Source organism: Streptomyces sp. NPDC028419, assembly GCF_055565515.1.
Genome location: NZ_JBVHUE010000022.1, coordinates 55,561 through 98,260 on the forward strand (window position 1 = coordinate 55,561; position 42,700 = coordinate 98,260).

At 71.4% G+C, this 42,700-nt stretch carries 28 protein-coding genes (1 of these 28 cut by a window edge); 18 read left to right on the forward strand and 10 right to left on the reverse strand.

Going from position 1 to position 42,700, the window contains the following annotated elements:
- The 3 genes from ACZ4UB_RS24720 to ACZ4UB_RS24730 all read right to left on the reverse strand — a co-directional run.
- On the reverse strand, positions 1 to 140 hold the 5' portion of the coding sequence (locus ACZ4UB_RS24720) for a pentapeptide repeat-containing protein (protein WP_468073241.1). The gene continues 181 nt to the left of window position 1, outside the view; the window shows 140 of its 321 coding nt (coding positions 1-140); its start codon is at positions 138 to 140; its stop codon lies beyond the left edge, outside the window.
- Positions 141 to 293: 153 nt separating this feature from the next.
- A complete protein-coding gene (locus tag ACZ4UB_RS24725) occupies positions 294 to 1,823 on the reverse strand; it encodes a helix-turn-helix domain-containing protein (protein ID WP_468073243.1) in 1,530 nt (509 codons plus the stop codon).
- Between the two features lie 57 nt (positions 1,824 to 1,880).
- On the reverse strand, positions 1,881 to 2,372 hold the full coding sequence (locus ACZ4UB_RS24730; protein WP_468073245.1) for a MarR family winged helix-turn-helix transcriptional regulator: 492 nt from the start codon (positions 2,370 to 2,372) through the stop codon (positions 1,881 to 1,883).
- 96 nt (positions 2,373 to 2,468) lie between these two features.
- Between ACZ4UB_RS24730 and ACZ4UB_RS24735 the strand changes: the two genes are divergently transcribed.
- From ACZ4UB_RS24735 to ACZ4UB_RS24755, 5 genes are all read left to right on the forward strand, one after another.
- Positions 2,469 to 3,338, forward strand: coding sequence for a haloalkane dehalogenase (locus tag ACZ4UB_RS24735; protein WP_468073246.1), 870 nt, complete (start codon positions 2,469 to 2,471; stop codon positions 3,336 to 3,338).
- A gap of 777 nt (positions 3,339 to 4,115) precedes the next feature.
- Positions 4,116 to 6,845, forward strand: coding sequence for an aconitate hydratase AcnA (gene acnA / locus ACZ4UB_RS24740; RefSeq protein ID WP_468073248.1), 2,730 nt, complete (start codon positions 4,116 to 4,118; stop codon positions 6,843 to 6,845).
- Positions 6,846 to 7,151: 306 nt separating this feature from the next.
- Positions 7,152 to 8,603 carry an N-acetylglucosamine/diacetylchitobiose ABC transporter substrate-binding protein gene (ngcE, locus tag ACZ4UB_RS24745; protein WP_468073371.1) on the forward strand — a complete coding sequence of 484 codons (1,452 nt, stop codon included), beginning with the start codon at positions 7,152 to 7,154 and terminating at the stop codon, positions 8,601 to 8,603.
- Positions 8,604 to 8,680: 77 nt separating this feature from the next.
- The gene (locus ACZ4UB_RS24750) at positions 8,681 to 9,625 is read left to right on the forward strand and encodes a carbohydrate ABC transporter permease (RefSeq protein ID WP_468073250.1); all 945 of its coding nucleotides are present in this window, start codon (positions 8,681 to 8,683) and stop codon (positions 9,623 to 9,625) included.
- 13 nt (positions 9,626 to 9,638) lie between these two features.
- The gene (locus ACZ4UB_RS24755; RefSeq protein WP_468073253.1) at positions 9,639 to 10,577 is read left to right on the forward strand and encodes a carbohydrate ABC transporter permease; all 939 of its coding nucleotides are present in this window, start codon (positions 9,639 to 9,641) and stop codon (positions 10,575 to 10,577) included.
- 36 nt (positions 10,578 to 10,613) lie between these two features.
- Here the strand turns inward: ACZ4UB_RS24755 and ACZ4UB_RS24760 are convergent, their stop codons facing one another.
- Both ACZ4UB_RS24760 and mgtA read right to left on the reverse strand, forming a co-directional pair.
- The gene (locus ACZ4UB_RS24760) at positions 10,614 to 11,351 is read right to left on the reverse strand and encodes an MgtC/SapB family protein (protein WP_354379161.1); all 738 of its coding nucleotides are present in this window, start codon (positions 11,349 to 11,351) and stop codon (positions 10,614 to 10,616) included.
- A 28-nt stretch (positions 11,352 to 11,379) separates the two neighbouring features.
- Positions 11,380 to 14,100: a magnesium-translocating P-type ATPase gene (gene mgtA, locus ACZ4UB_RS24765; protein WP_468073255.1), complete on the reverse strand. Its 2,721-nt coding sequence runs from the start codon at positions 14,098 to 14,100 to the stop codon at positions 11,380 to 11,382.
- Positions 14,101 to 14,659: 559 nt separating this feature from the next.
- Here mgtA and ACZ4UB_RS24770 point away from each other — a divergent pair.
- From ACZ4UB_RS24770 to ACZ4UB_RS24795, 6 genes are all read left to right on the forward strand, one after another.
- The gene (locus tag ACZ4UB_RS24770; RefSeq protein WP_468073257.1) at positions 14,660 to 15,862 is read left to right on the forward strand and encodes an ROK family transcriptional regulator; all 1,203 of its coding nucleotides are present in this window, start codon (positions 14,660 to 14,662) and stop codon (positions 15,860 to 15,862) included.
- Between the two features lie 118 nt (positions 15,863 to 15,980).
- Positions 15,981 to 17,090: a sugar ABC transporter substrate-binding protein gene (locus tag ACZ4UB_RS24775; protein ID WP_354379164.1), complete on the forward strand. Its 1,110-nt coding sequence runs from the start codon at positions 15,981 to 15,983 to the stop codon at positions 17,088 to 17,090.
- Between the two features lie 209 nt (positions 17,091 to 17,299).
- Positions 17,300 to 18,088 carry an ATP-binding cassette domain-containing protein gene (locus ACZ4UB_RS24780; protein WP_330333251.1) on the forward strand — a complete coding sequence of 263 codons (789 nt, stop codon included), beginning with the start codon at positions 17,300 to 17,302 and terminating at the stop codon, positions 18,086 to 18,088.
- Between the two features lie 86 nt (positions 18,089 to 18,174).
- Complete coding sequence (locus ACZ4UB_RS24785; RefSeq protein WP_354379293.1) at positions 18,175 to 19,395, forward strand: sugar ABC transporter permease; 1,221 nt, start codon at positions 18,175 to 18,177, stop codon at positions 19,393 to 19,395.
- Between the two features lie 291 nt (positions 19,396 to 19,686).
- Complete coding sequence (gene dxs, locus ACZ4UB_RS24790) at positions 19,687 to 21,603, forward strand: 1-deoxy-D-xylulose-5-phosphate synthase (protein ID WP_468073260.1); 1,917 nt, start codon at positions 19,687 to 19,689, stop codon at positions 21,601 to 21,603.
- A gap of 147 nt (positions 21,604 to 21,750) precedes the next feature.
- Positions 21,751 to 23,265: an amino acid permease gene (locus ACZ4UB_RS24795; protein WP_468073262.1), complete on the forward strand. Its 1,515-nt coding sequence runs from the start codon at positions 21,751 to 21,753 to the stop codon at positions 23,263 to 23,265.
- 39 nt (positions 23,266 to 23,304) lie between these two features.
- Here the strand turns inward: ACZ4UB_RS24795 and ACZ4UB_RS24800 are convergent, their stop codons facing one another.
- Positions 23,305 to 24,459 carry an LCP family protein gene (locus tag ACZ4UB_RS24800; protein ID WP_468073264.1) on the reverse strand — a complete coding sequence of 385 codons (1,155 nt, stop codon included), beginning with the start codon at positions 24,457 to 24,459 and terminating at the stop codon, positions 23,305 to 23,307.
- A gap of 262 nt (positions 24,460 to 24,721) precedes the next feature.
- Between ACZ4UB_RS24800 and ACZ4UB_RS24805 the strand changes: the two genes are divergently transcribed.
- From ACZ4UB_RS24805 to ACZ4UB_RS24835, 7 genes are all read left to right on the forward strand, one after another.
- Complete coding sequence (locus ACZ4UB_RS24805) at positions 24,722 to 26,323, forward strand: hypothetical protein (protein WP_468073266.1); 1,602 nt, start codon at positions 24,722 to 24,724, stop codon at positions 26,321 to 26,323.
- 156 nt (positions 26,324 to 26,479) lie between these two features.
- Positions 26,480 to 28,075, forward strand: coding sequence for a stealth family protein (locus ACZ4UB_RS24810; protein WP_468073268.1), 1,596 nt, complete (start codon positions 26,480 to 26,482; stop codon positions 28,073 to 28,075).
- Positions 28,076 to 28,090: 15 nt separating this feature from the next.
- Positions 28,091 to 29,911: a sugar phosphotransferase gene (locus ACZ4UB_RS24815; RefSeq protein ID WP_468073270.1), complete on the forward strand. Its 1,821-nt coding sequence runs from the start codon at positions 28,091 to 28,093 to the stop codon at positions 29,909 to 29,911.
- Positions 29,908 to 31,683: a stealth family protein gene (locus ACZ4UB_RS24820; RefSeq protein WP_468073272.1), complete on the forward strand. Its 1,776-nt coding sequence runs from the start codon at positions 29,908 to 29,910 to the stop codon at positions 31,681 to 31,683. The genes ACZ4UB_RS24815 and ACZ4UB_RS24820 overlap by 4 nt, the downstream gene beginning before the upstream one ends.
- The gene (locus tag ACZ4UB_RS24825; RefSeq protein WP_468073274.1) at positions 31,680 to 33,785 is read left to right on the forward strand and encodes a glycosyltransferase family 4 protein; all 2,106 of its coding nucleotides are present in this window, start codon (positions 31,680 to 31,682) and stop codon (positions 33,783 to 33,785) included. Before ACZ4UB_RS24820 ends, ACZ4UB_RS24825 begins: the two co-directional genes overlap by 4 nt.
- Positions 33,782 to 35,749 (forward strand): PIG-L family deacetylase, encoded by a 1,968-nt coding sequence (locus ACZ4UB_RS24830; RefSeq protein WP_468073276.1) that lies wholly within the window; start codon positions 33,782 to 33,784, stop codon positions 35,747 to 35,749. Before ACZ4UB_RS24825 ends, ACZ4UB_RS24830 begins: the two co-directional genes overlap by 4 nt.
- Complete coding sequence (locus ACZ4UB_RS24835) at positions 35,746 to 36,744, forward strand: endonuclease/exonuclease/phosphatase family protein (RefSeq protein WP_468073278.1); 999 nt, start codon at positions 35,746 to 35,748, stop codon at positions 36,742 to 36,744. The genes ACZ4UB_RS24830 and ACZ4UB_RS24835 overlap by 4 nt, the downstream gene beginning before the upstream one ends.
- 104 nt (positions 36,745 to 36,848) lie before the next feature.
- Here the strand turns inward: ACZ4UB_RS24835 and ACZ4UB_RS24840 are convergent, their stop codons facing one another.
- From ACZ4UB_RS24840 to ACZ4UB_RS24855, 4 genes are all read right to left on the reverse strand, one after another.
- A complete protein-coding gene (locus ACZ4UB_RS24840) occupies positions 36,849 to 38,990 on the reverse strand; it encodes a 3-hydroxyacyl-CoA dehydrogenase NAD-binding domain-containing protein (protein ID WP_467958464.1) in 2,142 nt (713 codons plus the stop codon).
- The gene (locus ACZ4UB_RS24845; protein ID WP_330333263.1) at positions 38,987 to 40,207 is read right to left on the reverse strand and encodes a thiolase family protein; all 1,221 of its coding nucleotides are present in this window, start codon (positions 40,205 to 40,207) and stop codon (positions 38,987 to 38,989) included. Before ACZ4UB_RS24845 ends, ACZ4UB_RS24840 begins: the two co-directional genes overlap by 4 nt.
- Positions 40,208 to 40,380: 173 nt before the next feature.
- Positions 40,381 to 41,148, reverse strand: a complete 768-nt coding sequence (locus ACZ4UB_RS24850; protein WP_468073280.1) for a ferritin-like domain-containing protein — start codon at positions 41,146 to 41,148, stop codon at positions 40,381 to 40,383.
- A 146-nt stretch (positions 41,149 to 41,294) separates the two neighbouring features.
- Positions 41,295 to 42,575, reverse strand: coding sequence for an HRDC domain-containing protein (locus ACZ4UB_RS24855; protein WP_385781177.1), 1,281 nt, complete (start codon positions 42,573 to 42,575; stop codon positions 41,295 to 41,297).
- Between the last annotated feature and the right edge of the window lie 125 nt (positions 42,576 to 42,700).

The following is a 42,700-nucleotide window of genomic DNA, read 5'->3' on the forward strand; positions in this document are numbered from 1 at the left end:
TCGTCCATGATTGATTGCGTGAACAACGAACCGAGGAAGGCACTCTCGTGCCAGGTGCTCTGTCGGACGTCTGCGTTGCTCACATACATGTTCGGCGTCAGCCGTGGTGCGTCGCCGTAGACCTCTTTGTCGGGCGCCATATCGCCCTCCTCCCACGGACATTCCTCCCTCCATCGTCTCCCCCACCGTGGGCGCGCGCCAGCCGGAACCGCAAGGGCGAGCAACGAGGCCCCCTCGCTCCGCCCGGAGCGAGGGGGCCTCGTCAGGGCCGTTGGCCCTTCCACCCGTTACCGCTAGATGTCGCGGAAGATCTCGATCTGGGCGCCGACCGAGTTGAGGCGCTCGGCGAGTTCCTCGTAGCCGCGGTTGATGACGTAGACGTTGCGCAGCACCGAGGTGCCCTCCGCCGCCATCATCGCGAGCAGGACGACCACCGCGGGGCGCAGGGCCGGCGGGCACATCATCTCGGCCGCGCGCCAGCGGGTGGGGCCCTCGACCAGGACGCGGTGCGGGTCCAGGAGCTGGAGGCGGCCTCCGAGGCGGTTGAGGTCGGTCAGGTAGATGGCCCGGTTGTCGTACACCCAGTCGTGGATCAGGGTCTGGCCCTGGGCCACGGCGGCGATGGCCGCGAAGAAGGGGACGTTGTCGATGTTCAGCCCGGGGAAGGGCATCGGGTGGATCTTGTCGATCGGCGCCTCCAGCTTGGAGGGGCGGACCGTCAGGTCGACCAGGCGGGTGCGGCCGTTGTCCGCCGTGTACTCCGCCGAGCGGTCGTGGTCGAGGCCCATCTCCTCCAGGACCGCGAGCTCGATCTCCATGAACTCGATCGGGACCCGGCGGATCGTCAGCTCCGACTCCGTGACGACGGCGGCGGCGAGCAGGCTCATCGCCTCGACCGGGTCCTCGGAGGGGGAGTAGTCGACGTCGACGTCGATGTTCGGCACGCCGTGCACGGTCAGGGTGGTGGTGCCGATGCCCTCGACCTTGACGCCCAGCGCCTCCAGGAAGAAGCACAGGTCCTGGACCATGTAGTTGGACGAGGCGTTGCGGATGACGGTGACGCCGTCGTGCCGGGCGGCGGCGAGCAGTGCGTTCTCGGTGACCGTGTCCCCGCGCTCGGTCAGCACGATCGGGCGGCCGGGGGAGACGCCGGCCTCGACCTCGGCGTGGTAGATGCCTTCGGTCGCGGTGATGTCCAGGCCGAAGCGGCGCAGGGCGATCATGTGCGGCTCGATGGTGCGGGTGCCGAGGTCGCAGCCGCCGGCGTAGGGCAGCTTGAAGTGGTCCATCCGGTGCAGCAGGGGTCCCAGGAACATGATGATGCTCCGGGTCCGGCGGGCCGCGTCGGCGTCCATCGCGTCCATGTCGAGCTTGGCCGGCGGGATCAATTCGAGGTCGACGCCGTCGTTGATCCAGCGGGTGCGCACGCCGATGGAGTTCAGTACCTCCAGAAGGCGGTACACCTCTTCGATGCGGGCGACGCGGCGCAGGACCGTGCGGCCCTTGTTGAGCAGCGAGCCGCAGAGCAGGGCGACACAGGCGTTCTTGCTGGTCTTGACGTCGATGGCACCGGAGAGGCGACGGCCGCCGACGACCCGCAGGTGCATCGGTCCGGCGTAACCCAGCGACACGATCTCGCTGTCGAGCGCCTCACCGATTCGGGCGATCATCTCAAGGCTGATGTTTTGGTTGCCGCGCTCGATGCGGTTCACCGCGCTCTGGCTGGTGCCGAGCGCATCGGCGAGCTGACTCTGTGTCCAGCCACGGTGCTGCCGGGCGTCACGGATGAGCTTGCCGATGCGTACGAGGTAGTCGTCTGCCATGGGGGAACCGTATCTCAGATATGAGATGCGGTTCGCGTTGGGCGTGGCAGACGGGTGTCACCCACCGTCAGGCATGCCGCCGGGGCCCGCATCCGGGCCGCCCGCATGGTGGGTGACGAGGCGTCCGAGGAGCCGGACGAGCTGCTCGCGCTCGGCGGGGGACAAAGGGGACAGAAGCTCCTCCTGTGCGGCGTCGAGCAGTTGCTCCAGGCGGCGGGAGTGGTGGCGGCCCCGGGGGGTGAGGGTGATGACGTTGCGGCGCCGGTCGGCGGGGTCGGGGGTGCGGTCGACCAGGCCCCGGCCCGCGAGTTCGTTGATGACGGCGACCAGGTCGCTGCGGTGGATTCCGGTGCGGGTGCTGAGTTCCGCCTGGCTGACGGGGCCGGATTCCTCGAGGGCGACGAGGGCCGCGTAATGCCATTTGTGGGCATCTGCCCCGCTGAGTCCCGTGATGACCAGCCGTTGGGCGTGCGTGGCGGCCTGGCTCAGCAGCCGGCTGGGGAGTTCGCGCAAGCGGGCCGGGACGACCTCGTCCTCTTCTGTGCTCATGGTGGCCAGCCTATCCCTTGTGTTGGTGGGACTAACGATATAACTTCGTTGGCGTGGCTAACGTTAGTCACGCCAACGATTATGGAGGGGGCGGTCATGCCCACCGTCGACGTGCTCGATTCGGCCATGTACTACGAGGAGCTCCACCCGGGGGAGGCGGCGACCATCGTCTTCCTGCACGGCAACCCGACCTCCTCGCACCTCTGGAGGGGGGTGCTGCCGCGGATCGCGGGTCCGGCCCGGCTCCTGGCCCCGGACCTGATCGGCATGGGCCGGTCCGGAAAGCCGGGCGGGGCGTACCGGTTCGAGGACCACGCCCGTTACCTGGACGCCTGGTTCGAGGCCCTGGGTCTCGGCGAGGTGGTCCTGGTCGGCCAGGACTGGGGCGGGGCGCTGGCCTTCGACTGGGCCGCGCGGCACCCGGGGCGGGTGCGGGGCGTCGCCTTCATGGAGACCATCCTGCGGCCGATGACCTGGGAGGAGTTCCCGCCCGCGGCGCGGGGCCGGTTCGAGGCGCTGCGGACGCCGGGGACGGGGGAGGAGATGGCCCTGGACCGGAACGTCTTCATCGAGGACGGCCTGCGGCGGACCGTCCTGCGCCCGATGGGCGAGGCGGACCACGCGGTGTACGCGGCCCCCTATCCCACTCGTGAGAGCCGCCTGCCGATGCTCCAGTGGGCGCGGTCGATGCCGGTGGGTGGCGGGCCGGCCGGGGTGGTCGCGCGCATCGAGGCGTACGGGGAGTGGCTGGCCGCCAGTGTGGACGTGCCGAAGCTGCTGCTGACGTTCGAGGGGTCGCCGACGCTGATGGTGGGGGAGGTGTTGGTGGCCTGGTGCGAGGGGAACGTCGCGGCCCTGGAGCGGGAGCACTGCGGGTCGGCCGGGCACCTGGCCCCGGAGGATCGCCCGGCGGAGATCGCGGCGGCGGTCTCGGCGTGGTGGGTGCGGCGTGGCCTGGGGGCGTAGCCCCTTCCCGGGGTCGGGTGGGTTCGCCTCAAACGCCGGCGGGGCTGGGGTGGGTGTTCTGGTCCGGGGTCGGAGGGGGCGGGGCGGTGGAGCCGGGGGTCGTAGGAGGGTCTCCTCGGCTCGCGGCTGCGGGGCGTCGGGGTGTGCGGCCAGCGGTGACCGCTCGTCCTTGCGGGGACCCTCCTACGCCCCCCGACTCCACCACCCCGCGGCCGCTCCCGCCCCAGGCCTCCGTCGGGGCGAATCGTCTCCCGGTCCGGAATGCGGCCCCGCGGCGACCACTGGCCGGGTGGGTGTTCTGGTCCGGAATGTGGCACGGGCCGGGCGGTGTTCGTGCCCGGTTCGCGGCCCGCGGTGGGTTTCGGGTGGGGCGGTGACACGCGGGAGTGTCCCCGCAAGGACGAGCGGTCACCACTGGGCGCGGTATCCGACGCCCCGCGGCCGCGAGCCGAGGAGACGCTCGCGCGGGGCACCGACCTGCCCGGAACCCGCCCACCCCGGCCGCGGGACCACCCCCAGCCCCGCCGGCGTTTGAGGCGCACCCCGCGGGCCCACCTCACCGACCCCGCCCCCGGAACGTGACGTACTTCCCTCGGGTGGCGCGGGCGCGCTTCGCCCCGCCGGCCGGACATGTACTAGAGTTATCTCGACATCGAGATAACTGCCGAAGGCGCGCCGCAGCCCCCGCAACGGTAAGGGTTACCTAACTTAGCCTCACCTTAGCGGATTGGCCACAGTGCCACGCGGCAGGATGCGGTAGAACGCGCGAATTCATGCATGAAGGAGACTGTCGTGTCGGCGAACAGCTTCGACGCCCGCAGCACGCTGCAGGTGGGCGACGAGTCGTACGAAATCTTCAAGCTGGACAAGGTCGAGGGCTCCGCCCGCCTGCCTTACAGCCTGAAGGTGCTGCTGGAGAACCTGCTCCGCACCGAGGACGGCGCGAACATCACCGCCGCCCACATCCGGGCGCTCGGCAACTGGGACTCGCAGGCCCAGCCGAGTGAGGAGATCCAGTTCACGCCGGCCCGCGTGATCATGCAGGACTTCACCGGTGTGCCGTGTGTCGTGGACCTCGCCACCATGCGCGAGGCCGTGAAGGCCCTCGGCGGCGACCCCTCCAAGATCAACCCGCTCTCCCCGGCCGAGATGGTCATCGACCACTCGGTCATCGCCGACAAGTTCGGCACGAAGGACGCCTTCGCGCAGAACGTCGAGCTGGAGTACGGCCGCAACAAGGAGCGCTACCAGTTCCTGCGCTGGGGCCAGACCGCCTTCGACGACTTCAAGGTCGTCCCCCCGGGCACCGGCATCGTCCACCAGGTCAACATCGAGCACCTGGCCCGCACGGTCATGGTCCGGGGTGGCCAGGCGTACCCCGACACCCTCGTCGGCACCGACTCGCACACCACCATGGTCAACGGCCTCGGCGTGCTGGGCTGGGGCGTCGGCGGCATCGAGGCCGAGGCCGCGATGCTCGGCCAGCCGGTCTCCATGCTGATCCCGCGCGTCGTCGGCTTCAAGCTGACCGGCGAGCTGCCGGCTGGCACCACCGCCACCGACCTGGTGCTCACGATCACCGAGATGCTGCGGGGGCACGGCGTCGTCGGCAAGTTCGTCGAGTTCTACGGCCAGGGCGTCGCCGCCACCTCGCTCGCGAACCGCGCCACCATCGGCAACATGTCGCCGGAGTTCGGTTCCACCGCCGCGATCTTCCCGATCGACGACGAGACCCTGAAGTACCTGCGCCTGACCGGCCGCGACGCCCAGCAGGTCGCGCTCGTCGAGGCGTACGCCAAGGAGCAGGGCCTCTGGCTGGACCCGGCCGCCGAGCCGGACTTCTCCGAGAAGCTGGAGCTCGACCTCTCCACGGTCGTCCCCTCCATCGCCGGCCCGAAGCGCCCGCAGGACCGCATCGTCCTCGCCAACGCCTCGCAGCAGTTCGCGCAGGACGTGCGCAACTACGTCAGCGACGACGAAGAGGCGGGCAAGGAGTCCTTCCCGGCCTCCGACTCCCCGGCCACGACCAACGGCGTACCGACCAAGCCCACGCTGGTCACCCTCGCCGACGGCACCTCCTTCGAGATCGACCACGGCGCCGTGACCGTCGCCGCGATCACCTCGTGCACCAACACCTCGAACCCCTACGTCATGGTCGCCGCGGCGCTCGTGGCGAAGAAGGCGGCCGAGAAGGGCCTGACCCGCAAGCCGTGGGTCAAGACCACCCTGGCCCCGGGCTCGAAGGTCGTCACCGACTACTTCGACAAGGCCGGCCTGACCCCGTACCTGGACAAGCTGGGCTTCAACCTGGTCGGCTACGGCTGCACCACCTGCATCGGCAACTCCGGTCCGCTGGACGAGGAGATCTCGAAGGCGATCAACGAGGCCGACCTCGCGGTCACCTCGGTGCTCTCGGGCAACCGCAACTTCGAGGGTCGCATCAACCCCGACGTCAAGATGAACTACCTGGCCTCGCCGCCGCTGGTCGTCGCGTACGCCATCGCCGGCTCCATGAAGGTGGACATCACCAAGGACGCCCTCGGTACGGACCTCGACGGCAAGCCGGTCTTCCTCGCGGACATCTGGCCCTCGGAGGCCGAGGTCAACGACGTCGTCGCGAACGCCATCGGCGAGGACATGTTCAGCAAGTCCTACCAGGACGTCTTCGCGGGCGACGCGCAGTGGCAGGCGCTGGAGATCCCGACGGGCAACACCTTCGAGTGGGACCCGCAGTCCACCTACGTCCGCAAGCCCCCGTACTTCGAGGGCATGACGATGGAGACCACCCCGGTCTCGGACATCGTCGGCGGCCGCGTGCTGGCGAAGCTGGGCGACTCGGTCACCACCGACCACATCTCCCCGGCCGGTGCGATCAAGGCCGACACCCCGGCCGGCAAGTACCTCACCGAGCACGGCGTCGAGCGCCGCGACTTCAACTCCTACGGTTCCCGCCGCGGCAACCACGAGGTCATGATCCGCGGTACGTTCGCCAACATCCGCCTGCGCAACCAGATCGCGGAGGGCACCGAGGGCGGCTTCACCCGCGACTTCACCGTCGAGGGCGCCCCCGTCGCGTTCATCTACGACGCCTCGCAGAACTACCAGGCCGCCGGCATCCCGCTGGTCATCCTGGCGGGCAAGGAGTACGGCTCGGGCTCGTCCCGCGACTGGGCCGCCAAGGGCACCGCGCTGCTCGGCGTCAAGGCGGTCATCGCCGAGTCCTACGAGCGCATCCACCGCTCCAACCTGATCGGCATGGGCGTCCTGCCGCTCCAGTACCCGGAGGGCGTCACGGCGGCCTCCCTCGGCCTCACCGGCCAGGAGACCTTCTCCTTCACCGGCGTCGAGGAACTGAACAACGGCACCACCCCGCGCACGGTCAAGGTCACCACCGACACCGGCGTCGAGTTCGACGCGGTCGTCCGCATCGACACCCCGGGCGAGGCGGACTACTACCGCAACGGCGGCATCATGCAGTACGTGCTGCGGAACCTCATCCGCAACTAAGCACATCGGCACCAAAGGGCCGTATCCCCGTTAAGGGGGTACGGCCCTTTTCGTCGTTCCGGACCACCTCCGGCGGGCGGGCCAGGTGACGGTGAGGTCTCAACTCGGAAAAGCCGAAGGTCTATGCTGTGCATGATCTTGCTCACACGAGCGGAAGTGGACTATACCTGTGCCCGTCCGGACTACCGCGGCTCCCGCGGCGCCGGACCGGGGGACGGGCGGGGACCTGCGGTGTTGTCCGCATGCACGGCAGCTGCCGTGACTTCCGGCCTCCTTCACACTTCTGACGAAGGCGAGGACATGAGCATGGGTTCCATCTCCGCCCAGGGCGAGCACAACAACGGTGAGGGCCTCGGCCGCCGCGACCTGATCCGGCGGTCGGCGGCACTGGGTCTGATCGCCGTGCCGACGATGAGCTTCCTGTCCGCCTGCGCCTCCGGCGGCAGCGACAAGCCCTCGGACAGCACGTCCAAGGCGCCCACGTCGAAGGACAACCCCTTCGGTGTGGCCAAGGGCAGCAAGATGGACATCGTCGTCTTCAAGGGCGGCTTCGGCGACGACTACGCGAAGGCGTGGGAAGCGGCCTTCGACAAGAAGTGGGGCACCACCAGCACCCACCTCGGCACCCAGGAGATCACCGCCAAGCTCCAGCCGCGCTTCAACGGGGGCAACCCGCCGGACGTCGTCGACGACTCGGGCGCCCAGCAGATCAAGATCGACGTGCTGGCCAAGGGCGGTCAGCTCGCCGAGCTGACCCAGGTGCTCGACGCGCCCTCGCTCGACGACCCGAGCAAGAAGGTCCGGGACATGCTGATCCCCGGCACCGTCGAACAGGGCACCCAGGAGGGCAAGTTCGTCGCCCTGTACTACGTCTACACGGTCTTCGGCCTCTGGTACTCGGGCAAGCTCTTCAAGGAGAAGGGCTGGGCCGAGCCCAAGACGTGGGACGAGTTCCTCGACGTCTGCGCCAAGGCCAAGGCGGCCGGCATCGGCGGCCTCGCCCACCAGGGCAAGTTCCCGTACTACATCAACGTCGTCATCATGGACCTCATCGCCAAGAAGGGCGGCATCGAGGCCGTCAAGGCGATCGACAACCTCGCGCCGAACGCCTTCGCGGACAACCCGGCCGCCCTCGCCGCCGTCGAGGCCGTCTACGAGGTCGTCGAGAAGGACCTGCTGATGCCGGGCACCAACGGTCTGACCCACACGGAGTCGCAGACCGCCTGGAACCAGTACAAGGCCGCCTTCATCCCCTCCGGCTCCTGGCTGGAGAACGAGCAGCTCAAGCAGACCCCGGAGGACTTCGACATGAAGTTCCTTCCGGTGCCGGTCCTGGCCGACAGCAAGATGCCCTTCGAGGCCATCCGCGCCGGTGCCGGCGAGCCCTTCATCGTCCCGGAGAAGGCCGGCAACAAGGCCGGTGGCCTGGAGTTCCTGCGCTCGATGCTCTCGCGCGAGTGGTCGACCCTCTTCGCCCAGCAGGCCAACTCCCTGACCGTGGTCAAGGACGGCGTCGACCCCAACGTCAAGCTGCGTCCCGGCACCCAGTCCGCGGTGACCTCCCTCAAGGCGGCCGGTACCAACACCTTCGCCTACCTGTACCCGGACTGGTACAGCCAGATGGACAACGACATCCAGGCCGCGTCCAATGAGCTGATGGCCAAGCGAATTCAGCCGAAGGAATGGATCAAGCGGGCCCAGGCTGCGGTAGACAAGGCGGCCAAGGACCCCAACGCCAAGAACAACCACCGCAGCTGACGCCATCGCCCCCGGCCGGTCCCCCGGCCGGGGGCACCACCCAGCGGAAGCTGGGGGAACCATCAGGGACGGACACCATGAGTCACGTAGCCCGGGGCAAGGGGCAGGTCGGCTTCATCGCCGGCTTCCTGCTCCTGCCGCTCGCGCTGTATCTGACCTTTGTCATCTGGCCGTACATCCAGACGTTCGGATATTCCTTCACCAACTGGTCGGGCCAGTCACCGACGTTCGACTTCGTCGGACTGGACAACTATTCGACCCTGATGAAGGACGAGGTCTTCCGGGGCGCGCTGTGGCACAACCTGCTGCTCCTGGTGTTCGTCCCGGTCATCACCATCCTGCTGTCCCTCTTCTTCGCCTTCATGGTGAACGTGGGCGGGCGCAGCGGCGCCGGTGGTGTCCGGGGCGTCCGGGGCTCGGCCTTCTACAAGATCGTCTACTTCTTCCCGCAGGTCCTCTCCCTCGCGATCCTCGCCGTGCTCTTCGGCGCGGTCTACCGCAGTGACGAGGGCGGCCTGCTCAACGGCCTGCTGACCCAGCTCGGCTTCATCGACCGGCTGCACCCCATCGAGTGGCTCAACGAGCCCAACCTGGTGCTCTGGTGCATGCTCGGCGTGGTCGTCTGGCACGGGGTCGGCTTCTACCTGGTGCTCTTCTCGGCCGCGATGCAGTCCGTGCCCAAGGACATCTACGAGGCCGCGCTGCTCGACGGCGCGGGGCGCGCCCAGACCTTCATCAAGGTCACGCTGCCCCTGCTGTGGGACTCCGTACAGACCTCGGCGGTGTACCTCGGCATCGCCGCGATGGACATGTTCGTCCTCGTGTCGACGATGACATCGGGCCAATTCGGCGGCGGCCCCGACCACCACAGCGAGGTCATGGCCACGGTCCTGATGCGCAACTTCCTGTACTTCGGCAAGAGCGGCTACGCCTGCGCCATGGGAGTCGTCATGCTGGTCCTGACCATGATCCTGTCCCTCATCACGCTGCGCGCCACCCGCCGCGAGCGCATCGAGTTCTGAGCGGGAGACACCCATGACCACAGTGATCAAGGCACCCGAAGAGCCGGCCGAAGAGCCCGCCGCCGAGCCGGCCGCCACCCGGCCGCCGGTCGGGAGCAACGCCCCCGGCGGCTCCGAGGGCGCGGTGCTCAACGTCTTCTCGCACGGCTTCCTCGCCGTGTGGGCCGTACTGATCGTGCTGCCCCTGATCTGGCTGGCGCTCGGTTCCTTCAAGACCGACAGCGAGATCGGCGGCTCGGCCCTGAGCTGGCCCACCAACTGGCACTTCGACGCCTTCTCCCGCGCCTGGGACAAGGGCATCGGCGACTACTTCGGCAACACCGTCATCGTGATGGTGTTCTCGGTCCCGCTGACGATGCTGCTGGGCTCGATGGCGGCGTACGTGTTGGCCCGCTACCCCTTCAAGGGCAACCGGATCATCTACTACTTCTTCGTCAGCGGGGCGATGTTCCCGGTGTTCCTGGCGCTCGTACCGCTCTTCTTCATGGTCAAGCGGCTCGACATGCTCAACAGCTACCAGGGCCTGGTCCTGGTGTACGTCGCCTACTCGATGCCCTTCACCGTCTTCTTCATGCACTCGTTCTTCCGCACGCTGCCCACCGCGGTGCACGAGGCGGCGGTGATCGACGGGGCCTCCGACACCCGGATCTTCTTCCAGGTGATGCTGCCGATGGCCAAGCCCGGACTGATCTCCGTCGGGATATTCAATGTCCTGGGCCAGTGGAACCAGTACATCCTGCCGGCCGTGCTGATGCAGCCCCAGTCCGGATCGGACCCCGAGCGCTACATGCTCACCCAGGGCCTGATCCAGCTCCAGTACCAGATGGGCTACGAGACGGACCTGCCGGTGCTGTTCGCCGGTGTGACCATCGCGATGATCCCGATGCTGGTGGTGTACCTGTCCTTCCAGCGCCAGATCCAGGCCGGGCTGACCTCGGCCACCTTGAAGTAGCGGTGCGGCGGCCGGGGATCCCCGGCCGCCGTCGCCTCACCCGTCGGACGCCGATGCCGACGGGTCCGGCACCACCGACCAGCTGACCGCCGAGACCGACGGATCGAGCGAGAGGTTGCTGACCGCTTCCTCCAGCGCCCGGCCCCCGGCCCCCTCGGCGGTCAGCAGCGCCGACACCGTCACGAGCCCGTCCGTCGGGCCGTCCTGGCTGCGGATCGAGCGCAGTTGGTAGCCGGGCCGGCCGAGCGCGTCGACCAGCCGGTGGCGGATGTGGGCCTCCTCCGCCTCCAGGCACACCGCCTCGAAGTGGAAGTCGGTGGCCACCTCGGCCCCGCCCCGCGGCTCGCGGTCCAGTCGCCGGCCCAGCGGGCGCAGCAGGAGGTTGGCCCCCACCACGCCCGCCGTGCCGAAGGCGGCGAGGACGAACATCCCGGTGCCGGCGAGGCAGCCCACGGCCGCCGAACACCACAGCGTGGCCGCGGTGTTCAGACCTCGAACGCTCAGCCCGTCGCGCATGATCACGCCGGCGCCGAGGAAGCCGATCCCGGACACGATCTGCGCCGCGACCCGCGAGCCGTCGTACTGGACCTCGGACACCTCGCTCATGAAGCCGTACTGCGAGAGCAGGACGAAGAGCGCTGCCCCGCCCGCGACCAGGGCGTTCGTCCGCAGCCCGGCCATCCGGGCCCGCCACTGACGTTCCAGGCCGATCGCCGCCCCGAAGCCGAGCGCGGCGGCCAGGTGCCCGGCCATCTGCCATTCGGTGAGCTGCATCGGCCCGCCCCTTCCTCTGTGCGGCCGGTCAGAGCCAGGTGTTGAACTTCTTGATGTACACGGTCTTCAACAGCTGCGTGAGGGTGCAGTACGCGAGCAGGACGCCGATCAGCCACGGGAAGTAGCTCGCGGGCAGCGCCACCAGACCCAGCGACCCGGCCAGCGGCGAGAAGGGCAGGAAGAGCCCGGCCAGCACCGCGAGGACGGTCATCACCATGACCGGCCAGGACGCCCGCGACTGGATGAAGGGGATCTTGCGGGTGCGGATCATGTGGACGATCAGGGTCTGCGAGAGCAGCCCCTCGACGAACCAGCCGGACTGGAAGAGCGCCTGGTGCGCCTCGCTGTTGGCCGCGAAGACGTTCCACATGATCACGAACATCGCGATGTCGAAGATCGAGCTGATCGGGCCGATGCAGAGCATGAACCGGCCGATGCCCTTGGCGTCCCAGTTGCGGGGCCTGCGCAGGTAGTCCTCGTCCATCCGGTCCCACGGGGTGGCCAGCTGCGCGATGTCGTAGACCAGGTTCTGCGTGAGCAGCATGATCGCGATCATCGGCTGGAAGGGGATGAACGCGCTCGCCACCAGCACCGAGAAGACGTTGCCGAAGTTCGAGCTGGCCGTCATCTTGATGTACTTGATCGTGTTGCCGAAGGTGGTCCGGCCCTGGATCACGCCCTGCTCCAGGACGGTCAGGTCCTTCTCCAGCAGGATGATGTCCGCCGACTCCTTCGCGATGTCGACGGCGGTGTCGACCGAGATGCCGACGTCCGCGTCGCGCAGCGCCGCCGCGTCGTTGATGCCGTCCCCGAGGAAGCCGACCGTGTGCCCCTCGGCCTGCAGGGCCCGCACGATGCGGGCCTTCTGGACCGGGTTGACCTTGGCGAAGACCGTCGTACGGGCGGCCAGCTCGCGCAGCGCCGGCTCGTCCAGGGCGTCGAGCTCGACGCCCGTGACCACGTGGCCCACGTCGATGCCGACGTCGGCGCAGACCCGCGCCGCGACCAGCTCGTTGTCACCGGTGACCACCTTGACCGTGATGCCCTTGTCGGCCAGGCCCTGCAGGGCCCGGGCCGCGTCGGCCTTCGGCGGGTCGAGGAAGGCGAGGAAGCCGACCAGGGTCAGCTGGTCCTCGTCGGCGACGGTGTAGGTGTCGCGGGGGGTGGCGATCGTCCGGGTGGCCACGGCCAGGACGCGCAGGCCCTCGCGGTTGTTGTCCTCGGCGATGCGGGCGACGTGCCAGCGCAGCTGCTCGGTCAGTTCGACCCGCTGCCCGCGGTCCGTCATGTGGGTGCACAGGTCGAGGACCTCCTCCACCGCACCCTTGGTGATCATGACGTGCTCGGACCGGCCGACCGATCCGACCAGGGTGTTGCGGTTGAGGACCACGGACATCCGGCGTCGGGCGAAGTCGAAGGGGATCTCGTCGACCATCGAGAACCGAGCGTCGACGACAACCTCCTCGGCCTCGTTGACGCGGTCGATGACCGCCTGGTCCATGAGGTTGCGCAGGCCCGTCTGGAAGTGCGCGTTGAGGTATCCGTACTCCAGCACCTCGTTGTCCGGGGCGCCGTGCACGTCGAGATAGCGGTCCAGGACGATGCGGTCCTCGGTGAGGGTGCCGGTCTTGTCCGTGCAGAGCACGTCCATCGCGCCCAGGTTCTGGATCGCGTTGAGCCGCTTGACGACCACCTTGTGCTGGGACATGGCGACCGCGCCGCGCGCCAGGTTGGCCGAGACCACCATCGGCAGCATCTCGGGGGTGAGGCCGACCGCCACGGCGATGCCGAAGAGGAAGGCTTCGTTCCAGTCGCCCTTGGTGAAGCCGTTGATCATGAAGACGACGGGGACCATCACCAGCATGAAGCGGATCAGCAGGAAGCTGACCTTGCGCACGCCGGTGTCGAAGTTGGTCTGCGGACGCTCGCCGACCAGGGACCCGGCCATCGAGCCGAAGTAGGTGTCGGCGCCGGTGGCGACGACGACCGCGGTGGCGGTGCCCGAGGTGACGGACGTACCCATCAGGCAGAGGTTGTCGGCCTCGACCGGGTCGGTGGTCTCGAACTGTCCGAGGTCCTCGGCGCGGGTGTCGGCCTTGGCGACCGGCAACGACTCGCCGGACAGGGCGGCCTGGCCGACCATCAGGTCCTTGGAGGTGATCAGACGCAGGTCGGCGGGGATCAGGTCGCCGGCGGCCAGCTTGACGATGTCGCCGGGGACCACCTGGCCCATCGGCACTTCGAAGGTGGTCGGCCCGGAGCCGCTGCCCGCCCGGCGCTGCACCGCGCAGGTGGTGGTGACGAGCTTCTTGAGCGCGTCGGCGGCCCGGCCCGAGCGGAACTCCTGCCAGAAGCGCAGCAGCCCGCTGACCCCGATCATCACCGAGAGGATGACGACGCCCGGGTCCGTGGGGTCCTGCCAGTACATGACGGCGGCCAGGAAGACGAGGACCGCGATGAAGGGGTTGGCGAAGGCCTTGGCGAGCTGCACCCACCAGCGCGGGGCGCGCTCGTGGGCGACGACGTTCGCGCCGTCGCGCTCCAGGCGCAGTGCCGCCTCGGCGTGGGTGAGGCCGTTGCGGGTGGCGGACAGGTCCTGCAGGACCTGCGGTCCGGGTCGGGCGCTGAGCCCGGAGAGCCGCTCGCCGACGACCCGGGTACGGGCCTCCAGCTCGGCGGACTTGCGTTCGCGGCGGGCCCGGCCCGGCGGTGCGAGCTTCGTGGGGGTACGAGGGGTGAGCATGGTCATGACGAATACCTCCCTCCACGGCGCCCGGACGGCACGGAGCCGCGCGGTGACGTGGAGTGATCATGGGTCGGCGCGGGGCGGCACGGAGCCGGGAAGAGCGCCGACGGGCATGGATGCCGTACGCGGGGCGAGGGGCCGGGGCGTACGGAGGGCATGAGGAAGTGCACGGACATCCGCGGACACCCCGCGGCCGTGCGCACTCAAGGAAGAAGAGTCAGCCGATCAGCGGCTGATTAACCAACGAGAGCGCGGCAAGGACTTCGATCGGGACTCATCCCGAACACCTCCTCGCATAGCGCTGACATCGACAGGGCGCCCGGTCCGGCCGGAAAGGCCGCAGAGGATCGGCGCCTCAGCGACCGTAACACGGGTCGGGGGGATGTTTCTCTCGTACTTTTGACCGGTAGTGGCCGATTCGTGCTGCGTCGGCCTCTTGACGTCTGGAGGCGCAAAGGCTCGACTTAGGGTTCATAAGTTGGAGAGACGCCGGGGTCTCGGGACCGCGACCTCGGCCGGGGGGCGACGGCAGGCCGTCGCTAATGGCAGGAGTGGATGAGTCGTGAAGACTCCGGGATCGCAGTCATCGCTGCACCGCGCGAACCTCGAACGGGTCGTGCGGGCGGTCCGGCTCGCCGGTTCGCTGACCCAGGCGGAGATCGCCCGGACCACCGGACTGTCGGCGGCCACGGTCTCCAACATCGTCCGTGAGCTCAAGGAGGGCGGGACCGTCGAGGTCACTCCGACCTCGGCCGGGGGCCGGCGCGCCCGCAGCGTCTCGCTCAGCGGGGACGCGGGCATCGTGATCGGCGTCGACTTCGGGCACACGCACCTGCGCGTGGCGGTCGGCAACCTCGCCCACCAGGTGCTGGCCGAGGAGGCCGAGCCGCTGGACGTCGACGCCTCCTGGGTCGACGGCTTCGACCGGGCGGAAGCCCTGGTCGGACACCTGATCGACAGCATCGAGGTGAGCCGGGACAAGGTCATCGGCGTCGGCCTCGGCGTCCCCGGCCCGATCGACGGGGAGTCCGGGAACCTGGGGTCCACCTCGATCCTGCCGGGCTGGGCCGGGATCAACCCGCGCCAGGAGCTGTCGCAGCGGCTCGGCGTGCCGGTGTACGTCGACAACGACGCGAACCTCGGCGCCCTGGGCGAGTTGGTGTGGGGCAGCGGCCGCGGGGTCAAGGACCTGGCGTACATCAAGGTCGCCAGCGGCGTCGGCGCCGGTCTGGTGATCAACGGGCAGATCTACCGGGGCCCGGGGGGTACCGCGGGCGAGATCGGGCACATCACGCTCGACGAGTCGGGTCCGGTCTGTCGCTGCGGGAACCGGGGCTGCCTGGAGACCTTCGCGGCGGCCCGCTACGTCCTGCCGCTCCTCCAGGGCAGCCACGGGCCCGAACTCACCATGGAGCGCGTGGTCGAGCTGGCGCGGGGCGGTGATCCGGGCTGCCGCCGCGTGATCACCGACGTGGGCCGGCACGTGGGCAGCGCCGTGGCCAGCCTCTGCAATCTCTTGAACCCGAGCCGGGTGGTGCTGGGCGGTTCGCTGGCGGACGCGGGCGAGCTGGTCCTGGCCCCCATCCGCGAGTCCGTGGGCCGGTACGCGATCCCGAGCGCGGCCCGTCAGTTGTCCGTCCTCACCGGTTCGTTGGGCGGGCGGGCCGAGGTGCTGGGCGCGCTGGCGCTGGTCCTGAGCGAGATGGGCGATTCGACCCTGCTTGGCGGGTTTCAAGAGCCGGTGCTGCTGCATTCAGTTAGATAACGGATGGCACCGTTGTCATCTCGTTAAGGATTCACTCCTTGACGGCAATCTTGCGGCCGGGGTTGACTCACATCCACCTCGGCCGCAACGTTGCGGCCTCGTCAGGGAGGTTCAAGAAATGAACACGCGTATGCGCAGAACCGCCGTAGCCGTTGCTGCGGGCGCCATGGCCGTCTCGCTCGCCGCTTGCGGGAGCGCGAAGGAGTCCGGCGACAAGGCGGACACCAATGTCGTCAAGGGCAACGCGATCAAGGTCGGTCTGCTCCTGCCGGAGAACCAGACCGCGCGCTACGAGAAGTTCGACAAGCCGCTCATCGAGAAGCAGGTCGCCGATCTCACCGGCGGCAAGGGCGAAGTGGTCTACGCCAACGCGAAGCAGGACGCGACCACGCAGAACTCGCAGGTCGACACGATGATCACCAACAAGGTGAACGTCCTGATCATCGACGCGGTGGACTCCAAGGCCATCGCCGGCGCGGTCAAGCGGGCCAAGGACGCGGGCATCCCCGTCGTCGCCTACGACCGCCTCGCCGAGGGCCCGATCGACGCCTACACCTCCTTCGACAACGAAGAGGTCGGCAAGGTCCAGGGCAAGGCGCTCCTCGAAGCGCTGGGCGACAAGGCCAAGGACGGCCAGATCGTCATGATGAACGGCTCCGTCACCGACCCGAACGCCGCGCTGTTCAAGAAGGGCGCCCACTCCGTCCTCGACGGCAAGGTGAACATCGGCAAGGAGTACGACACCGTCGAGTGGAAGCCGGAGAACGCCAACACCAACATGGCGGCCGCGCTCACCGCACTCGGCAAGGACAAGGTCACCGGCGTCTACTCGGCCAACGACGGCATGGCCGGCGGCATCATCACCGCCCTCAAGGCGGCCGGCCTGACGACCCTGCCCCCGGTCACCGGTCAGGACGCCGAACTCGCCGGCGTGCAGCGGATCGTGGCGGGCGAGCAGTTCATGAGCGTCTACAAGCCGTACGCCCCCGAGGCCGAGGCCGCCGCGAAGATGGCCGTCGCCCTCGCGAAGAAGGAGCGGATCGAGGTCGTCGCCACGTCCAAGGTCGACAGCCCCACCACCAAGGGCGTTCCGTCCGTGCTGATCCCGGTCGTCTCGCTGACCAAGGCGAACATCAAGGACACCGTCATCCGGGACAACGTCTACACGGCCGACGAGATCTGCACCGACAAGTACAAGGACGCCTGCGCCACCCTCGGCCTGAAGTAGGGCCGCGCCGCGGCCGGCGGGCCGATCGCCCGCCCCGCCCGGCCCCCACGCCTGTCCGGCGCCCCGCCTCCATCCCGCCACCGGCGGGGCGCCGGATGGAATCCCCCTGCGGAAACCCTGCGGGGAAACGTTTTTTCTCTACCCTTGTTCATACCCCCTGTGGTCCTGCTCTTTTGCACGACATCCCCGCCGGTCAGGCGGCGAAGGAGATGGTTCATGTGTCCGCTGCGCCCGTGCTGGCGTTGCGAGGGGTCTCGAAGAGGTTCGGCGCCGTCCAGGCCCTGACCGACGTAGAACTCGAGATCCACTCAGGTGAGGTGGTCGCCCTCGTGGGCGACAACGGAGCCGGTAAGTCCACGCTGGTCAAGACGATCGCCGGCGTACACCCCATCGATGACGGCGTCATCGAGTGGGAGGGGCGCCCGGTGTCGATCACCAAGCCCCACGACGCCCAGAACCTGGGCATCGCGACGGTCTACCAGGACCTCGCACTGTGCGACAACATCGATGTCGTCGGCAACCTCTTCCTCGGGCGCGAGCTCAAGCGGCGCGGGGTCCTCGACGAGGTGGAGATGGAGCGGCGCGCCCGCGAACTGCTCACCACCCTGTCCATCCGGATCCCCAGCGTCCGTATCCCCATCGCCTCGCTCTCCGGTGGCCAGCGCCAGACCGTGGCGATCGCCCGCTCCATGCTGGGCGAGCCCCAGCTCGTCATCCTCGACGAGCCCACCGCCGCCCTCGGCGTCGAGCAGACCGCACAGGTGCTCGACCTCGTGGAGCGGCTGCGCGAGCGCGGCCACGCGGTCATCCTCATCAGCCACAACATGGCCGACGTGAAGGCCGTGGCCGACAAGGTGGCCGTACTGCGCCTCGGCCGCAACAACGGCGTCTTCTCCGTGAAGGACACGTCGCAGGAAGAGATCATCTCCGCCATCACCGGTGCCACGGACAACGCCGTGACCCGCCGGGCGGCCCGCACCGGGGAGGCCCGCAAGTGAGCACCCAGAATCCCTCCGCCGGTCCGCTCGGCAAGGGCCCCGCCCACGCCAAGCCGTCCGGACCCGTCCCGCCCGCCGCGGACGCGATCCCGGCCGTGGACCCCCGCCTGCTCGTGCGCGAGCAGGGGCTGGCCGGGTACCTGAACGAGTTCGGTCGCAAGCTCAAGGCCGGTGACCTGGGCTCCGTCCCCGTCGTCCTCGGCCTGATCATCATCTGGAGCATCTTCCAGAGCCTGAACTCGAACTTCCTCGGCCCCGAGAACCTCACCAACATCGCGATCACGATGACGGCCACCGGCATGATGGCGGTCGGCATCATCTTCGTCCTGCTGCTCGGCGAGATCGACCTCTCGGTCGGTTCGGTCAGCGGCGTCTCGGGCGCGATCGTCGCCGTCCTCGCCGTCACCCACGGCGTCAACGAATGGCTGGCCGTCCTCGCGGCCGTCGCCGGCGGCGCGCTGATCGGCTCGATCCACGGCTTCTTCTTCGCCAAGATCGGCGCCCCGGCCTTCGCCGTCACCCTTTCGGGCCTGCTCTTCTGGTCCGGCGCGATGCTGCAGATCCTCGGCAGCAACGGCACGGTCAACATCGACTCCGAGGGCGTGGTCGGCAAGCTGACCACGTACTTCTTCTCGGACGTGGCCGTCGGCTACGGGCTCGCCGCCCTCGCCACCGCGGCGTACTTCCTCGCCTCGTTCTCCGACGCGCGGCGCCGTTCGGCCGCGGGCGTCCCCTCGCGGCCGCTGGGCGAGATCCTGCTGCGCACCGCTCTGCTCGCGGTGTTCACCTTCGGTCCCGCCGTCGTGTTCAACCAGTACAAGGGCATGCCGCTCGCGGTGCTGCTCTTCCTGCTGGCGCTGGTCGGCACGGACTTCCTGCTGCGGCGCACCACCTTCGGCCGCCAGGTCTTCGCCCTCGGCGGCAGCGTCGAGGCCTCCCGGCGCGCGGGCATCAACGTGAACCGGGTCCGCATCACCGTCTTCGCCATCGCGGGGACGTTCGCGGCGATCGGCGGCCTGTTCTGGGCCTCCAAGATCGCGGCGGCGAACCAGAGCGCCGGCGCGGGCGACCTGCTGATGAACGTCATCGCGGCGGCCGTCATCGGTGGCACCAGCCTCTTCGGCGGCCGGGGCCGGACCTGGAACGCCCTCCTGGGTGTCATGGTCATCACATCGATCCAGTACGGTCTGGCCCTCGAGGGGATCGCCACCCCGATCCAGTACATGATCACCGGTGCGGTGCTGCTGGCCACCGTGGTGATCGACTCCGTCACCCGCAAGACGCAGAAGACGGCGGGCCGCGCCTAGTCGCACCCGATCCGGAGCGGGATCCGGCCCTGGTCGGAGCCCGTCCGGCCCGCTCACGGCCCCGGCGCGCCCGGGCCTCACCCGTCCGGTCGTACGCCGTCCACAGTGCCCGACGCCACCCCGTGTGGCGTCGGGCACCTGTGCGTACATCCACCCGTACGTGGCGTGTGAGGCCCTACAGATGTGTACAGATATGACAAAGGCGTGACGGCACGGAGACAGCCCGGCGACCGGCGCCGCGAGCGGAACATTAGACTCGACAGACCAGCAAGCAACTGCAAGGAGGCACGGGTGCTGCTGACCCGCATCAAGGGACCGCGCGATCTGGACCGGCTCAGCCAGGAGGAGCTCGAACAGCTCGCCGCGGAGATCAGGTCCTTCCTCGTCGACGCCGTCTCCAAGACCGGCGGGCACCTCGGCCCCAACCTCGGTGTGGTCGAGCTGACCATCGCCCTGCACCGGGTCTTCGACTCGCCGAAGGACAAGGTCCTCTTCGACACCGGCCACCAGGCCTACGTCCACAAGCTGCTCACCGGCCGCCAGGACTTCGGGAACCTGCGCTCCAAGGGCGGCCTCTCCGGCTACCCCTCGCGCGCCGAGTCCGACCACGACGTGATCGAGAACTCGCACGCCTCCACCGTCCTGGGCTGGGCCGACGGCCTCGCGAAGGCCAATGAGGTGCTCGGTCGCGAGGACCACCACGTCGCGGCCGTCATCGGCGACGGCGCCCTCACCGGCGGCATGGCCTGGGAGGCGCTGAACAACATCGCCGCCGCCAAGGACCGCCCGCTGGTGATCGTCGTCAACGACAACGAGCGCTCCTACGGGCCCACCATCGGCGGGCTCGCGAACCACCTGGCCACCCTGCGCACCACGGACGGCTACGAGCGCTTCCTGGCCCGCGGCAAGGACCTCCTGGAGCGCACCCCGGTCGTCGGGAAGCCGCTCTACGAGACCCTGCACGGCGCCAAGAAGGGCCTCAAGGACTTCATCGCCCCGCAGGGCATGTTCGAGGACCTGGGCCTGAAGTACATCGGGCCCATCAACGGCCACGACGTGGAGGCCCTGGAGTCCGCCCTGCAGCGCGCCAAGCGCTTCAGCGGCCCGGTCATCGTGCACTGCCTCACCCAGAAGGGCCGGGGCTACGAGCCGGCCGAGCAGGACGAGGCCGACCGCTTCCACGGCATCGGGCCGATCCACCCGGACACCGGACTGCCGGTCACGACCGCCGCGGCCAGCTGGACCTCCGTCTTCGCCGACGAGATGGTCAAGATCGGCCGGGAGCGGAAGGACATCGTCGCGATCACCGCGGCCATGCTCCAGCCCGTGGGCCTCAAGCGGTTCGCGGACGCCTACCCGGACCGGATCTTCGATGTCGGCATCGCCGAGCAGCACGCCGCCACCTCGGCGGCGGGCCTGGCCACCGGCGGCGCCCACCCGGTCTTCGCGGTCTACGCGACCTTCCTCAACCGCGCCTTCGACCAGGTCCTGATGGACGTCGCCCTGCACAAGTGCGGGGTCACCTTCGTCCTGGACCGGGCCGGAGTCACCGGTGATGACGGCGCCTCCCACAACGGCATGTGGGACATGTCGATCATGCAGGTCGTCCCGGGCCTGAGGCTCGCCGCCCCGCGCGACGCCGAGCAGCTGCGCGCCCAGCTGCGCGAGGCCGTCGAGGTCAAGGACGCCCCGACGGTGGTGCGCTACTCCAAGGGCGTCGTCGGCCCGGCCGTCCCGGCCGTCGGCCGGATCGGCGGCATGGACGTGCTGCGCGCTCCGGCCCCCGAGGTCACCCGGCCGGACGTACTGATCGTCTCGGTCGGCGCGCTCGCCCCGATGTGCCTGGAGATCGCGGACCTGCTGGACAAGCAGGGCATCTCCTCGACCGTGGTGGACCCGCGCTGGGTCAAGCCGGTGGACGAGGCCCTGGCCCCGCTCGCCGACGGCCACCGGGTGGTCGTCACCGTCGAGGACAACGGGCGCACCGGCGGCGTCGGCGCGGCCGTCTCGCAGGCCCTGCGGGACGCGGGGGTCGACGTACCGCTGCGCGACTTCGGCATCCCGCAGCGCTTCTTGGACCACGCCTCCCGCAAGGAGGTCATGGCCGAGATCGGGCTGACCGCTCCGGACATCGCGCGGCAGGTCACCGGCCTGGTCGCCAAGCTGGACGGCCGCTACGAGAACGAGCCGGCCGCCACGGTCGACTAGTCGGGGCGCGGCGATGGCCGCCCCTGATCATCTGCGGTTGCACGTCACGGGCCGGGAGGTTCACCCTTGGAGGGTGGGCCTCCCGGCCCGTCCCGTTCCGGTGGTACCCGTGCAGTGGCGACGCGGTCGCTCCTGGGAGGTGCGTCGGTGAGTACGAATCTGAACAGCCCCTTCCGTACCAAGTCGGTCGAGCAGTCGATCCGCGACACGGAGGAGCCGGAACACGCACTGAGGAAGTCCCTCTCGGCCTGGGACCTGACCGTCTTCGGCGTCGGCGTCATCATCGGCACCGGCATCTTCGTCCTCACGGGCAAGGTGGCCAAGGAGACGGCCGGCCCCGCCACCGCCCTCGCGTTCGTCGCGGCGGGCGTGGTGTGCGCGCTGGCGGCCCTCTGCTACGCCGAGTTCGCCTCGACCGTGCCGGTGGCGGGCTCCGCGTACACCTTCTCCTACGCCTCGATCGGCGAGCTGCCCGCCTGGATCATCGGCTGGGACCTGGTGCTGGAGTTCGCGCTCGGTACCGCCGTCGTCGCGGTCGGCTGGTCGGGCTACGTCCGCTCGCTGATGGACAACGCGGGCATCCACCTGCCGGCCTCGCTCCAGGGGCCGGACGTGCCGGGCGGCACCTTCGACCTGCTCGCCTTCGTCCTGGTGCTGGTCCTGACCGCGATCCTCGTCGTCGGGGTGAAGCTGTCGGCGCGGATCACCGGCGTGGTGGTCGCGATCAAGGTCACCGTGGTGCTCATCGTGATCATCGCGGGCCTGTTCTTCATCACGAAGTCCAACTACCACCCCTTCATCCCGCCCGCCCAGCCCCAGAAGGGCGGATCCGGGCTGGACGCCCCGCTGGTCCAGCTGATCTTCGGTTACGAGCCCACCAACTTCGGCGTCATGGGCATCTTCACCGCGGCCTCGGTCGTCTTCTTCGCCTTCATCGGCTTCGACGTGGTGGCCACCGCCGCCGAGGAGACCAAGCTGCCGCAGAAGGACATGCCGCGCGGCATCATCGGTTCGCTGATCATCTGCACCGTGCTCTACGTGGCGGTGTCGATCGTGGTGACCGGCATGCAGAACTACAAGGACCTCTCCACCAGCGCCCCGCTCGCCGACGCCTTCAAATCGGCCGGGCATCCGGTCTTCGGCGGCATCATCAGCTTCGGCGCGGCCGTGGGCCTGACCACCGTGTGCATGATCCTGTTGCTGGGGCAGACCCGGGTGTTCTTCGCGATGAGCCGCGACGGACTGCTGCCGCGCTTCTTCTCCCGGACCCACCCGAAGTACCGCACGCCCTACCGGCCGACGATCCTGCTCGGCGTGATCATCGCGGTCGTCGCCGGTTTCACCAGCATCAACGAACTGGCCACGCTGGTGAACATCGGCACTCTCTTCGCCTTCGTGGTCGTGGCGCTCGGCGTGATGGTCCTGCGCCGCACCCGCCCCGACCTGCACCGGGCCTTCCGCACCCCGTGGGTGCCGCTGGTGCCGATCCTGTCCATCGCGGCGTCCGTCTGGCTGATGCTCAACCTGCCGGCCGAGACCTGGCTGCGCTTCGGGATCTGGATGGTGATCGGCTTCTTCGTCTACTTCCTGTACGGCAAGCAGCACAGCCGGCTGGGACGGGGCGAGGGCATGACGGCCGACGCGGTCCACGAGGACCGCTGACCGGCGAGGAGGTACGGGTCCCCGGCGCCCGCCGACGGCTCAGCCGCCGGTGGCCGGGGACTTCTTCGCGTCGGCCGGGATCGTGCGGTCGTTGCGCAGGGCCTCCCACAGGGTGGAGGCCTGCGGCTCGGCGACGATCACGCGGTTGCGGTCGATCTTGTCGTAGGCGACCGGCAGCATGATGGTCTCCATCGTGCTCGGGTCGACGCCCTTCATGCTCTGCGCGAAGTCGGCGAGGGCGGTGAGCGACCCGAGGCCGGAGTCGGTGGTGAGCGACTTGGTCCCGGCGTCGGCGAGCTTGTAGAGCCGGGCCGGGTTGCCGAGGGCGTCCTGGTTCTTGATCTCGGACAGCAGCGCCATCATGAACTGCTGCTGGAGACCTATCCGCCCGAGGTCGCTGCCGTCGCCGTAGCCGTACCGGGTACGGACGAACTTCAGCGAGTCGGCGCCATTCAGGCGGTGCGTGCCGGCGTCGAGCTTGAGCCCGCCCTTGGCCCCGGACATGGGCTTGTCCAGCGTCACGGTGACCCCGCCGAGGGCGTCCACCAGGCCCTTGAAGCCGGCGAAGTCCACCTCCACGAAGTGGTCCACGCGGATCCCGGACATCTCCTCCACCGTCTTGACCACGCAGGCCGGACCGGCCACGGAGTAGACGGAGTTGAACATGACCCGCTTCGCGGGGGCCAGCGTCTTGCCCTCGCCGTCCTTGCACTCGGGCCGGGTGATCAGGGTGTCGCGGGGGATGCTGATCGCGGTGGCCCTCGCCCGGCCCTCGGGTATGTGCACGAGCATGGCGGTGTCCGAGCGGGCTCCGCTGACGTCGCCGTGGTCGAGCTCGCCGTTGGCCCCGGCGCGCGAGTCGGAGCCGAGCACGAGGACGTTCTGGGCGCCCGGGACGACCTTCGCGGGCCGGTTGTCACCGATGGCCTCGTCCAGGTCGACGCTGTCGATGTTGCCGTTGAGGTGGCTGTAGGCCCACCACCCCGCGCCCGCGCCGAGCAGGATCACCACCGCGAGCAGCACCAGCACGATCCGCAGGACCCGGCGGCCGCGCGAGCGGGCCGGGCGGGCGGGCGTGGCGTCGGAGCCGGGGGAGTCGGGGGAATCGCCGGGGCCGCCCGCACCGTCGGAGCCGCCCGCAGGGTCCGGCGACGCGTCCGACGTGCTGTCCGCTGACGCGGCGTTGGTCTTCATCTGCCCCGGTCCTCCGCTCGATTGTTCGATCGCGCACTATAGACCACCGGGGTCCCGCGCCCACCCCGCCCGTCGGCAGCCCGTTCTCGCGCGTGTTCGAGCGGCGGGGAGTGTGTGCGAGGATCACGGGCGCGAGGGAACGGCGGGAGCGACGGGTGGGGGCGGACGCCACGTGAAGAGCGGACGATCGTCACGGCGCGCACGCCGCGGGTCCGCGGCCGGCGGCCCGGCGCCGCAGGACCCCTTCCACACGCTCCACTTGGTGGCCCACCCGGCCGACGCGCTCGCCGTCACCGGCACCGCGCTCCTGCGCGCCCTGGCCCAGCCCGGCCACGCCGTCACGGTCGTCTGCCTGGTCCCCGGGCCCCCGCAGGCCCGCGACCACCTCCTCCAGGCGATCGGCCGCGGCGGCCCCTGGGAGCCGGACACCGAACCGCTCGGGTCCGCCGGCCTGTTGCGCCTCTTCCGGCTGGGCACCCGGCCCGGCACCACGGTCTGCTTCGTCGAACCGCCGCATCCCGACGCCGGGTCCGCCCCGCTGGTCGACCTGGCCGCCGCGCTGCTGCGCCGGTTCGCGCCGGGCGTGGTGTGCACCCTGGACCCGGATCCCGAACACCTCGCGTGGAGCGAGGCGCGGGGCGCGTCCTACGCCGACCACCCCGACCACGCGGCGGTGGCCCGCGCCACCCTGGAGGCGGTGCGCGCGGTGCGCGCGGACCGTCCCGGCGCCGCGACCGTCGCCGTCGAGTGCTTCCGGGCCGCGGCCTCCTGCGGCCGGGCCGCCCCCACCGCCATCGTCCGCTATCCCGGACCGCGGATCGCCCTCGGTCGCGGGCCGGACGGGCGGCTGACCGCCCACGCCGCGCTCGGCGGCGCCGTGGTGCGCTGGACCGAGCGGACCGTCGGCGGCCCCGAGTGGGTGCGCGAGGTCCTCGACACCCCGCCCCTGCTGCCGGTGCTCCGCGTGGCTCGCAGCGCGCAGGGCTGGGCCCACCTCTTCTCGCTGCGGCCCGTCCCCGACGGCCCGGACGGCCCCGGGGTCGAGGTGATGCACGCCGTGCAGTACCAGACGGGGCGTCCGGTGGGCACCTGGCGCTCGCTCGGCAATCCGAACGGCGCGGCCACCGGCAAGGGCCGCGCGGCCGGGGTGCCCTGCGCGGTGGTCGACGCCGAGGGCAGCGTCCACGTGTACCTGCGCAACTTCGGGCGCGGGGTGAGCGCCCGCTCGCAGCGCGAGGACGGCTCCTGGACGCCCTGGCGGGACCTCCAGGGCTCCGAGGTCCAGGACGGGCTGGCCGCCGCGCTCGACGCGGCGGGGCGGCCCGTGCTGTTCGCCCCGTCCCGGGACGGGGTGCTGCGGTGGCGCCACGACGCCGCGGCCGGCGACCTGCGCCGGGCGGGCCCGCCGCTGCCGCTGCTCGCACCGCCGGGCACCGCACTGAGCGCGCTGGCCACCGGGCCGGGCCGGATCACCCTGTACGGCTGCGACGGGCGGGACGGGGCGACGTACGCCCTGCGCGACGGCGCCCCGCCGACCTCGCTGGGCGGCGCCGGAGCGGCCGGGGCCGGCGCGGCGGACGGCGCCTGCGCGCTGCGGGCGGACATCGACTCCTACGACTGCACCGTGCTCCTGCGCCGGACCCCCGAGGGCGCCGTCGGCATCGGCGCGTACCCGACCGAGCAGGAGCGGGCGGGCCTGTGGTGGGAGCCGTTGGGCGCGCCCGGCCCGCGCGAACCGGCGGCCGCGGTCGACGGCTTCGGCCGCCTCACGGTCCTCTCCCTGGGCGCGGACGGTCGGTTGTCGGTGACGCGCCAGGACCCGACCGTCGCGGGGCTGGCCTTCGGCGGCTGGACGGTGGTCTAGGCGGTGGTCCAGACGGTGGTCTAGCGGCCCCATACCTCGTACGGGGGGTGCCGGGCAAATCGACAAATTGATTTACAATTCCCGTATCTTGCGACGATCGGACCGGGAACTCGGCAGCGTGGGAGACCGGTTGTGAAAGGCGCGGAGAGGTTCAACATGCCTGGTGGTGCGATACAGGCCGGGGCGGGGAAAGCGAGTCCAGCCGGTGCGACCGGCCGCCCCACCCTGAGGGTCGGCGACGCGGGCGACGAGGCGTACGTCGACCCCCGCGCGACCCCGCTGGCCGCCCGCGAGGCCAACCGCGCCGCCGTCGCCGCCCTCCTGGACTCCCTCGGGGTGGCGTACTTCGCCGTCCGCGGCAAGTCCGACCACGGCACGGTCATCGCGGTCGAGGAGGGCGACCGGGCCCGGGTGCTCGAAGGACTGCGCCGCCGCCTCGCCAGCGCCGCCGGGCACGTCAGCGCCCTGGTCGCCGAGCCGCTGCGCACCCCCCGGCCGGTCCCCGGTCACGACGCGCGGGTGTGGGACCGCGCCCGTACGGCCGCCGCCGTCCAGGTCAGCTGGTACCGCACCGATCCCGGCGGCCACCTGCTCCTGGGGCACGAGTACGGCTGCGCGGTCGAGTTCTGGACCCGCGAGGGCGACCGGCTGACCGCGCCCCGGGCCAACCGCGTCACCTGGTCCGTCGCCGCGGACGGCCCCGCCCTGCTGGGCGCCGGACGGCTCTTCAGCCGCTTCGTGCCCGTCCACACCACCCTCGCCGAGGCGCCCGCGCTGGCCACCCGGCCCGAGTTCCTCGTCCCGCTGGTCGAGGACATCGACTTCCCCGTGGACGCGGTCTTCACCTGGGTCGACGGCACCGACCCCGTCTGGGCCGCCCGCAAGGCCGCCGCCCGGGGCGAGGCGTACCACGCCGAATCGGCCAGCGACGCCCGCTTCCTCAGCCGCGACGAGCTGCGCTACTCGCTGCGCTCGCTGCACCTGTTCGCGCCCTGGATCCGCACGGTCCACGTGGTCACCGACGACCAGGTGCCCGCCTGGATGCGGCGCGACCTGCCGGGCTTCCGCATCGTCAGCCACCGCGAGATCTTCCGGAACCAGGCCGACCTGCCCACCTTCAACTCGCACGCCATCGAGAGCCGGCTGCACCACGTCCCCGGACTCTCGGAGCACTTCCTCTACTTCAACGACGACATGTTCCTCGGCCGCCCGCTGACCCCGCACGCCTTCTTCACCCCCGTCGGCACGGCCCGCTACTTCCCCTCCCCGAACCGCATCCCGCAGGGCCCGGTGACCGACGCCGACACCCCCGTCGACGCCGCCTGCAAGAACAACCGGGCGCTGCTGCTGGAGCGGTTCGGCCGGGTCATCACCCAGCCGATGGAGCACATCCCCTACGCCCTGCGCCGCAGCGCGATGGCGGAGGCCGAGGCGGACTTCCCGCGCGAGTGGGCCCGTACCTCGGCCAGCCGGTTCCGCGCGATGACCGACCTGTCGCCGACCTCGTCCCTGGCGCTGTACTACGCGGCGCTCACCGGCCGGGCCCAGCCCGGCTCGATGGCCTTCACCTACCTGCAACTGGCCGTGCCGGACCTCGCGCGGCGGCTGGAGCGCCTGCTCAAGGGGCGGGACCAGGACTCCTTCTGCCTCAACGACGCCTTCTCCACCCCGGAGGACATGGCGGTGCAGCAGGAACTCCTGAGCGGATTCCTGAACGCCTACTTCCCGGTCCCCGGACCCTGCGAACTCTGAGAAGGAGCGTGCGAGATGCAAGAATCCGGATCGAACAGTTCCGCCTCCGAGGTCTACCAGAAGCTGGTGCCCCGGCCCGTGCGCACCGTGGCCATGAGCACCGTGCCCGTCCCCGTGCGCCGTAGGCTCAAGAAGCGGCTGGACCGCGCCCTGGTCCAGCGCGAGTCCCGGCTGCACCAGCGGGCCCTGCGCCGGCTGCGCGCCACGGACTTCAGCAATCTGCCGGAAGGCCGGACCAAGGCGGCGGACGGCCGGGTCGGCCACGTCCACGCGGGCCTCACCGCCGACCTCGCCCGGCGCACCGACCTCGCGCTGGTCACCACCGTGCTGGACACGGCGAAGATCCCCTGGTTCACCGTGCCCGCGCTCGACGACCGCCGGATGTGCCTGGCCGTCCCCCGCGCGCACAAGCGCGCCGTGCGCCGCGTGCTGCGCGCGCTGCTGGAGCGGCAGACCGGTTACGTGGTCTCCGTCCTGCCGGGCAAGGACGACACCGCCAAGATCCCCGGCAGCCACGTCAAGGCCTGGAAGCACTACGGCGCCTCCCGGGTGATCCGCGTCGTCTGGCTGCGCACCGACCCCACCGGCTCGCTCTGGATCGGCGAGAACCAGGGCGTGGAGATCGAGTTCTGGACCGCGGACACCGGCCGGGCCGTCCCCCGGCTGGTCGGCCCGCGCCCCAACCGGGTGCAGCGGGTCGTCCCGGCCGACGATCAGCGGCCCGTGGAGATCACCCACGACCGGCTCACCGGTTACGCCGACACCGACGCGGGCGCCGCGCCGACCCGCACCCGGGCCGGCTTCGACGTGCCGCGCCTGGAAGAGGTCACCTTCCCCGTGGACGCGGCCGTGCTCTGGTGCCACGACGAGCCGTGGGCGGAGGCGCTCCTGCGCGCCACCCTGCGGTCGCTGCACCAGTACGCCCCCTGGATCGACCGGGTGCACCTCTTCGCGCTCGCGCCCGTCCCGCCGTGGGTGCACGCCGACGACCGGCTGCGGATCGTGCCCGCCGGCCCGGACGCGGAGCAGGAGCTGCACACGGTGCCCGGCCTCGCCGACCGGTTCCTGTACTTCCGGCCCGGCGCGCTGCTCGGCCGCCCCGTGCGGCCCTTCGACTACTTCACCGCGCTCGGCGGCACCCGGCCCCGGCGCGGGCCCTGGACGCCGCGCGAGGCGGCGGCGCCCTGGACCGGCTGGGCGTACTCCTTCACCCAGCGCGCGGTGACCCACGGCTACGCGCCGGGCCCCCAGCCGTACGCGCGCGAGATCCTCGCGGCGGTGGCCGACGGCTTCGGCGGCCACCGGACGGTCACCGGGGGCCAGTACGCCCCGGAACTGGAGGGGACCCACCCGCTGGACGGGGTGGTCCACCACGCCGCGCACTTCTCCGGGCACGCCGAACCCTCCGGCGAGGCCACGATCGCGGTGCACGCGGCCGTGCCCGGCGTCACCCGCTGGCTCGACCGGCTCCTCGTGCGCCGCGACGCCCAGCAGATGCAGCTGAGCGGGCTGGGCTCGCCCGACGCGCTCGCCCACGGCGGGACCCGGTCCGTACTGGACTTCCTGCGCCGGTACTACCCCGTGCCCAGCCCCTACGAGCGGGCCGTGGCGCAGCCCGCCCCCGCGCCGGAGGCCGCCGCCGCGGGCGCCCCCGCCGGCTTCGGCTCCGCCTCCGCCCTCCTGGCCGGCTTCTCCACCGAAGCCTTCGACGACGGCGCCGGGACCGGCTTCGACGCCGTGGACTTCGCGTTCGACGTGGACTTCGACGCCGGCGCCGGAGCCGGCTCCGCGCTCCCGGTGCGGACCGTGCGCGGGGAGGCGGGCACCCCTTCATGACCGTGGCCAATCCCGAAGCGTCCCCGGCGGTCGCCCTCTACCGGGCCGTCCTGCCCACCCGGCTGCGCCGCGGCCTGGCCCGGCGGGTCCCCGTCGGGCTGCGCACCGTGGTCAAGCGGCTGCTGCGCCGGGCCCGCTTCGGCTTCGGCCCGGCCCGGTCGCTGCGCGCCCGGCGGGCCCGCGGGCGCTGGCCGCACCTGTTCCAGGAGGGCGAGGGGCTGGCCGTACTGGTCGGCACCAGCGCCCGGATCGCGCTGGTGCGCGGGGCGGCCTCGCCGCTCGGGCTGCGCGAGGCCAACCTCGACCTGGTCACCACCGCCCTGGAGCGGGCGGGCGTCGACCACTTCGCCGTGCGCGGGGCCAGTGACCTGCGGGCCTGCCTCGCCGTGCGCGAGGAGGACCGGCCCCGGGTGGCCGCCGCCCTGCGCGCGAGCGTGCTCCGGGCACCGGTGTACGTCGCCGACGCCGGCACGCAGGACGCCGCCCCGCAGGTTGTGGGCCGGGCCGCGCTCGGCGGCTCGCGCCGCGGCCGCCGCACCACCGGCGCGGCCGCCGTGCTCCGCGTCGGCATGGTCTGGCGGGACCCGGGCGGCTCGCTCTCCCTCGGCCTCGAATACGGCTGCGACCTGGAGTTCTGGCAGCAGGAGGAGGGGCGGCTGATCGCGCCCCGGCCGAACCGGGTGACCAGCAGCGTGCCGGTCGACGCCCCCCGGATCACCGTCCCCGTGGGCCGGCTCACCGCCTTCTGCGCCCCCCACACCCCGCGCCCCCGACAGGTCCGCACCGTCGAGCCCTACGCCGCCGCACTGCCCGAGGACGTGCGCTTCCCCGTCGACGTCGTCTACACCTGGGTCGACGGCGACGACCCCGACTGGCAGCGGCGCCGCCGCCAACAGGGCGGCGAGGGCTACCACGCGGAGTCCGCCAACCCCGCGCGCTACCTCAACCGCGACGAACTGCGCTACTCGCTGCGCTCGCTGGCCCAGCACGCGCCCTGGGCCCGGCGGATCTTCCTGGTCACCGACCGGCAGCGGCCGCACTGGCTGGACGCCGACCACCCCCGGATCACGGTGGTCGACCACCGGGAGATATTCGACGACCCCGCGGCCCTGCCCACCTTCAACTCGCACGCCATCGAGAGCCGGCTGCACCACATCGACGGCCTCGCCGAGCACTTCCTGTACTTCAACGACGACATGTTCCTCGGCCGCCCCGTCACCCCCCAGGACTTCTTCCTGTCGAACGGGATGACCCGGGTGTTCCTGTCGCCCGCCCAGATACCGCGGCCCGGCGTCGCCCCCGGGGACCGCCCGGTGGACGCGGCCGGCAAGAACAACCGGCGGATCATCGAGGAGCTCTTCGGCACCACCCTCGTGCAGAAGATCCGGCACGCCCCCTACCCGCTGCGCCGCAGCGTCCTGTCCGAGATGGAGGAGCGGTTCGCCGGACCGCACCGGGCCACCACCTTCAGCCGCTTCCGCAGCCCGAGCGACATCTCCATCCCGTCCTCCCTCTACCACTACTACGCCTACCTGACCGGCCGCGCGGTGCCCTCGGACATCGCCTACGCCTACCTGCCCCTGGACCGGCCCGAGGTCGAGCGCCGGCTGAACATCCTGCTGGCCCGCCGCGACCGCCAGGCCTTCTGCGTCAACGACACCGTCTCCGACGGCCGCGACCGAGGCCGCCAGGAGCGGATGCTCCAGGGCTTCCTGCGGTCCTACTTCCCCGTCCCCGGTCCCTTCGAGCGGAAGGAGTTCCACGACCGATGAAGATCTCCTTCCTGATCAACAACATCTACGGCATCGGCGGCACCAACCGGACGGTGATCAACCTCGCCGAGGCCCTGTCCGCGGACCACGAGGTCGAGATCGTCTCGGTGTTCCGGCGCACCGGCGCGCCCCCCAAGTTCGCCATCTCCCCCCAGGTCACCGTCCGCGCCCTGGTGGACCTGCGGCCCGGCGCCGCCGGCGCGGACCGGGGCCACCCGGACCTGGCCGGACCCACCCTGGTGGTGCCCCGCCAGGAGGAGTTCCACGAGCAGTACAGCGCCCTGTCCGACCGGCGGATCATCGACGAGCTGAGCGGGACCGGCGCCGACGTCGTGATCGGCACCCGGCCCAGCCTGAACCTCTTCGTCGCCCGGTACGCCCGGGAGGGCGCGCTGCGGGTGGCCCAGGAGCACATGACGCACCTGGCCGTCCCCGGCGCCGTACGGGCCGAGATGGCCCGGCAGTACCCGCGCCTCGACCTCGTCACCACGGTCACCGAGGCCGACGCCCGCTCCTTCCGCACGCACACCCCGGTCCCCGGGGTGCCCGTGCACGCCGTCCCCAACAGCGTCCCGCGGCCCGGGGTCGCGCCCTCCGACGGCACCCGCAAGGTGATCGTCAGCGCCGGCCGCATGCACCACGTCAAGCGCTACGACCTGCTGGTCCGCGCCTTCGCCCGGCTCGCCCCCGAGTTCCCGGACTGGCGGCTGCGGATCTACGGCGACGGGGACGAGGCCGGCGCGCTGCGGACCCTGGTCAACGACCTGGACCTGGCCGGCCGGATCCTGCTGATGGGCGGCTTCTCGCCGATCGAGTCGGAGTGGGTCAAGGGCTCCGTGGCGGCGGTGACCTCCAGCGCCGAGTCCTTCGGGATGACCCTGGTCGAAGCCATGCGCTGCGGCCTGCCCGTCGTCGCCACCGACTGCCCGGTCGGCCCCCGCGAGATCCTGCGCGACGGCGAGGACGGCTTCCTCGTCGCCAACGGGGACGTCGACGCCATCGCCGAGGGCCTCGGCCGGCTGATGGCCGACGCGCCGCTGCGCGCCAGGATGGCCGCCGCCGCGCTGCGGAGCGCCGAGCGCTACGACCCCGCCGTGATCGCCGCCCGCTACACCGCCCTGTTCGAGGAGGCCGCCGGCCGCCGCGCGGCCGCCCGGTCCGGCTACCGCAGGCCGACGGCCGCCCGGCTGGGGCGCCCGCCGGGCGACAGCGCCCCGCCCGAGTCGCCGAAGAGCGCCGTGTGCCACGCCGAGGCACCGGACGCGGGATGGCTGAGCCTGACCTGCGACGGCCCCGCCGGGAGCAGGGGCCGCGGCGCCTTCCTGCTGCGGCACCGCCCCTCCAGCGGCTCCCGGCTGCCCGACCTGCTCCTGGACACCGAGCGCGAGACGCTGCCCACGGGGGCCGTGCGGCACACCGCCGTCGTCCCGCCCGCCGCCCTCGACCACCTCGGCGACGGCCGGTGGCGGGTCATGCTCTCCACCGGCAAGGGCGACCCCGTCCACCTCAAGGCGGGGATCCGCGACACCCGGGGGCTCATCGACGCCCGCGCCCGCCTCCTCGAAGCCCCCGGCGCCGGACCGGTCCTGTGGAACCTGCCCTACGCGCAGCCCAACGGCGCCCTGATGCTGCGCACCGTGCGCCGCGAGGCGCACGCCGAGGCCAGCGGGGTCTTCGTCGGCGAGGACGGGATCACCGTCACCGGGGTGCTCTGCGGAGCGCGGACCCTGGAGCACGGCGCCCGCTTCGTGCTCGTGCGGCGCGGTCCGCACCGCAGCGAGCTGTCGCTCCCGGTGGAGGTGCTCGGCGAGCGCTCCTTCCGGATGGAACTGCCCCTGGTCCAGCTGGTGGAGGACCGCCTCGCCCGCTGGGAGGACTGGGACTGGTGGCTCCAGCCCGACCCCGCGCACCGGCGCCGGGTGCGCGTGTGCCACCTCTTCGAGGACTTCCCCGACGTCCGGGGCGCCTACCCGTACCCCGCCGTTCCCCTCTCCGCCGACGACGTGTCCCGCTTCGTCGTCGTGCACCCGTCCCGGCCGGTCCGAGTCCGGCCCTACTGCTCCGTCTCCGGAGCCATGGCTATGAACGTGGTGGACCGATGAACCGAAACCGATCGATCCTGCACGTCGTCGCCCACCAGGACGACGACCTGTACTTCATGAACCCGGACCTGGTCCGCTCGCTCCAGGACGGCGACCCGGTCGCCACGGTAGTCCTGACCGCGGGCGAGGGCGACGGCATCAACGCCGACACCAACGACCCGGAGCGGGCCGCGCTGCCCACCGACTACGCGGGCTACAGCACGGCCCGCGGCTGCGGTCTGCGCTCCGCGTACGCGCGGATGGCCACCGGCGAGCGCGACAGCCCCTGGGCGCGCGAGATCACCGAGCTGGTGCCGGGCTTCGCGGTGGAGCGCTTCACCCTCCTCGCCCAGCCGTCCGTGCGGATGTACTTCTGCCAGCTGCACATGGGCGTGCCCACCGCCGCGGGCCCGCGCACCCGGATGTTCGAGCTGTGGAACGGCGTCCACCCCACCCAGGCGACCGTGCCGGTGCACGGGTCCGCGCTGACCGAAGTGCAGCAGATCTCCCGCGAGATGGTCATCGCGGGCCTCACCGCGCTGCTCGCCGAGATCCGGCCCACCACCGTCCGCACGATGGACCCCGACCCGGAACACGACGGCGGCAAGAGCGAGTTCGTCACCTCCGACCACGTCGACCACGCCACCACCGCCGAGTTCGCCATCGCGGCCCTCGCCCGCTACCGGGAGGGCGCGGAGCGCGCCCCGGTCGTCGAGTACTACCGCGCCTACGCCAACCGCTTCTGGGGCCCGAACCTGGACCGGATGGAGCTGGCCGAGAAGGCCGACTACCTGGCCACCTACATGGGCCTGGACGCCACCCACTGCCCGCAGGGCACCTGCCAGGCCTGCGGCGACCGCCAGCTCGGCCCCAACCCCTACCGCAGCACCCACATGCGCAGCACCGCCTACCGCTACTCGCCCGCCACCGACTGGCTCCGGCTCGGTCCCGGCGGCCGCCTGAACGCCTTCACCGTGCTCGCGGGCCGCCTGGTGTTCTTCACCGAGACCGGTCCGGGCACCGGCCGCTGGCAGGGGCCCTTCCCGCTCGGCGACGGCTGGCTCGCCCCCACGATCGCGGTGGCCGGGGTCCCCGGGGGGCCGGCGCACGTGGTGGCGCAGCGCCGCCGTACGGCCGAGGGCGGCGCGGTCGGCATCGACCTGGTGTACACGACGCAGCACGCCGACGGCAGCGGCTTCAGCGGCTGGCAGTCGCTGGAGTCCCCGGAATGGGTCCACGCCGACGGCCGCCGCCAGCGCGAGCTGGGCGTCCCGATGGCCGCGGTGGACGGCGCGGGCCTGCTGTACGTCTTCGCCCGCAACTTCGACCAGGGCATCTCCATGCGGCGACAGAACGCCCAGGGCGGCTGGGACCCCTGGGTGGGCCTCGGCGGGAGCTTCCTCCAGGACGCGGGCACCGCGATCACCACCGAGTTCGCCACCGTCGAGCTGTACGTACCGGGCAAGAGCTCCGTGGTCCGCTGGTTCCAGAAGGAGCCGGGCGCGCCCTTCACCCGCGACGACTCCCTGGTGACCGGGCCCGTGGCCACCGGTGGGATCACCGCCGTGAACTCCGGCGGCGGCCGCACCTGCCTCTACTTCCGCGAGGCCGGCACCCAGCAGGTCATGGCCTACCGCCAGCACGACACCGGCCGCTGGCCCGGCTCGGGCGCGGGAGTGGGAGGCGCCGGCGGTACGGGCGCGGTCGCCGCGCTGTGGGCCCCGCAGCGCGGTGCCCGCGAGGCCCACCTGGCCCACCGCAGCGGCCGCGGACGCCTCGCGGTCTCGCTGCCCGACCGGGAGAAGGACGTCTCCGGGGCCCGCTGGCGCGAGGTCGGCGAGATGTTCGTCCAGGCCCCCTCGCTCGCCTACGACGCGGCGGGCGCCGTGGTCGTCGCGGTCATCGGGACCGACGGGCGGCTCCACGTCCGCCGCCAGCTCACCCCGGAGACGGGGAGCCCGCTGGGGCCCGCCGTGACGGCGTGAGAAGGCGGCGCCTGGCGGCGCTGGGGCTCGTCCTGGTGCTCGCCGCGGCCCTGGGCTGGGCCCGTGGTGGCACCGACGCCCCGCTGTGGGACGGGTCCGGGGAAGCGGACCCGTCCGCCGGGGAGGCGGTGGTGGTCCTGCAGTGGAACATCTGCGGGGCCGCCCACCAGTGCGACAACCGGGGCGGCACGGGCAGGGGCACCTCGGTCGCCCGGCTGGTGGACGAGGTGGCGCTGCGCCATCCCGACCTGCTCGGCGTCAACGAGATCTGCCGCGGCCAGTTCGAGGCGCTGCAGGCCGTCTTCAAGGAGCGCGGCCTGGCCCTGCGGGGCGCCTACCAGCAGATGCACGGCAACGTGCCGGCCTGCGGCGACGACAGCTCCTACGGTCTGGCGGTGTTCTCCCGCGAGCCGCCGACCGGCCCGCCGAGCTACCGGCCCTTCACCGACACGGACGGCGAGACCTACCGGGCCGCGGGCCGCTCGGAGCCGGTGCTGCGCGGGCTGCTCTGCCTGCCCACCCGGGCCCGCGGCCGGGAGGTGACGTTCTGCGGGACCCACGCGGGGACCGCCGACAGCCAGCTGAAGGAGCTCCACCGCTGGTTCGGCGACCCGGCCCTCTTCGCGCCCACCACCCCGGTGATCCTGGCGGGCGACCTGAACCAGCAGCCCAACGAGGGCTCCTTGGCCGGGCTGTACGGGCACACGCGCGGCGAGAAGGACCAGCACGACCCCGACGGGCGCTTCCTGGAGGCGGACGAGCGCAACCGGCGCTGGTTCAAGATGGGCGGGACCGGGGGAGTGCGCTGCCAGGACCCGGTACCGGCGCGGTGCCGCAACGGCGCGCCGACCGCCGAGGACGGCCGCAAGATCGACTACGTCTTCGCCACCGAGGCCCACTTCACCGCGCCCCGGGCGGTGACGGTCAAGGCCACCGAGTCGGACCACGTCCTGTACGAGGGCGTCTTCCAGTTCCGCCGCCAGCCGACGCCGTAGGTCGTCTCTTTCGGATCTAGTGCCGTGGCCGGAACAACGCGAACGGCGGGCGGTACGGGATCGCTCCCGTACCGCCCGCCGTCCCTCGTGCGGAGGTGTTCCCGTTACGCCGGGACGCTCGCCACGCCCGGGGCGAGGAACTTCTTGCCGTTCACCCGCTCCGAGACGCCCTCACGGTCCAGGTACGGCGTGACGCCGCCCAGGTGGAAGGGCCAGCCCGCACCGGTGATCAGGCAGAGGTCGATGTCCTGGGCCTCGGCCACGACACCCTCTTCCAGCATCAGGCCGATCTCCTGCGCCACCGCGTCCAGGACGCGGTCGCGGACCTGCTCCTCGGTGAGGACGGAGTCGCCCTGCACCAGGAGGGCGGCGACCTCGGGGTCCAGCTCCGGCTTGAAGCCGTTCTCCGGCTTGTAGACGTAGAAGCCGCGCTTGCCGGCCTCGACGACCCGCTTGAGGTTCGGCGAGACGGTGAACCGCTCCGGGAAGGCACGGTTCAGGGTCTCGGAGACGTGCAGACCGATGGCCGGACCGACCAGTTCCAGCAGCACCAGCGGGGACATCGGCAGGCCGAGCGGCTCGATGGCCTTCTCCGCCGTGACCACCGGGGTGCCCTCGTCGATGACGTTCTGGATCTCGCCCATGAAGCGGGTGAGGATGCGGTTCACGACGAACGCCGGGGCGTCCTTGGTGAGGACCGCGGTCTTCTTCAGCTTGCGCGCGACACCGAAGGCCGTGGCCAGCGAGGCGTCGTCGGTCTGCTCGCCGCGGACGATCTCCAGCAGCGGGAGGATCGCGACCGGGTTGAAGAAGTGGAAGCCGACCACGCGCTCCGGGTGCTGGAGCTTGGAGGCCATCTCCGACACCGACAGCGAGGAGGTGTTGGTGGCGAGGATCGCGTGCGCCGGAGCGACCGCCTCGACCTCCGCGAACACCTTCTGCTTGACGGACATCTCCTCGAACACGGCCTCGATGATGAAGTCCGCGTCCGCGAAGCCCTCGGCCTTGTCCAGGACACCGCTCACCAGGCCGGTCAGGCGGTTGGCCTTGTCCTGGTTGATGCGGCCCTTGCCGAGCAGCTTCTGGATCTCGGCGTGGACGTAGCCCACGCCCTTGTCCACGCGCTCCTGGTCGATGTCGGTGAGCACCACCGGCACCTCCAGGCGGCGCAGGAAGAGCAGCGCCAGCTGCGAGGCCATCAGGCCCGCGCCGACGACGCCGACCTTGGTGACCGGGCGGGCCAGGTTCTTGTCCGGCGCACCGGCCGGGCGCTTGGCGCGCTTCTGGACCAGGTTGAAGGCGTAGATGCCGGAGCGCAGCTCGCCGCCCATGATCAGGTCGGCCAGCGCGGCGTCCTCGGCGTCGAAGCCCTTCTGGAGGTCCCCGTCCTTGGCGGCCTCGATGATCTCCAGCGCGCGGTAGGCGGCCGGGGCCGCGCCGTGCACCTTGGAGTCCGCGATGGCGCGGCCGCGGGCGACCGCCGCGTCCCAGGCCTCGCCGCGGTCGACCTCGGCCCGTACGACCTCGGTCTTGCCCGCGAGGACGTTCGCGGTCCAGATCAGCGACTGCTCCAGGAAGTCCGCACCCTCGAAGAGGGCGTCGGCGATGCCCAGCTCGAAGACCTGCTTGCCCTTCAGCTGGCGGTTCTGGTTCATCGAGTTCTCGATGATCACCGAGACCGCGCGGTCGGCGCCGATCAGGTTCGGCAGCAGGGCGCAGCCGCCCCAGCCGGGGACCAGACCGAGGAAGACCTCGGGCAGCGAGAAGGCCGGGATGGCCTTCGAGACGGTGCGGTAGGTGCAGTGCAGACCGACCTCGACACCGCCGCCCATCGCCGCGCCGTTGTAGTAGGCGAAGGTGGGGACGGCCAGCGCGGCGAGGCGCTTGAAGACGTCGTGGCCGCCCTTGCCGATGGCGAGCGCCTCGTCGTGCTTCTTGAGCAGCTCGACGCCCTTGAGGTCGGCGCCGACCGCGAAGATGAACGGCTTGCCGGTGATGCCCGCGCCGACGATGGAGCCCGCGAGGGCCTCCTGCTCCAGCTGGTCGATCGCCGCGTTCAGGTTGGCGAGGGACTGCGGGCCGAAGGTGGTCGGCTTGGTGTGGTCCAGGCCGTTGTCCAGCGTGAGCAGCGCGAAGCGCCCGGCGCCGAACGGCAGGTCGAGGTGGCGGACGTGCGCCTGCGTGACGACCTCGTCCGGGAACAGCTCGGCCGCGCCCTTCAGGAGCTCAGTGGTGGTGGTGCTCACTTGCTGCCTCCGTCGAAGTGCGGGTTCTCCCAGATGGTGGTCGCGCCCATGCCGAAGCCGACGCACATGGTGGTCAGGCCGTAGCGGACGTGCGGCTGCTCCTCGAACTGGCGGGCCAGCTGGGTGAGCAGGCGGACGCCGGAGGAGGCGAGCGGGTGACCGTAGGCGATCGCGCCGCCGTACTGGTTGACGCGCGCGTCGTCGTCCGCGATGCCGTAGTGCTCCAGGAAGGCGAGCACCTGGACGGCGAAGGCCTCGTTGATCTCGAAGAGACCGATGTCGGAGATCGACAGGCCGCCCTGGGCGAGGGCCTTCTCGGTGGCCGGGATCGGGCCGTAGCCCATGACCTCCGGCTCCACGCCGGCGAAGGCGTAGGAGACCAGACGCATCTTGACCGGGAGGTTGTTCTCGCGGGCGAAGTCCTCGGAGGCGAGGATCGAGGCGGTGGCGCCGTCGTTGAGACCGGCGGCGTTGCCCGCGGTGACGCGTCCGTGCGTACGGAACGGCGTCTTGAGGTTCGCCAGGTTCTCCAGGGTGGTGCCCGGGCGCATCGGCTCGTCGGTGGTGACCAGGCCCCAGCCCGTCTCACCGACCTCCGGGTTGGTGTTGCGCACCGAGACCGGCACCAGGTCCTGCTGGATCTTGCCGTCGGCGTACGCCTTGGCGGCCTTCTCCTGCGAGCGCACGGCGTACTCGTCGGCGCGGAGCTTGGTGATGGTGGGGTAGCGGTCGTGCAGGTTCTCCGCCGTCATGCCCATGAAGAGGGCCGACTCGTCGACCAGCTTCTCGCTGACGAAGCGCGGGTTCGGGTCCACGCCCTCGCCCATCGGGTGGCGGCCCATGTGCTCGACGCCACCGGCGATGACCACGTCGTAGGCGCCGAAGGCGATGGAACCGGCGGCGGTCGTCACGGCCGTGAGCGCACCGGCGCACATGCGGTCGATGGAGTAGCCGGGGACCGACTGCGGGAGGCCCGCGAGGATGCCGGCCGTGCGGCCCAGCGTCAGGCCCTGGTCGCCGATCTGGGTGGTCGCGGCGATGGCGACCTCGTCGATCTTCGCGGGGTCCAGGTCCGGGTTGCGGCGCAGCAGCTCCCGGATCGCCTTGACGACGAGGTCGTCGGCCCGGGTCTCGTGGTAGATGCCCTTCGGGCCCGCCTTGCCGAACGGGGTGCGGACGCCGTCGACGAAGACGACGTCCCTGACGGTACGAGGCACGATGGCTCTCCTCCAGGGTGCGGGGTGGCACTGCTGCGCGGGGGCGCGGTCAGATGTCCTGAGCGCCCGCTCACCTGCCCCATGCTACTTGCGGGTAACCCTTGTGGACACCCCCACCCGAAGGAGCGGTGAAGGTCACACTCCGGTGGCCCTCCCACCGGGAGGCGGGCGCGTCAGCCCGTGCGGCGCCGCAGGGCCCGGGCGCGGGACGCGGCGCCGGCCGGCCCCGGTCGCCCCGCGGCGCCGCACATGGCGCCGCCCGGCTCGGCCGAGGAGCGCAGCACGTCCCGGACGAAGGCGCCCCGCCGCACCCCGAGGCCGCGCAGGGCGGGCCCGTGGTCGACGGCCACGACCACGGCCGCGCCCGCGAGCAGCGCCCGCCAGGCCGCGATCACCGCCCGGCGGACCGGCCGGGGGAGCCCGGCCAGCCCCTCCCGCAGCCGTCGGCAGTGGAACGGCACGTGGCGCTCCTCGTCCGCCAGGATCCGCCCCGCCACCTCCGCCACCAGTGGGTCCGCGGCCCCGTCCCGCACCGCCCGGTAGTACCGCAGCGCCACCACCTCGGCCACCATCAGCACCAGCAGCTCCACCCGCAGCCCCAGCAGCCGGCGCAGCCGGACGAAGACCGTGTCGCTCCAGTGGCCGGACAGCGTGTCCGCGCCGCCCGCCGCCAGCAGGAGCGCCAACATCCGCGCGTGGTTCTGTTCCTCGGCCACGAAGAGCCGGACCGCCTCCGCGTACGCCGCGTCCCCCGCGCGCCGCGCCTTGCCGATCAGTGCGGAGCCGTCCCCGTCCTCACCGACCTGGAACCGCTGCAGGCTCCGTACCAGTGCCGGATCCAGCGCGGCGCCCCCGCTCCAGGCGGGATCGCCCACCCGGGCGCGGCGCTCCCGCTCGGCCTCGAAGTCCCGTACCCATGCGTCGTACCCCCATTTGATCATGTTCAAAAACTAGCTTGATTTGAGCATGTTCAAAAGCGGGCGCGCGGGTCTGTAGCGGAACCGGGACAGGCGCGGGGGCGCCGGACGACGAAGAACCCCCGGTCCTCGGGACCGGGGGTTCTGTGTGCGCGGGAGCTGGGGACGGGTCAGGCGGTGGCCGAGAGGGCCGTCACCAGCGCCGGGGTGACCTGCTCGATCTGCCAGGCGCGGGCTCCGTAGGAGGCCAGGGCCTCGGCCACGGACGCGTCGGAGACTCGGAAGGGGGGCTCCCAGCACAGCCGCCGGACGCTGTCCGGGGTGATCAGGTTCTCCTGGGGCAGGTTCAGCCCCTCGGCCAGCGCGGAGACGGCCGTGCGGGCCGCGGCCAGCCGGGCCGCGGCGGCCGGGTCCTTGTCCGCCCAGGAGCGTGGCGGCGGGGGGCCGGCCGGGGTGGCCCCGGGCTGCGGCAGCTCGTTCTCGGGCAGGGCCTTGGCGCGGTCCACGGCCGCCATCCACTGCTCCAGCTGGCGCCGGCCGATCCGCTGCCCGTAACCGGGCAGGGCGGACAGCGCCTGCACGTTGAGCGGCAGGGCGAGGGCGGCCTCGACGATCGCCGCATCGCCCAAAACCTTGCCCGGGGATACGTCACGTCGCTGGGCGATCCGGTCGCGGGCCTCCCACAATTCGCGGACGACGGCCATCTGCCGGCGGCGCCGCACCTTGTGCATTCCGGAGGTCCGCCGCCAGGGGTCCTTGCGCGGCGGGGCGGGCGGGGCGGCGGCGATGGCGTCGAACTCCTGGTGGGCCCAGTCGAGCTTGCCCTGCCGGTCCAGCTCCTTCTCCAGCGCGTTGCGCAGGTCCACCAGCAGCTCCACGTCCAGGGCGGCGTAGCGCAGCCACGGCTCCGGCAGCGGGCGGGTGGACCAGTCGACGGCGGAGTGGCCCTTCTCCAGCGCGTAGCCGAGCACGCTCTCGACCATGGCGCCGAGCCCGACCCGGGGGAAACCGGCGAGGCGCCCGGCCAGCTCGGTGTCGAACAGGGAGGTGGGCACCATGCCTATTTCGCGCAGGCACGGCAGGTCCTGGGTGGCTGCGTGCAGGATCCACTCGGTGCCGGACAGCGCCTCGCCGAGCGAGGAGAGGTCGGGGCACCCCACGGGGTCGATCAGCGCGGATCCGGCCCCTTCGCGGCGGAGCTGCACCAGGTAGGCGCGCTGGCCGTAGCGGTACCCGGAGGCCCGCTCGGCGTCGACGGCCACGGGTCCCGTGCCCGCGGCGAAGGCCGCGACCACACGGGCGAGGGCCTCGTCGTCGGCGACCACGGGAGGGATGCCCTCGCGCGGTTCGAGCAGGGGGATGGGCAGCCCATCGGACGAAACCTCGTCGTCCGGGGGGCCGCCCCCGGTGGTGGTGCGCAGGTCTGCTGCGGTCTCTTGGGCGTCGGTCACCGGTCAAGGGTATCGGTGGATGCGGCGGGGGGGGGGGGGGGGGGGGGGGGGGGGGGGGGGGGGGGGGGGGGGGGGGGGGGGGGGTCCCGGGGGACAGGGGGGTATCTTCGGTGGGGGGGGGGGGA

What these genes read in the sequence shown, in the direction of transcription:
- ACZ4UB_RS24775 (WP_354379164.1), top strand. Translation starts at nt 15,981, where the DNA reads ATGAACACGCGTATGCGCAGAACCGCCGTAGCCGTTGCTGCGGGCGCC.
- ngcE (WP_468073371.1), top strand. Translation starts at nt 7,152, where the DNA reads ATGGGTTCCATCTCCGCCCAGGGCGAGCACAACAACGGTGAGGGCCTC.
- ACZ4UB_RS24755 (WP_468073253.1), top strand. Translation starts at nt 9,639, where the DNA reads ATGACCACAGTGATCAAGGCACCCGAAGAGCCGGCCGAAGAGCCCGCC.
- mgtA (WP_468073255.1), bottom strand. Translation starts at nt 14,100, where the DNA reads ATGACCATGCTCACCCCTCGTACCCCCACGAAGCTCGCACCGCCGGGC.
- ACZ4UB_RS24780 (WP_330333251.1), top strand. Translation starts at nt 17,300, where the DNA reads ATGGTTCATGTGTCCGCTGCGCCCGTGCTGGCGTTGCGAGGGGTCTCG.
- ACZ4UB_RS24735 (WP_468073246.1), top strand. Translation starts at nt 2,469, where the DNA reads ATGCCCACCGTCGACGTGCTCGATTCGGCCATGTACTACGAGGAGCTC.
- ACZ4UB_RS24815 (WP_468073270.1), top strand. Translation starts at nt 28,091, where the DNA reads ATGCAAGAATCCGGATCGAACAGTTCCGCCTCCGAGGTCTACCAGAAG.
- ACZ4UB_RS24850 (WP_468073280.1), bottom strand. Translation starts at nt 41,148, where the DNA reads ATGATCAAATGGGGGTACGACGCATGGGTACGGGACTTCGAGGCCGAG.
- acnA (WP_468073248.1), top strand. Translation starts at nt 4,116, where the DNA reads ATGAAGGAGACTGTCGTGTCGGCGAACAGCTTCGACGCCCGCAGCACG.
- ACZ4UB_RS24760 (WP_354379161.1), bottom strand. Translation starts at nt 11,351, where the DNA reads ATGCAGCTCACCGAATGGCAGATGGCCGGGCACCTGGCCGCCGCGCTC.
- ACZ4UB_RS24810 (WP_468073268.1), top strand. Translation starts at nt 26,480, where the DNA reads ATGCCTGGTGGTGCGATACAGGCCGGGGCGGGGAAAGCGAGTCCAGCC.
- ACZ4UB_RS24825 (WP_468073274.1), top strand. Translation starts at nt 31,680, where the DNA reads ATGAAGATCTCCTTCCTGATCAACAACATCTACGGCATCGGCGGCACC.
- ACZ4UB_RS24820 (WP_468073272.1), top strand. Translation starts at nt 29,908, where the DNA reads ATGACCGTGGCCAATCCCGAAGCGTCCCCGGCGGTCGCCCTCTACCGG.
- ACZ4UB_RS24750 (WP_468073250.1), top strand. Translation starts at nt 8,681, where the DNA reads ATGAGTCACGTAGCCCGGGGCAAGGGGCAGGTCGGCTTCATCGCCGGC.
- ACZ4UB_RS24725 (WP_468073243.1), bottom strand. Translation starts at nt 1,823, where the DNA reads ATGGCAGACGACTACCTCGTACGCATCGGCAAGCTCATCCGTGACGCC.
- ACZ4UB_RS24830 (WP_468073276.1), top strand. Translation starts at nt 33,782, where the DNA reads ATGAACCGAAACCGATCGATCCTGCACGTCGTCGCCCACCAGGACGAC.
- ACZ4UB_RS24730 (WP_468073245.1), bottom strand. Translation starts at nt 2,372, where the DNA reads ATGAGCACAGAAGAGGACGAGGTCGTCCCGGCCCGCTTGCGCGAACTC.
- ACZ4UB_RS24800 (WP_468073264.1), bottom strand. Translation starts at nt 24,459, where the DNA reads ATGAAGACCAACGCCGCGTCAGCGGACAGCACGTCGGACGCGTCGCCG.